This is a genomic window from Novosphingobium hassiacum, from assembly GCF_014196055.1.
Classification (GTDB): Bacteria; Pseudomonadota; Alphaproteobacteria; order Sphingomonadales; family Sphingomonadaceae; genus Novosphingobium; species Novosphingobium hassiacum.
The window spans coordinates 177,408-233,231 of sequence record NZ_JACICY010000004.1 but is presented as its reverse complement, the minus strand read 5'-3'; the positions used below and the strand labels follow the sequence as shown (position 1 = coordinate 233,231).

Annotated in this window: 59 protein-coding genes, 1 tRNA gene and 1 riboswitch (2 of these 61 running past the window's edge); of the genes, 31 read left to right on the top strand and 29 right to left on the bottom strand. The window is 64.1% G+C overall.

Features of this window, described 5'->3' with window-relative positions:
- From GGQ88_RS10555 to GGQ88_RS10510, 10 genes are all read right to left on the bottom strand, one after another.
- Positions 1-758 carry the 5' portion of a TonB-dependent receptor gene (locus GGQ88_RS10555; RefSeq protein WP_183613123.1) on the bottom strand. It extends 1,765 nt beyond the left edge of the window, so 758 of the gene's 2,523 nt are visible here — the first part of the coding sequence; the start codon lies at positions 756-758; its stop codon lies beyond the left edge, outside the window.
- Positions 759-868: 110 nt separating this feature from the next.
- A complete protein-coding gene (locus tag GGQ88_RS10550) occupies positions 869-1,888 on the bottom strand; it encodes a FecR family protein (protein WP_183613122.1) in 1,020 nt (339 codons plus the stop codon).
- Positions 1,885-2,406: an RNA polymerase sigma factor gene (locus tag GGQ88_RS10545; RefSeq protein ID WP_343057170.1), complete on the bottom strand. Its 522-nt coding sequence runs from the start codon at positions 2,404-2,406 to the stop codon at positions 1,885-1,887. The genes GGQ88_RS10550 and GGQ88_RS10545 overlap by 4 nt, the downstream gene beginning before the upstream one ends.
- Positions 2,407-2,606: 200 nt before the next feature.
- Positions 2,607-3,209, bottom strand: a complete 603-nt coding sequence (locus GGQ88_RS10540; protein ID WP_183613120.1) for a GntR family transcriptional regulator — start codon at positions 3,207-3,209, stop codon at positions 2,607-2,609.
- Positions 3,206-4,063, bottom strand: a complete 858-nt coding sequence (locus GGQ88_RS10535) for a phytanoyl-CoA dioxygenase family protein (protein ID WP_183613119.1) — start codon at positions 4,061-4,063, stop codon at positions 3,206-3,208. Before GGQ88_RS10535 ends, GGQ88_RS10540 begins: the two co-directional genes overlap by 4 nt.
- Positions 4,060-4,683 carry an acyl-homoserine-lactone synthase gene (locus GGQ88_RS10530; protein ID WP_183613118.1) on the bottom strand — a complete coding sequence of 208 codons (624 nt, stop codon included), beginning with the start codon at positions 4,681-4,683 and terminating at the stop codon, positions 4,060-4,062. Before GGQ88_RS10530 ends, GGQ88_RS10535 begins: the two co-directional genes overlap by 4 nt.
- 121 nt (positions 4,684-4,804) lie before the next feature.
- On the bottom strand, positions 4,805-5,560 hold the full coding sequence (locus GGQ88_RS10525; RefSeq protein WP_183613117.1) for a LuxR family transcriptional regulator: 756 nt from the start codon (positions 5,558-5,560) through the stop codon (positions 4,805-4,807).
- 730 nt (positions 5,561-6,290) lie between these two features.
- Positions 6,291-6,366 (bottom strand) — tRNA-Thr (locus GGQ88_RS10520).
- A gap of 27 nt (positions 6,367-6,393) precedes the next feature.
- Positions 6,394-7,266 (bottom strand): hypothetical protein, encoded by an 873-nt coding sequence (locus GGQ88_RS10515; protein ID WP_183613116.1) that lies wholly within the window; start codon positions 7,264-7,266, stop codon positions 6,394-6,396.
- A complete protein-coding gene (locus GGQ88_RS10510) occupies positions 7,263-8,585 on the bottom strand; it encodes a replication-associated recombination protein A (protein ID WP_183613115.1) in 1,323 nt (440 codons plus the stop codon). Before GGQ88_RS10510 ends, GGQ88_RS10515 begins: the two co-directional genes overlap by 4 nt.
- Positions 8,586-8,687: 102 nt before the next feature.
- Between GGQ88_RS10510 and GGQ88_RS10505 the strand changes: the two genes are divergently transcribed.
- Positions 8,688-9,329, top strand: a complete 642-nt coding sequence (locus GGQ88_RS10505; protein WP_183613114.1) for a PadR family transcriptional regulator — start codon at positions 8,688-8,690, stop codon at positions 9,327-9,329.
- 107 nt (positions 9,330-9,436) lie between these two features.
- Positions 9,437-9,889: a hypothetical protein gene (locus GGQ88_RS10500; protein ID WP_183613113.1), complete on the top strand. Its 453-nt coding sequence runs from the start codon at positions 9,437-9,439 to the stop codon at positions 9,887-9,889.
- Here the strand turns inward: GGQ88_RS10500 and GGQ88_RS10495 are convergent.
- Positions 9,886-11,076, bottom strand: coding sequence for a glycosyltransferase family 4 protein (locus tag GGQ88_RS10495; protein WP_183613112.1), 1,191 nt, complete (start codon positions 11,074-11,076; stop codon positions 9,886-9,888). The two genes, GGQ88_RS10500 and GGQ88_RS10495, sit on opposite strands and share 4 nt — an antisense overlap.
- A gap of 162 nt (positions 11,077-11,238) precedes the next feature.
- On the opposite strand from GGQ88_RS10495, the gene GGQ88_RS10490 reads away from it, so the two are divergent.
- Both GGQ88_RS10490 and GGQ88_RS10485 read left to right on the top strand, forming a co-directional pair.
- Positions 11,239-11,859, top strand: coding sequence for a hemerythrin domain-containing protein (locus tag GGQ88_RS10490; RefSeq protein WP_183613111.1), 621 nt, complete (start codon positions 11,239-11,241; stop codon positions 11,857-11,859).
- 113 nt (positions 11,860-11,972) lie between these two features.
- Positions 11,973-12,821 (top strand): outer membrane protein, encoded by an 849-nt coding sequence (locus GGQ88_RS10485; protein ID WP_183613110.1) that lies wholly within the window; start codon positions 11,973-11,975, stop codon positions 12,819-12,821.
- Between the two features lie 236 nt (positions 12,822-13,057).
- Here the strand turns inward: GGQ88_RS10485 and GGQ88_RS10480 are convergent, their stop codons facing one another.
- Both GGQ88_RS10480 and typA read right to left on the bottom strand, forming a co-directional pair.
- On the bottom strand, positions 13,058-16,060 hold the full coding sequence (locus GGQ88_RS10480) for a TonB-dependent receptor plug domain-containing protein (RefSeq protein WP_183613109.1): 3,003 nt from the start codon (positions 16,058-16,060) through the stop codon (positions 13,058-13,060).
- Between the two features lie 310 nt (positions 16,061-16,370).
- On the bottom strand, positions 16,371-18,215 hold the full coding sequence (gene typA / locus GGQ88_RS10475; protein WP_183613108.1) for a translational GTPase TypA: 1,845 nt from the start codon (positions 18,213-18,215) through the stop codon (positions 16,371-16,373).
- Between the two features lie 431 nt (positions 18,216-18,646).
- Here typA and GGQ88_RS10470 point away from each other — a divergent pair, with 431 nt between their 5' ends.
- The 3 genes from GGQ88_RS10470 (at position 18,647) to GGQ88_RS10460 (ending at position 22,357) form a co-directional block, all read left to right on the top strand.
- Positions 18,647-21,340 (top strand): TonB-dependent receptor, encoded by a 2,694-nt coding sequence (locus GGQ88_RS10470; protein WP_183613107.1) that lies wholly within the window; start codon positions 18,647-18,649, stop codon positions 21,338-21,340.
- Positions 21,341-21,472: 132 nt separating this feature from the next.
- Entirely contained in the window at positions 21,473-21,889 is a 417-nt protein-coding gene (locus GGQ88_RS10465) for a DUF805 domain-containing protein (protein WP_183613106.1), read from the top strand.
- Positions 21,890-21,940: 51 nt separating this feature from the next.
- Positions 21,941-22,357, top strand: coding sequence for a DUF805 domain-containing protein (locus GGQ88_RS10460; RefSeq protein ID WP_183613105.1), 417 nt, complete (start codon positions 21,941-21,943; stop codon positions 22,355-22,357).
- A 116-nt stretch (positions 22,358-22,473) separates the two neighbouring features.
- On the opposite strand, the gene GGQ88_RS10455 is transcribed toward GGQ88_RS10460, so the two are convergent.
- Together GGQ88_RS10455 and GGQ88_RS10450 are read right to left on the bottom strand one after the other, a co-directional pair.
- Positions 22,474-25,044, bottom strand: coding sequence for an FtsX-like permease family protein (locus GGQ88_RS10455; protein ID WP_183613104.1), 2,571 nt, complete (start codon positions 25,042-25,044; stop codon positions 22,474-22,476).
- Positions 25,041-25,733, bottom strand: coding sequence for an ATP-binding cassette domain-containing protein (locus GGQ88_RS10450; RefSeq protein WP_183613103.1), 693 nt, complete (start codon positions 25,731-25,733; stop codon positions 25,041-25,043). Before GGQ88_RS10450 ends, GGQ88_RS10455 begins: the two co-directional genes overlap by 4 nt.
- A gap of 68 nt (positions 25,734-25,801) precedes the next feature.
- Between GGQ88_RS10450 and GGQ88_RS10445 the strand changes: the two genes are divergently transcribed.
- The gene (locus GGQ88_RS10445) at positions 25,802-26,479 is read left to right on the top strand and encodes an arylesterase (protein WP_183613102.1); all 678 of its coding nucleotides are present in this window, start codon (positions 25,802-25,804) and stop codon (positions 26,477-26,479) included.
- A 19-nt stretch (positions 26,480-26,498) separates the two neighbouring features.
- On the opposite strand, the gene recF is transcribed toward GGQ88_RS10445, so the two are convergent.
- From recF to pspF, 3 genes are all read right to left on the bottom strand, one after another.
- Positions 26,499-27,572, bottom strand: a complete 1,074-nt coding sequence (recF, locus tag GGQ88_RS10440; protein ID WP_183613101.1) for a DNA replication/repair protein RecF — start codon at positions 27,570-27,572, stop codon at positions 26,499-26,501.
- A gap of 133 nt (positions 27,573-27,705) precedes the next feature.
- Positions 27,706-27,933, bottom strand: coding sequence for a hypothetical protein (locus tag GGQ88_RS10435; RefSeq protein ID WP_183613100.1), 228 nt, complete (start codon positions 27,931-27,933; stop codon positions 27,706-27,708).
- Entirely contained in the window at positions 27,933-28,958 is a 1,026-nt protein-coding gene (gene pspF, locus GGQ88_RS10430) for a phage shock protein operon transcriptional activator (protein ID WP_183613099.1), read from the bottom strand. Before pspF ends, GGQ88_RS10435 begins: the two co-directional genes overlap by 1 nt.
- A gap of 174 nt (positions 28,959-29,132) precedes the next feature.
- On the opposite strand from pspF, the gene GGQ88_RS10425 reads away from it, so the two are divergent.
- From GGQ88_RS10425 to GGQ88_RS10360, 14 genes are all read left to right on the top strand, one after another.
- Entirely contained in the window at positions 29,133-29,291 is a 159-nt protein-coding gene (locus GGQ88_RS10425) for a hypothetical protein (RefSeq protein WP_183613098.1), read from the top strand.
- The gene (gene pspA, locus GGQ88_RS10420; protein WP_183613097.1) at positions 29,288-30,121 is read left to right on the top strand and encodes a phage shock protein PspA; all 834 of its coding nucleotides are present in this window, start codon (positions 29,288-29,290) and stop codon (positions 30,119-30,121) included. The genes GGQ88_RS10425 and pspA overlap by 4 nt, the downstream gene beginning before the upstream one ends.
- 3 nt (positions 30,122-30,124) lie before the next feature.
- Positions 30,125-30,421 (top strand): envelope stress response membrane protein PspB, encoded by a 297-nt coding sequence (gene pspB, locus GGQ88_RS10415; RefSeq protein WP_183613096.1) that lies wholly within the window; start codon positions 30,125-30,127, stop codon positions 30,419-30,421.
- On the top strand, positions 30,418-30,792 hold the full coding sequence (pspC, locus tag GGQ88_RS10410) for an envelope stress response membrane protein PspC (RefSeq protein ID WP_183613095.1): 375 nt from the start codon (positions 30,418-30,420) through the stop codon (positions 30,790-30,792). Before pspB ends, pspC begins: the two co-directional genes overlap by 4 nt.
- Positions 30,793-30,819: 27 nt before the next feature.
- Positions 30,820-31,101: a hypothetical protein gene (locus tag GGQ88_RS10405; protein WP_183613094.1), complete on the top strand. Its 282-nt coding sequence runs from the start codon at positions 30,820-30,822 to the stop codon at positions 31,099-31,101.
- On the top strand, positions 31,101-31,403 hold the full coding sequence (locus GGQ88_RS10400) for a hypothetical protein (protein WP_183613093.1): 303 nt from the start codon (positions 31,101-31,103) through the stop codon (positions 31,401-31,403). Before GGQ88_RS10405 ends, GGQ88_RS10400 begins: the two co-directional genes overlap by 1 nt.
- The gene (locus tag GGQ88_RS10395; protein ID WP_183613092.1) at positions 31,400-31,672 is read left to right on the top strand and encodes a hypothetical protein; all 273 of its coding nucleotides are present in this window, start codon (positions 31,400-31,402) and stop codon (positions 31,670-31,672) included. Before GGQ88_RS10400 ends, GGQ88_RS10395 begins: the two co-directional genes overlap by 4 nt.
- Positions 31,673-31,684: 12 nt before the next feature.
- Positions 31,685-31,930, top strand: coding sequence for a hypothetical protein (locus tag GGQ88_RS10390; protein WP_183613091.1), 246 nt, complete (start codon positions 31,685-31,687; stop codon positions 31,928-31,930).
- 27 nt (positions 31,931-31,957) lie between these two features.
- Complete coding sequence (locus GGQ88_RS10385) at positions 31,958-32,170, top strand: hypothetical protein (RefSeq protein ID WP_183613090.1); 213 nt, start codon at positions 31,958-31,960, stop codon at positions 32,168-32,170.
- Positions 32,167-32,343: a hypothetical protein gene (locus GGQ88_RS10380; RefSeq protein WP_183613089.1), complete on the top strand. Its 177-nt coding sequence runs from the start codon at positions 32,167-32,169 to the stop codon at positions 32,341-32,343. The genes GGQ88_RS10385 and GGQ88_RS10380 overlap by 4 nt, the downstream gene beginning before the upstream one ends.
- Before the next feature lie 177 nt (positions 32,344-32,520).
- Positions 32,521-32,934: a SufE family protein gene (locus GGQ88_RS10375; protein WP_183613088.1), complete on the top strand. Its 414-nt coding sequence runs from the start codon at positions 32,521-32,523 to the stop codon at positions 32,932-32,934.
- 5 nt (positions 32,935-32,939) lie between these two features.
- The gene (locus GGQ88_RS10370; RefSeq protein WP_183613087.1) at positions 32,940-33,290 is read left to right on the top strand and encodes a YbaN family protein; all 351 of its coding nucleotides are present in this window, start codon (positions 32,940-32,942) and stop codon (positions 33,288-33,290) included.
- Positions 33,272-34,345, top strand: coding sequence for an acyltransferase family protein (locus GGQ88_RS10365; protein ID WP_183613086.1), 1,074 nt, complete (start codon positions 33,272-33,274; stop codon positions 34,343-34,345). Before GGQ88_RS10370 ends, GGQ88_RS10365 begins: the two co-directional genes overlap by 19 nt.
- A gap of 57 nt (positions 34,346-34,402) precedes the next feature.
- Complete coding sequence (locus GGQ88_RS10360) at positions 34,403-34,999, top strand: DUF4145 domain-containing protein (RefSeq protein ID WP_183613085.1); 597 nt, start codon at positions 34,403-34,405, stop codon at positions 34,997-34,999.
- A 27-nt stretch (positions 35,000-35,026) separates the two neighbouring features.
- On the opposite strand, the gene GGQ88_RS10355 is transcribed toward GGQ88_RS10360, so the two are convergent.
- Positions 35,027-35,542 carry a sterol desaturase family protein gene (locus GGQ88_RS10355; RefSeq protein WP_183613084.1) on the bottom strand — a complete coding sequence of 172 codons (516 nt, stop codon included), beginning with the start codon at positions 35,540-35,542 and terminating at the stop codon, positions 35,027-35,029.
- A 154-nt stretch (positions 35,543-35,696) separates the two neighbouring features.
- On the opposite strand from GGQ88_RS10355, the gene GGQ88_RS10350 reads away from it, so the two are divergent.
- The 8 genes from GGQ88_RS10350 to GGQ88_RS10315 all read left to right on the top strand — a co-directional run bounded on the left by GGQ88_RS10350 (position 35,697) and on the right by GGQ88_RS10315 (position 42,029).
- Positions 35,697-36,086 (top strand): hypothetical protein, encoded by a 390-nt coding sequence (locus GGQ88_RS10350; RefSeq protein ID WP_183613083.1) that lies wholly within the window; start codon positions 35,697-35,699, stop codon positions 36,084-36,086.
- 94 nt (positions 36,087-36,180) lie between these two features.
- Positions 36,181-37,614: a 3-isopropylmalate dehydratase large subunit gene (gene leuC, locus GGQ88_RS10345; protein WP_183613082.1), complete on the top strand. Its 1,434-nt coding sequence runs from the start codon at positions 36,181-36,183 to the stop codon at positions 37,612-37,614.
- A 52-nt stretch (positions 37,615-37,666) separates the two neighbouring features.
- Positions 37,667-38,152: a hypothetical protein gene (locus GGQ88_RS10340; protein WP_183613081.1), complete on the top strand. Its 486-nt coding sequence runs from the start codon at positions 37,667-37,669 to the stop codon at positions 38,150-38,152.
- Positions 38,153-38,207: 55 nt separating this feature from the next.
- A complete protein-coding gene (locus GGQ88_RS10335) occupies positions 38,208-39,329 on the top strand; it encodes a zinc ribbon domain-containing protein (RefSeq protein WP_183613080.1) in 1,122 nt (373 codons plus the stop codon).
- A 114-nt stretch (positions 39,330-39,443) separates the two neighbouring features.
- Entirely contained in the window at positions 39,444-39,956 is a 513-nt protein-coding gene (locus tag GGQ88_RS10330; RefSeq protein WP_343057168.1) for a DNA-deoxyinosine glycosylase, read from the top strand.
- A gap of 45 nt (positions 39,957-40,001) precedes the next feature.
- Positions 40,002-40,163, top strand: a complete 162-nt coding sequence (locus GGQ88_RS10325; RefSeq protein ID WP_183613237.1) for a hypothetical protein — start codon at positions 40,002-40,004, stop codon at positions 40,161-40,163.
- A 168-nt stretch (positions 40,164-40,331) separates the two neighbouring features.
- A complete protein-coding gene (gene leuD / locus GGQ88_RS10320) occupies positions 40,332-40,940 on the top strand; it encodes a 3-isopropylmalate dehydratase small subunit (RefSeq protein ID WP_183613079.1) in 609 nt (202 codons plus the stop codon).
- 87 nt (positions 40,941-41,027) lie between these two features.
- Entirely contained in the window at positions 41,028-42,029 is a 1,002-nt protein-coding gene (locus GGQ88_RS10315) for an NADPH:quinone oxidoreductase family protein (protein WP_183613078.1), read from the top strand.
- 38 nt (positions 42,030-42,067) lie between these two features.
- Here the strand turns inward: GGQ88_RS10315 and GGQ88_RS10310 are convergent, their stop codons facing one another.
- From GGQ88_RS10310 to GGQ88_RS10265, 10 genes are all read right to left on the bottom strand, one after another.
- On the bottom strand, positions 42,068-42,709 hold the full coding sequence (locus GGQ88_RS10310) for a TRIC cation channel family protein (protein WP_183613077.1): 642 nt from the start codon (positions 42,707-42,709) through the stop codon (positions 42,068-42,070).
- A 5-nt stretch (positions 42,710-42,714) separates the two neighbouring features.
- Positions 42,715-42,912 carry a hypothetical protein gene (locus tag GGQ88_RS10305; protein ID WP_183613076.1) on the bottom strand — a complete coding sequence of 66 codons (198 nt, stop codon included), beginning with the start codon at positions 42,910-42,912 and terminating at the stop codon, positions 42,715-42,717.
- Between the two features lie 204 nt (positions 42,913-43,116).
- Positions 43,117-44,517 carry a dihydrolipoyl dehydrogenase gene (gene lpdA / locus GGQ88_RS10300; RefSeq protein WP_183613075.1) on the bottom strand — a complete coding sequence of 467 codons (1,401 nt, stop codon included), beginning with the start codon at positions 44,515-44,517 and terminating at the stop codon, positions 43,117-43,119.
- 152 nt (positions 44,518-44,669) lie between these two features.
- Positions 44,670-45,926: a 2-oxoglutarate dehydrogenase complex dihydrolipoyllysine-residue succinyltransferase gene (gene odhB / locus GGQ88_RS10295; RefSeq protein WP_183613074.1), complete on the bottom strand. Its 1,257-nt coding sequence runs from the start codon at positions 45,924-45,926 to the stop codon at positions 44,670-44,672.
- A gap of 32 nt (positions 45,927-45,958) precedes the next feature.
- A complete protein-coding gene (locus GGQ88_RS10290) occupies positions 45,959-48,814 on the bottom strand; it encodes a 2-oxoglutarate dehydrogenase E1 component (protein ID WP_183613073.1) in 2,856 nt (951 codons plus the stop codon).
- A gap of 259 nt (positions 48,815-49,073) precedes the next feature.
- On the bottom strand, positions 49,074-49,367 hold the full coding sequence (locus GGQ88_RS10285) for a GIY-YIG nuclease family protein (RefSeq protein ID WP_183613072.1): 294 nt from the start codon (positions 49,365-49,367) through the stop codon (positions 49,074-49,076).
- 169 nt (positions 49,368-49,536) lie between these two features.
- Positions 49,537-50,427 (bottom strand): succinate--CoA ligase subunit alpha, encoded by an 891-nt coding sequence (gene sucD / locus GGQ88_RS10280; RefSeq protein WP_183613071.1) that lies wholly within the window; start codon positions 50,425-50,427, stop codon positions 49,537-49,539.
- A 131-nt stretch (positions 50,428-50,558) separates the two neighbouring features.
- Positions 50,559-51,521 carry a malate dehydrogenase gene (gene mdh / locus GGQ88_RS10275; RefSeq protein ID WP_183613070.1) on the bottom strand — a complete coding sequence of 321 codons (963 nt, stop codon included), beginning with the start codon at positions 51,519-51,521 and terminating at the stop codon, positions 50,559-50,561.
- A 369-nt stretch (positions 51,522-51,890) separates the two neighbouring features.
- On the bottom strand, positions 51,891-52,160 hold the full coding sequence (locus GGQ88_RS10270; RefSeq protein WP_246385824.1) for a hypothetical protein: 270 nt from the start codon (positions 52,158-52,160) through the stop codon (positions 51,891-51,893).
- A 291-nt stretch (positions 52,161-52,451) separates the two neighbouring features.
- Positions 52,452-53,654, bottom strand: a complete 1,203-nt coding sequence (locus GGQ88_RS10265) for a cell wall hydrolase (RefSeq protein ID WP_183613069.1) — start codon at positions 53,652-53,654, stop codon at positions 52,452-52,454.
- Between the two features lie 270 nt (positions 53,655-53,924).
- A riboswitch (cobalamin riboswitch) is annotated at positions 53,925-54,124 on the top strand.
- Between the two features lie 104 nt (positions 54,125-54,228).
- On the opposite strand from GGQ88_RS10265, the gene GGQ88_RS10260 reads away from it, so the two are divergent.
- On the top strand, positions 54,229-55,824 hold the 5' portion of the coding sequence (locus tag GGQ88_RS10260) for a TonB-dependent receptor domain-containing protein (RefSeq protein ID WP_183613068.1). The gene runs 303 nt beyond the window's last position; only the first 1,596 of its 1,899 coding nucleotides appear in the window; its start codon is at positions 54,229-54,231; the stop codon falls past the right edge of the window.

The following is a 55,824-nucleotide window of genomic DNA, read 5'->3' as shown; positions in this document are numbered from 1 at the left end:
GCCGATGTTGCGACCCCGTCGTAATCGCGCCGAAGGATCACATTGACCACACCCGCCACCGCATCGGAGCCGTAAATCGCCGATGCACCGTCCGCGACGACTTCGATACGGTCGAGCGCAGCCACGGGAATGGCCGAGATATCGACGCCGCCGAATGCTGAATCGTAAGGCAGGCGGTGGCCGTTCAGCAGGGTCAGCGTGGCGTCAGGCCCAAGCCCGCGCAGATTGACGTTGCTTGCCGAGTTGACGTTCGTGTTGATTTGCCCCGCGCCCGTGCCAACGCCGGGGTTCTGGCCGCCGGAAAAGTTCTGCGGTAGGGCGCGCACGGCTTCGCCCAGATCGGTCTGGCCCGCAGCCTTGATAGCCTCGCGATCGACCCGCGTGACCACCGACGCCACGACGGCTCCCGGAATTCTGCTGCCAGTCACAACGATCGCCGGATCATTCGAGACCGCGCTGTCGGCACTATCGGCACTATCGCCAGTCCGGACGATGACCGTACGATCGGCAAAGCGCGCCGTCAGCCCGGTCCCGGCCAGAAGCTGATTTACGGCATCTTGAACGCTCAGCCTGCCGCGCAGCGCTGGCGCGCGCCTGGCTTTGACCGCATCGGCAGGTGCATAAAGCTGCCAGCCTGACTGCGCGGCAACTGCGCGCAGTGACTCGCCCAGTTCCTGGGATGGCAGATCGAAGTTATAAGACTGTTCTTCTCGCGCGCACGCTGGAGCGCCAATCAGTGCCGGGGCGAGCGCGACCATCAAGGCGCTGCAAATTCGGGTTCGTGCCATGGTTCAAGTCCCTCATGCCACTTCGCAAGGGCTTTGCGTTCGTGGGCCTGAAGGAGATGACGCAAGGCATGGGCTCGACCTTAGTGGGGCGGGTATATTTTTCTGTTTGCGCCAAGATGAAGGTTTCCGTCCCGATAGGTCGCCGAAAGATCGAAGACTTCCTCAAGCCGGGCGGTCACCGCGACAGCGTCGGTCACCCGGAAGCGCCCGGCGACCTGCAGCCGGGCCACAGCCGGATCATCGATGACCAGCTTGGGGCCGTTGCCATAGCTGTTCACCACAGCGGCGAGGTGCCCAAGCCAAACAGCGCGGTAGTCGGCCCACCCGTCCGGCCAGTCGCGAACGGCATTTGCGCCATCGGCCGTCTGACGGCTTTGTCGTGCGAAGTCTGCGGCGCGGAACCAGGCTGGTCGTCCTGCACGCAGCGGCACGACCAATGATGCCGACTGCAGTCGCGCCTTGCGCGGCGCGGCGCGGGCCTCGCCGTTCCACAACGTCACCGCGACCACATCTGCGTCCACCACGGCAAAGTCGATTTCGGCCTGAACGCCGGTAATCAAACCACCCGCTGCCGTAACCTTGAACGGGCGCGAATCCGGCGCCAACGCGAAACGGGCCCGGCCCGCTTCAATGGTGAAATTGCGCGCGTCTTGTTCGATATTTACGGCAACGCGTGCGGATGCATCGAGCGTTACGCGTGAGCCGTCAACCAGCTGGACTGTGCGTATAGTTCCAGCAGGCCCAACAAGCAGGGCCTGCTGAACCCGCGCTTCGGGCCCCGATCGCCCGCCGAAATCGAACACTGCGAAAGGCACAAGCAGGAGCAAAAGCACTGTCAGCATTGCCGCGACCGGGCGCATCTTGTGACGGCGTACCTCGCGTTGCGGCCCATACGTTTTCGAACGCTGGAGCACCGACGCTTCGCAATAGATGGAAGCAATTTCATCGTAAGCCGCGGCATGCGCCGGACTGCGCGCAATCCAGGTGGAAAAGGCACCTGCCTTTGCAACGGCATCGGGTCCTTGCATGACCACGAACCATGCAATCGCCTCGTCCCTGATGAGGCCGTCGTCATCCGGCATTTTTACAGGTTCGCTCATCGAGAGCTTTCGAGGGCTTTTGCCAAAGCACTGAGCGCTTTCATCATGTGATATTCGACCGTTGCTACCGAGATGCCAAGCCGCTCGTGAATCTCGCGATAGGTGTGGCCGTCAACCCGCTGCATCAGGAACACCTGCCTGGTCTTTGCGGGCATTTGCCTTACTGCGTTCTCATAAGATGCAAGCAATTGCGCCGCCTCGAGCGCAAGGCCTTGTTCGGCCGCGCACGGCGCATCGCGAGCGTCGTCCAGTGGGACAATGACGACCCCGGCCTTCGCCCGCCGGGCCCGGTCGATCAGCAGGTTGCCCGCGATCCGCCGCAAGAATGCTCCGGGATTAGCGAGGCGTCCTGCCTCCGGACTTCTCAGCGCACGCGCGAACACCTCCTGCAGGAGATCGGGCGCAGCATCCGGTCCTGCCTGGCGGCGCAGGAAGTGCATGAGGCTCGATCGCTCCTCACGAAAGGCCTGCCCAAGCGGTTCGTCGGCGATCATCCGACGTGGAATTGACGGTGACACGGCAGCATCCGTGCCGGCACAACCGCGCCAGCGTCGGAAGACCGATGCTGGCGAGATCACGGCGCTGTGCCGCCTGTCCTGCGCGGACGGGCTCGTTTGATGCGAAGCGGAAGATCCGCGCAGCCTTGCCAGCAGTGCGGCTACACTGACGAATATGCCGCAGGTACGTCGCGCTGGCAAGCGCCAACGATTCTGGGAGCTTAGCCGCGCTCGAGTCGAGCAATGATCCGGGCTGCGGCTTCGCTTCTGCGATAATGGTATAGGGCAAGTCGGGCTTCGAGCCCGTTACGGTCACCGGCGCTCAAAAGTACATTGATTTTGGAGAGTTCATCGCTGGTGTCGGAAAAGAGGATACGTTCTGCGCTCCGCGCGGGCTCGAGGCGCAAAGACACATGCGAAAGTACTGCATGGAGCTCACGATTAGCGCCGAATGCGGCAGCGACCCCGAGCAGCACCTCATGCTCACACATCTGCGGCTCGGTGCTCAGCGATGGGTCAGGGGCGCGTTGTTCCGGCCCGATATCGCCAGCCAGCGCGACCCGCAGCAGCGCCAGCTGGCAAGCCAGCAGTTCGCGAAAACCGGCTTCGCTGAGCCTCGGCACATGAAAGCCCATACCTGGCACGAAATCGACCAGCCTCTCGCCGAGCAACCGGTTGAGGCTGTCGCGGACAGGCGTCGCGCTGACATGGAGCAGATCCGCCAGCCTCACGGTTTCCAGACGCGTGCCTGGAGGCCAGGTGTTTTCCAGCAGCAACTGCCGAAGAGACTGATACGTCGGTTCGAGAACATGCGAAGGACTCATGCTTCGCCGTGCCCGGCGTATGCAGCCAGCATCGCCTCCTGGTTTGGCCGCAGTGCATCGATCGCTCCCGGGTACAGATCGGGCGAACCATCGAGCAGGATCGATGGACATTGCCCCTCGAAGTTGCCAAGATTGGGGCGGTGCTGGACGTACCCGACAAGGTCGGTCAGCGCCTTCGGGAAATGCCGCGCCACAGCAGGCGGGTAGGCCAGCCACGGGTTCTCGTAGGGCTTGAGCCATCCCAGGCTGTACCCGACCACGACGGCGCGCCGCGTTGAATTTGTGCGATTGGCACCGGCACCGTGGACCGTCGAGCCTAGGAAGCACAGGACATCGCCCGGAAGACAGGTTGCGATCATAGCTTCTGGCAAGTCATCCAGTGCTTGCTGCTGCACGCGGTGCGTGCCGGGATAGATGCACGTCGCACCATTGTCGGGCGTGAACGGATCAAGCGGCCACATGACGTTTAGCAGGTATTCGTGCTGTCCTTTCACGCCTGCCCACATATCTTCGTCGCGGTGCGGGAATTGTGCTGGTTCACCGGGATGGATTTCAATGGCTTGGGCGACGTTCAGCTGGATACGGTCACAGGCGCGCCCAAGAACAGCTTGGGCGAGTGCGATGATCTCGGGCTGCAGCACCAGCGCCGCCGATTGCGGTGCCCGGCTCAGCAGGCGACCGAACCGCTTGGTCCGTTGTCCATAGAACAGTCCCTGGCTGAACGGCGTTTGCCCAAAATCAGTTTCCAAGGCGTCTGCGAGTTCCGTGATCTGCGCTTGGGGCACCAGTTGGGGGATGATGCAGTAGCCCGTTTGCTCGAGTTGCCTCAGCCAACCCGCAACTTCGGTCGTCATGCCAGCCTCCCTGTTTCAGCAATTGTCAGGGTTGGCCGGGTGTAGATCCCGGTGGCTGCAAGCGCTGGGATGGTTTCAGGGTCGATGGTGATATGCAGGGCAACCAGTTCCTGGTCGCCGATCTTGCGAGCAGGACCCAAAGCGCGGCAGTCCCACCCAAACTCCGCAATCTGTTCGAACCAGCGTATGCCGGCAATGCCGGTGTAGGCAGTGATGCCCGACGGTGTCGCGTAGTCTGCGAGCGCGCTGACCAGTTCGTTTCGTGCCACCCGGCGCTCCCTGGCGCCGAACGCAGGGTCGAGGCAAAAGCGCGTCACTTCCCGTATCGTCGGACCGCATGGCACGCCTTGGCTGCACAGTACCGCATAAAGATCACCCAACAGATGCGGCCGGTCGGTGCGTAGGAGCCGAGCCGATGCGCGGTGCCGGCCATCACCATCAGTCAGGATAAGGTAATGGGCATGGACATCGTCGAACTGGTCAAGTTCGAACTGACCGGCAAGAGCGGGCAAGTTCCAGCCAAGCCGGTCGATGAAAACCTGCTTGCGGGCAGCAAACATGGCTCGCATCGACCCGGCAAGCGGGGCGCTCAGCGTAGTTTCGGCGTGATCTTTCAGCATTGTCGCCATCCTGATTGTTGAAGGATGGCCTGATCAGATCATTATCCCGGCAGCGGGGGCATACCAAGAACTGGGGAGGGTTCTGACGTTTTCTGGCGGAGTCTGGCGTGAAAACGGGCCCTCATTTCGGTCTCCACCGGCCACGAAAGATGTCCCGAAATCCTATGATCCCGTCAAAAAGTGCGGACAGCACCAGCGACTGGCGCGTATGCACATCGTATCGCTCTCGTGCGAGCTTGAGGTGCTGGATGACCGTCTCCTCACTGATGCCCAGAATGGTCCCTGTTTCCCCGGCGGTCTTTCCGCGTGCCGACCACAAGATGCATTCGCGTTGCCGGTCGCTGATCACCGGTTTCGTGACACGCTGCCTGCCAACCAGGATCGAACGTGCCGCGCCGAGCGCCACAGCTCCCAGGATTTCTGCGGTAAACAGCATCGTGCGTGGCAGGGCCGTGCTCTCACTCACGACGAACGAGCACGAACCGCTTCCCTCGCCAGGTATATGTCGAGGTGTCGTGTAACCATCGGCGACGCCCACCTCGCGGCCGATCGCAAGCATCTGGCGGTCGCCCGGCGTCATGGGGATGAGATCCGCAAGATTGCCCCATTCGAAGCCATACAGCGTCTTGTCACAGGCCCGACGCACGGGGTCTTTGCCCGCCAGGTCGAACGATACGTAAACTTTCGCCCACTCGGCAGGATAGTCGTGAAGCAGAACTGTTGCAGCATCGTGCTCGATTGTCCGCAAATCATAAGACACCGCGAAATGGTGAAACCCCATCGCTTCGCGAGCAGCGGACAGTGCCCCGTGGAGCGTGTTCTCGGTACGTGAATCCACAATGCCTTGGAGAAGGCTTTCAACATGGTGATGGTACATCGCAGACCATTGCGAACGCGGGCGCGCACATCCAACCTGCGCGCGAACATTCGTCCTGGTTGTCCCCGCTCCAGATCTCCATCCCGGAACGTGGGCACTGGCAGTACAAGTTGGGCTGAAAAACGGGGGGCGACGATCAGGGCGGCGCTCGGACACGAAGTCCGTGCCGGCATCTCACGCCGTGTGTCTCAAGATTGTCGACAGCCACGAACGCACGAAACCTAACTCATGCCTGCAAGTCAACACAGAGAAAATCGGGGTTGAAGGCGCGGAGAATACCCTCGATCTGCGGTGGCCGGATGTTGATGGCGACGTGAGTAAAGGGTCTCATTGAGAAGTGGCAGATCGCGTTTACGTTTTTGGACTCATCCCATCCGGCGAGCGCACCAAAAATTGACTGCCGCAATCTTCCAGACAAGCCTGCGTATGCAACCTGCTTACGATCCGCCAATGGCGAATGGGTCTAAGCACAAGTCGACAGGCATCGGTCGCACTACATCGCTTTTTTCACCGATGAAACTGGAGCGGGCGTCGAGATTCGCACCCCCGACTCCAACCTTGGCGAGGTCTTGGATGGTGCACTTTTCACAACATTGAGAACGCTGTGATGTATGCCAGGTCTACGAGCCAGTGCGCTGTTGTTCGATCAATCTTGATTACGTGGCGATTACGTGGCTCTCGACACGCTCCCCGGAAGCGGGTAAAAACATCGCTAAGTCCTTGAGAAGTATGGTGCCGGCTAGAGGATTCGAACCCCTGGCCCCCTGATTACAAATCAGGTGCTCTACCAACTGAGCTAAGCCGGCCTTGTGTCGTGGGTAGAGCCTCTAGCCTCAAGTGGCCCCGAACGTCCAGCCCTCGGTTTGCGCAATTTGCGCGGTGAGTTCGCGCGGGGACCACAGGCGTGGGTCGTGAGCCACTCTGCGCAGCCATGCTGCCGTGGCGAGCGCGTCGCAGGTGTGGTCGTCAAGCACTCCGCCAAAGCCTGAGGGAGCGGAGCCGAGCGCTGCCAGTGCCGTATCGAGCGCGGCGGCATCGCGCATCTTGGAACGGCCCGGCGCGCGGCCTGCCGCCATGGCTGCGATGGTCGTGTAGATCTCGCACAGGACCGGGCCGCGCGGGGGCAAGGGGTCGACCGGCCAGACCGGGATGCGTCGGTCGAGGCGGTTGAGGAGGCGCATGCCGGTGAGGCTCGATTTGCCGACTTGCGCCGCGCCGACGAGATTGAAGTTGGAGTAGGGGCGGCAACCCATCCGGCGTTGTGCGGCTTCGGTCACGCGGAAGCGCCCTTCGCCGCCGCCGAACGACGCGCCTTCGCGCCCGCCGTGGCGGCGGAAGTGGGCGCTGGCGTGCGGGTGATCGACGAACGCGCCGACCGAGAGGTGCGTGTCGTCGGCGCAGAGTTCGTCGACCAAGGCCCAAAGAGCATGCGCGTCAGGCGGGCTGTCCGGCCAGCCGGGGAAGAACGTACCCTTGTCAGCAAAGGGCAGCGAGATGCCGAGATCCATGCCAACCAGCGCATCATCGGGCAGGGCGGTGAGCAGCCAGTCGAGCACGTCCTGACGCGACCAGCGGTGAGCAGGCCGCACAAGGTGCGGTGCCGCATCGCCGCGCGTGGCCATGGCAACTGCGATGCCCTTGTGCCGTTCGCCCGCTGCGCCCGACCAGTCGATGGCCACAAAATGGCCGAACCGATTGGGGTTCATCCGCCGCCACGCTCGCGGCGCTTCTTGTCCCACCATTCGAGGCGCTTGGCGATTTCGCGTTCGAAGCCGCGTTCGACCGGGCGGTAATAGGTCTGCGCGTCCATGCCCTCGGGCCAGTAGTCCGCGCCCGAAAAGCCGTCGTCGGCGTCGTGGTCGTAGGCATAGCCCGCGCCATAGCCGATGTCTTTCATGAGCTTGGTTGGCGCGTTGAGAATGTTGGCCGGGGGGCTGAGCGAGCCAGTGTCGCGTGCCGATTTCCATGATGCCTTGAAGGCGACGTAGGCGGCGTTCGATTTGGGCGCGGTGGCAAGGTAAAGGCAGGCCTGAACGATCGCCAGCTCGCCTTCCGGACTGCCGAGGAATTCGTAGGCGTCCTTGGCGGCGAGGCACTGGACCAGCGCCTGCGGATCGGCGAGCCCGATGTCTTCGGAGGCGAACCGCACGAGGCGACGCAGGACGTAGAGCGGTTCCTCACCTGCCACCAGCATTCGTGCCATATAGTAGAGTGCGGCCTGGGGGTCCGAGCCGCGCAGCGATTTGTGCAGCGCCGAGATCAGGTTGTAGTGCCCGTCGCGATCCTTGTCGTAGACCGCGACGCGCCGCATCAGGAACTTGCCGAGGCCTTCGGGATCGAGCGGCGCGGGCAGCGAGACGTCGAACAGCATCTCGGCCTGGTTGAGCAGAAAGCGCCCGTCGCCGTCGGCCGAAGCCACCAGAGCCTCGCGCGCGGGTGGGGTGAGCGGGAGCCGGAGGCCGGTGATGTCTTCGGCGCGGGAGAGCAGCGTGCCGAGCGCGTCCGCATCGAGCCGGTGCAGGATCAGCACCTGTGCGCGGCTGAGCAGCGCGGCGTTGAGTGCAAAGCTGGGGTTCTCGGTCGTCGCGCCGACCAGCGTGACCGTGCCGTTTTCGACGAAGGGCAGGAAGCCGTCCTGCTGGGCGCGGTTGAAGCGGTGGATCTCGTCCACGAACAGGAGGGTGCGGCGTCCTGCAAGCGCCATCGCGTCGGCTTCGGCAAAGGCTTTCTTGAGGTCGGCAACGCCCGAGAACACCGCGCTGAGCGCGACGTAGCGCATGCCAACCGCTTCGGCGAGCAGGCGCGCGATGCTGGTCTTGCCGGTGCCGGGCGGGCCCCACAGGATCATTGAGGTCAGCTTGCCCGCCGCAACCATGCGCCCGATCGCGCCTTCGGGGTCGGTGAGGTGATCCTGACCGATGATCTCGGCCAGCACGCGCGGGCGCAACCGGTCGGCCAGCGGCGCTTCGGCACTGGCTTCGGGCGGGGGGCGGTCCTGCGGCAAGGGGGCAAAGAGATCGGCCATCGCCAGCGGAGATAGGGGCGCGCGCAAAAAATTGCATCAGGCTCTTGCAAAGATGGACACAAGATATATCTTAGAGCCATCGAAGCGAACAAAGGAAAAGACATGCGATTCGAACATGGCCGCCATTCCGGCAGGCACAAGGAGGCCGGTATCGACCGGTGCGCCATCAAGATGATGGCAATGATGGGTGGGCGCTTCGGCGGGCCATTTGGTGAAGGTCCATTCGGTGGACGCGGTCATGGCGGCGGCAGGGGTGGCCCCGACGGTGGTGGACGCGGCCGACGCGGAGCGCGCATGTTTGCGGGCGGCGAATTGCGCCTGCTGCTGCTGCATCTGGTCGCCGAACAGCCGCGCCACGGCTACGACCTGATCCGCGCGGTCGGTGATCTGGCAGGCGGCGAATATGCGCCGAGCCCGGGCGTCGTCTATCCAACGCTCGCGTTGCTGGTCGATGAGGGCTTGATTGCCGAGGAAGTGGGCGAAGGTCCGCGCAAGGCGTTCGCCGTAACCGAGGCCGGTCGTGCCGAGCTTGCCGCGCGGCAGGCCGAGATCGATACGATCGTCGCACGGCTCAAGGAAGTGGGCGACCAGCGCGAACGGTCCGATAGCCCGCCCGTACGCCGCGCGATGGGCAACCTTCACGCAGTCCTGCGCAATCGCGCAGTCGCAGGGTTCGAACCCGAAGCCGCGCATGCCATCGCCGACATCCTCGACGAGGCCGCGCGCAAGATCGAACGGCTTTGATGTTCCTGGAGTCACCGTTGTCCCGCCGCTTTGATGCGTGCGTCGTCCATGGTATCTTCACCCCGGAGCAGCCGCAAAGGCGCTCCGGGGGTAGAGGGAGAAAATCCATGGAGAACCTGCAAACCGACACGGTGCGCGCGCCGGCACATCTTTGGGCCGTGGGCGTGATCAGCCTGCTGTGGAACAGCTTCGGCTGCGTCGATTATACGATGAGCAAGTTCGATCCGGTGGGCTACATGAAGTCGGTCGGCATGGGCGAGGTCGAGATTGCCTACACGCAGGCGATGCCCGCCTGGCTCAGCGCGTTCTGGGCGCTCGGTGTTTGGGGCTCGTTGCTGGGATCGATCCTGCTGCTTCTCCGCTCACGCCATGCGGTCGCGGCTTTCGCCGTCTCTCTGGTCGGGCTCGCCGTCAGCCAGATCTACCAGTTCGCTGACGGGTCGATGCCGGACTCGATGAAAAGCCCCGGCATGATGGGGATGACCGCAGTCATCTGGACCTCATTGCTGTTCTTCCTGTGGTATTCGAACCGCATGAAGGCGGCTGGCGTCCTGCGCTAGCGCACTTTCTTGTTGGCCTTGAGGCGGACCAGACGCAGGTATGTGTCTGCCACCGCCTGGTTGATCCGGTCCCACGAAAATTCGAGGCTGCGTTCTTCGCCCGCCGCGCCGTGGCGCGCGCGTAGTTCCGCATCCTCGACATAACAGCGGAGCGCCTCGCCGAACTGGCGGACGGCTCCGGGCGCAATCAGGCGGCCCGAGACGTTGTCGTCGACGAGGCTCTGGCTACCGGTGGCAGCTGCGGCGACCACCGGGATACCGCAAGCCATTGCCTCGAGCGTGACGTTGCCGAAGGTCTCGGTGACCGAGGGGTTGAACAGCACGTCCATGCTGGCAACCGCACGGCCAAGGTCTGCTCCCCCCTGAAAGCCGACGAACACCGCTTGCGGCAGGCGCGCGGCGAACCAGTCGCGCGCTGGCCCTTCGCCGACCACGATGACCTTGTGCTTGACCCCGCGCCGCTGCAGCTGATCGATCGAATCCGAAAAGACGTCGAGCCCTTTTTCCATGACCAGGCGCCCGAGAAAGCCGATCGCGACCTCGTCGTCGGCGATGCCGTGTTCGCGCCGCCATTCGAGGCAGCGAACGCCCGGGTTGAATATCTCGCGGTCGACCCCGCGTGACCAGATGTCGATGTCGTAGTTCATGCGCTGGTCGCGCAGCACTTGCGCCATCGATTCCGACGGCGCGACCAATGCATCGCAACGCCGGTAGAAGCGCCGCATCAGCGCCTCGATCACCGGCTCGGCCCAGGCCATGTTGTAGTAACGGAAGTACGTCTCGAACCGGGTGTGGACCGATGCCAGGATCGGCAATTTGCGATGCCGTGCCCAGGACACGGCGCGATGGCCGACGACGTCGGGCGAGGACACGTGGACAACGTGCGGATCGAATGCGTCGAGATCGCGGCGCACGCGCGGCGAAAGCGCGAGAGGGAAGCGGTACTCTGCGCGACCGGGGATGGCAAACGAGGGCACGCCGACAAGCTTGCCCATCGAGGGGAACGCAGGGTGGCGGACCTTCGGCGCATAGACCCGCACTTGCGCGCCGTGGCGCTGGAGATAGCCGACCAGCCGATTAAGCGCCTGGTTCGCGCCATCGCGCACGTAATTGTAGTTGCCGCTGAACAAGGCCACGCGAAGTCCCGCGACATCTGTCGGGAACGGGAAAGGGGTCGGGTCCGTCATCTCAGGCGCCATAGACCCGTTATGGAGCATTGGCGAGATGCGGCGTCACGTGCGCCTTGCGGCACGCCAGGCACGGTTCGGCGACCGGAACGCCTAGGCAAGGAACCGAGGGTAGCGAGTTTCGCTCAAGCAATTGAAATCGCTCTGTGAAGGAGGCCTGCCATGTCTTTCCTCGATAAACTCGTCGCCGCAGTCACTCCGCTCGAAAGTGATGAGGAGCGTCAGGCAGCGCGAACGCACGCGACCAATCTGGCCAAGCCGGGAGACTGGCTGTCCCACGTGCTCGAGCATCATCGCCGGATCGATGCGTGCTTCGAACTTTCGCTCAATGCCGCGTCGAAGGCCGAGCGTCAGGCCGCCTTGCGTGATCTGTCGATGGTCCTGACCGCGCACGCGAATGCCGAAGAAGCGGTGCTCTATCCGGCGATGGCCAACAACCATGAGAAAGCGCACGCGGGTCAGTCGTTTGAGGAACACGCGATGACGCGGATCCAACTGGGTATTCTCGAGACGATCGACCCGATGAGCCAGGAATGGCGCGACAAGCTCGAGCATATTCGCGGCGCAGTGGTGCACCACGTCTATGTCGAGGAGGGCGAGCGATTTCCCGAACTGCGCGAGGCTATCGCGCCGGCCGAGGATGAACGCCTGACCACTCGGTTCGTCGAGGAATTCGAGCGCTACATGGGCACGGATGCCTTCGACGCTCCGCGCCGGATGACTGCGCAGATCAACGATAGCAACCGTGCGCCGTCGGGTAATCAGACCGCTGCGGACCTCTGACTCCCGGAGCGGATTGGAAAAATGTCAAAAATGCGACGAGCGGTTGAAACCATCTCGCAGTAGCGAAGTTGTCATGAAAACCGCCCTCAGGGGCGTCTTAGTGAGGAAAATCAATGAGCATCCGTAATCGCTTCGCGTGGCCTCTCGCCGCGTCCGCCGCTCTCATCGCTGTTCCCGCGCTCGCGCAGGATGCCGAGTGGGACCGCGACAACCACTTCAACGGTGCCTACATCCAGGGCGCCGGTGGCATCGCGCTGAATGGCGAGAACGGCAGCCGCATCAGCTTCGATACCAACCGCGATGGCAATTACGGCGAGAACGTCACCACCACGACCGGTGCGAACGCATTCGGCCCGGGCTTCTGCAACGGCGGTGCCAATGGCCGTGACCGTGCAGCCGGTTGCCGCAATGACAAGGCTGGCGTCGATTACGCCGTCCGCGTCGGCTTCGACAAGCGTGCGGGCAACATCGTCTTCGGTGGCCTGCTCGAAGCGTCGGACAACGAAATGAAGGAGCGTTCGTCGGCCTTCAGCACGACGCCTGCTGCGTACCGTATCGACCGCGAAATGCGCTATGCGATCTCGGCCCGTGCCCGCGTCGGCTACACGCCGGGCGGCGGCGCGCTGTTCTACGCCACGGGCGGTGCCAGCTACGCCAAGATCAACCACGACTTCTCGACCACCAACACCGCCAACAGCTTCACCGAGAACAACGACGGCAAGATGGTCTGGGGCTACCAGGCAGGCGGCGGCACCGAGATCATGGTGACCAACAACATCTCGCTCGGCCTTGAGTACCTCTACAGCCGCTATCGCGACAACAAGTACACCGTCTCGGTCGGTGCGGGCACCGCGCCTGCGACCAACCCGTTCCTGCTGAACGGCGGCGGCACCAACCTGCGTCTGGCCGACAAGTACCTCGACACGCACTCGCTGCGCGCCTCGGTCGGCTTCCGCTTCTAATCCGAACTTCCCCCCTCCCGCTCGCGGGAGGGGTTGGGGGTGGGCAGCGACCTAGCGCCCGCCCACCCCACCCGATCAAGGGCGGTCCTGCATGGGGCCGCCCTTTTTGGTGGGAGCGTGCCAGACCTTGGTCTGTAACTTCCGCAAATCATAATCGCCGGCCAAATTCCGGGACTTGGTGACAACAAAAAAGGGCGGCACCAAGGCCGCCCTTTCCGTACAATATTCTGATCAGATCAGAACTTGAAGTTCGCACCTGCGCGGAACGTGCGGCCGATCAGGCCGGGCAGGTGCCACGAAGCCAGGTAGTTCGGCTGCGTGGTGTAAAGCGTGTTCGCATAGAGCGGCGCGCCCGCCTTAGTGACATTGCCGACGAACATGAAGAAGTTGAAGTTCTCATTCACTTCGAACGACGCATTCACGTCGGCATAGATGAAGCGCTTGATCTTGCAGAACGCAGGACCACCGCCGTAGAGCGTCGCCGCGCACGACGTGTCGAGATTGCCTTGGTCTGCGGCAACACCCTTCATCGCGCCGACGTAGTATGTCGTGGCAGTCAGCGAGAACTGGCCGAGAACCAGCGTGTTCTGCCAGTTGCCGCGCCACTTCGGCGTACCACCGCCCGACGACAGATCTGCGGGACCGACAGTCCCGGTGAAGCGTTGCACGTCACCGTTATCGAGGTGGCGGTCATACTTCAACGTTGCCTGCAGATCGAGGCGGCTCAGCCACTGCACGTCTTCACTAAGGTCGAACCGAGCATTCGCGCCGAATTGCAGACCGGTGGTGAGGTCATAGTCGGAGTTCACGTACGGTGCGTTGACAACCAGCAAACGAGGCAGCGCGTTGAGCGCGAACGGATCGGCGCCGTCAATAACGTTGCACGAGTAGCCTGCGCCAACGGCAGTAACAGCAGCACAACCAGCGGCCGATGCAGCAGCGGCCGATGCAAAGGTTTGCCCGGCTACCGAGTAGTACGCCTTGATCGCGTCCCCTGCCAGCGGACCTGCGGTGACGAGGCCCTTCTTCTTCACGTTGAAGTAATCGACAGTGAAGCTGATCTTGCTGGTCGGCTGGAACACTGCACCCAGCGTGAAGCTGCGCGAGGTTTCAGGCTGGATGTTCGGGTTGCCCACGAAACCGCGGCCGACCGAATACGTGGTCGAATACGCGGCGTTGTTGGGGTGGGCAGCCTGGAACGCAGCATTTGGCGTGTATCCGACGAAGCCCGAGAAAGAGCTGCGAGGATCGATCTCGGCGAAGGTCGGGGCGCGGAAGCCTTCCGAGTAGGTGCCGCGGATCGCCAGTTCCTTGATCGGTTGGAACTTTGCGCCGAACTTCGGTGAGAAGTGGCTGAAGCCTTCGGAGTAATGGTCGTAACGGCCCGAGGCGTTGACTTCCAGCGTATCCAGGATCGGCGCGTCGATTTCGAAGTAGGCCGCGTAGACGTCGCGGTTGCCATAGGCCTGCGCGGTCGAGAGGCCGGGAACGTCGAGGTTCGGGTTGGCGCTGCGGTTGGTCAGCTTTTCCTTGCGGTACTGACCGCCGACAGCAACCTGCAGATCGCCGCCCGGCAGGGTGAACAGGCTGCGGCTAACCGAGGCGTCAACCGTGGCTTCTTCCGAGTTCGACAGTGACGTGATCGGCGGAAGCACCGAATCGCGCACTGCCTGCGAATTCAGGCTGGGATTGACGAAGTTGTACGAACCCGTGTTGATCGCCTTCACCAGACCGTTGAGGTTGGCAAAGCCGGTCTGCACCAGCTTGAGATCATCGCGCGAGTAACCCGCTTCGATGTTCCAGTTCCACGCATCGGCGATCGTGCCACGCAGGCCACCAGTGATGCGATAGAGTTCGTTGGTGCGAACCGAACCGGACTTCACGTCGCCGAACAGGTAGTAGATGCGTGCAGCGCCAGCGGCCGGATTATTGGCAAAAGCGGCAGCATAAGGATTGTTCGGGTTGAGCGTGCGACCCGGCGTTGCAGGATTGGCGCAATTGACGCCCGACGGACAAATCCAGACGGGAAGAACAATGCCCGGGTTGGAAGTGGACGTAGACGGCGAGCCGCCAAAAGCCTGGTTCTGGCGAATGCCGCGCGGCAACAGGGTGATATCGACCTTGTTGTGCGAGTAGCTGCCTGCGAGGTAGCCTTCGATGTTGTCGCCGACGCGGAAGCTGAAGCGGCCGATAGCGGCGTAGCGCTCCTGCTTGGGCAGGATCTGCACGTATTCGCGGGTCAGGTTATGGGCGCAGGCGGTGCCGACGCGTGACGCGGTATTCTCCGAAAATGTGCCGTAGAGGCAGCTGTTCAGCGGGGTCAGCGACGTGAACAACGCAGGCGTCGTCGCATTCGCAACGCTGCCGGCCAGCGGGTTGTTGAGATCGGTCTGCGTGACGCGGGTAACAACGGCGTCGGTGGTAGGCGAAGTCAGCGTATCGTCGGCACGGTTGTTGTCTTTGCCGCCGATGGCGCGGAGGTCAAGCGTGTCGAAGGGGAAGCCGCGCGATCTTGCGGTAACCTTCCCGCCCTTTTCGTATTCACCGCCGATGTAAACGTTCCAGCCTTGGCTGTCGTAGTCGCCGTAGCCTGCGAGCAGGTGCGCACGGTACTTCTGGCCGTCGCCCTTTTCGGACACGCCGCCTTCGACGCCGCCTTCGAGACCGGTGAACTTCTTGCGCATGATGATGTTGACCACGCCGCCGATCGCATCGGCACCGTAGGTCGAGGAAGCGCCGTCCTTCAGGACTTCAACGCGCTCGACGGCGACCTGCGGGATGCTCGAAAGATCGACGTAGGAGTTGTGGCCATCGTCGCTGAGCGGGAAGTTGGCCGAACGTAGGCCATCGACGAGCACGAGCGTTGACGAAACACCGAGGTTGCGCAGCGAAACTGCAGAGCCGCCCGCCGAGAAGCCGCTGGTGAACCCGATACCGATCGAACCGGCGCCGTCAGCCGAGGCCTGGCGAATTGCGTCTGCCATGTTGGTGACGCCGGCACGCTGCAGGTCTTCAGCACCAATGACGGTGACAGGTGAAGGCGTGGCCGTATCGGCACGGCGCAGCAGCGACCCGGTGACGACGATGGTTGCATCTTCGGCAGGTGCAGGAGTTTCCTCAGCAACCTGCGGCGTGGATTGCGCCATTGCCGGGACGGCGAAAAGGCCGAGGCTGCTCATTGCGAGCGCGGACGTAGCGACAGTGCCGCGCAGAAGCGCAGCCCGTGGGAAAGATTTCATTGTGATTATCCCTCAATGGGAAGGAGAACGTTACCGATGATACGGCTTGCCCTCGCTCCTACTGTCGTGGGTGATGCATCTGCCCAAGATAGCTGTAAAGGCCATGTTTCGCTATATTGCTGATTGATCGCAATTTGTTGCGAGGTGCTGCATCTGTGCAACACACTGTGCCGGTTACTGCTGAAACTGAGCGCCGGCTTGCCGCAAGAAAAAAGGGCGACCGCATCGGCCGCCCCTTATATGAAAATCGATGAACCTCGTTCGGCGCGCGGCGCAGTTCGAGCCGCTTTGCGTTGGCCGATTGGAGGCCTTAAGCCGCTTCCTTCTTCCGCGACGCCTTCTTGCGTTCGTTCGGGTCGAGGATGGCCTTGCGCAGGCGGATCGATTTTGGCGTGACTTCGACCATCTCATCGTCGTCGATGTAGGCGATGGCCTGTTCCAGGGTCATGACCTTGGGTGGGGTCAGGCGGATGGCGTCGTCCTTGCCGGTCGAACGGAAGTTCGTCAGCTGCTTGGACTTCATCGGGTTGACCTCGAGGTCCTCGGGCTTGGCATTCTCGCCGATAACCATGCCTTCGTACAGCGGGGTGCCGACGCCGACGAACAGGATGCCGCGCTCTTCAAGCGGGCCGAGCGCGTAGGCGTTGGCTTCACCCGCGCCGTTGGAGATCAGCACGCCGTTCTTGCGGCCTTCGATCTTGCCCTTGTGGGGACCGTACTTCTCGAACAGGCGGTTCATGATGCCGGTGCCGCGCGTGTCCGAGAGGAACTCGCCGTGGTAGCCGATCAACCCGCGCGAAGGCGCCGAGAAGGTGATGCGGGTCTTGCCGCCGCCCGAGGGACGCATGTCGGTCATCTCGCCCTTGCGGGTGGCCATCTTCTCGACGACGGTACCGGCATATTCATCATCCACGTCGATCACGACGGTTTCGTACGGCTCGGTGCGCTGGCCGCTGTCGTCGGTGCCGTAGAGCACGCGCGGACGGCTGATGCCGAGCTCGAAGCCTTCGCGGCGCATCGTCTCGATCAGCACGCCGAGCTGCAGTTCGCCGCGGCCCGCAACTTCGAAGCTGTCCTTGTCGCTGCTCTCGGTAACCTTGATCGCGACGTTGGATTCAGCTTCGCGGGCCAGACGGTCGCGGATCATGCGGCTGGTGACCTTGGTGCCCTCGCGGCCGGCCATCGGCGAATCGTTGACCGCAAAGCGCATCGACAGCGTCGGCGGATCGATCGGCTGGGCGTGCAGCGGCTCGCTGACCGAGGGATCGCAGATCGTGTTCGACACGGTTGCGGTGGTGAGGCCGGCGATCGAAATGATGTCGCCTGCGACGGCTTCTTCGGTGGGGACGCGTTCGAGGCCACGGAACGACATGATCTTGGACGCGCGGCCGGTTTCGACGATGTTGCCATCGTTATCGAGCGCGTGGATCGCCTGATTGGTCTTGACCGAACCCGAGAACACCAGACCTGTCAGGATGCGGCCAAGGAAGTTGTCGCGATCGAGCAGGGTGACGAGGAACTTGAACGGGCCGTCCGGATCGGCCGACGGGGCGGGCACGTGCTCGACGATCTTTTCGAACAGCGGGGTGAGGGTGCCTTCGCGCGCAAGCGGGTCCTCGCTGGCATAGCCGTTGCGACCCGAGGCGTAGAGCACCGGGAACTCAAGCTGCTCGTCGTTGGCTTCGAGCGTCACGAACAGGTCGAACACTTCGTCGAGCACTTCCTGCGTGCGCTCGTCCTGGCGGTCGATCTTGTTGACGACGACGATCGGCTTGAGGCCGAGGGCGAGCGCCTTGCCGGTGACGAACTTGGTCTGCGGCATCGCGCCTTCCGAGCTGTCGACCAGCAGGATCACGCCGTCGACCATCGAGAGGATGCGCTCGACCTCGCCACCGAAGTCGGCGTGGCCGGGGGTGTCGACGATGTTGATGCGGATCGGGTCGCCGCCGCCCGGAGGGGCCCACTCGACCGAGGTGCACTTGGCCAGAATGGTGATGCCGCGCTCTTTTTCGAGATCGTTCGAATCCATCGCGCGCTCTTCGATGCGCTGGTTGTCGCGGAAGGTGCCGGACTGGCGGAAGAGCTGGTCGACAAGCGTGGTCTTGCCGTGGTCGACGTGGGCGATGATCGCGATATTACGCTGGTGGGCGGACATGAACTGGCTTTCGGTTTGGAATCTGCAGGAGCTTCGGCACAGACGAGGCCCGCTCCGATATCGGCGCGCGCTTACTCTTTCTTGTGCGTTGCGGCAAGCACGCTGAATCAAAAGGGGTGCGTTGCGGCAAGCACGCTGAATTAAAAGGGGTGCGTTGCGGCAAGCACGCTAAATCAAAAGGAAGCTCGGCCGCGCGCGAATGGGTGACGTTACGGCAGCGCGGGTGATATGGTTGCCACTGTGACCGGTTTGCAACAGCATGCGAAAATGCGAGGAATTCTGCGGGTTAGCGGCGCATACGCATTGTTTGGCGAGACACCCGGACGTAAAGCTGGCGGCAGGGAAACGGGATGTCGGCCCGGCGCCAAGGGGTAAGCACCGCACCAGCGGGCACTCTGACTTGCCGGGAAATGTAAAAGGAAAAACGCGAAATGAAGTCGAACTTTGTCGGTCGTACCGGCCAGGCCGTGTTGCTTGCCGGAGCATGTGGCGTCGCGCTGGCGTTCTCGTCGGCAGCCTATGCGCAAGGTGCAGCCGCGGTCGAAGAAGCTCAGCCTGCAACCGACATACCTGCCGAAACGACCGCAGACGGTAACGAGATCATCGTCACCGCTTCCAAGCGCGAACAGACGCTGCAGGACACGCCGATCGCGGTTTCCGTAACCAGCGCCGCAACGATCGAACGCGCGCAGATCCGCGATATCAAGGACCTGTCGTCGCTGGTGCCATCGCTGCGCGTCAACCAGCTGCAAAGCTCGGCTAACACCAACTTCTACATCCGCGGCTTCGGCAACGGCGCGAACAACGCCGGGATCGAGCCTTCGGTCGGTCTGTTCGTCGACGGCGTGTACCGCTCGCGCTCGGCCTCGATGATTGCCGATCTGCCTGACGTGCAGCGCGTCGAAGTGCTGAAAGGCCCGCAGTCGACGCTGTTCGGCAAGAACGCCAGCGCGGGCGTGATCTCGCTGGTCACGCGCAAGCCGCAGTTCGAACTCGGCGGTAATGTCGAGGCAAGCTACGGCAACTTCGACGCGCTGGTGCTCAAGGGCGTGATCACCGGTCCGATCTCGGAAACGATCGCAGCCAGCATCGCGGGCGGCTACAACAAGCGCGACGGTTACGTCGAGGATCGCGGTACGGGCGAGAAGGAGAACGAGCGCAACCGCTGGTTCGTGCGCGGGCAGGTCCTGCTCGAGCCTACCTCTGCGCTGTCGGTGCGCCTGATCGGCGATTACAGCAAGATCGACGAAAACTGCTGCGCGGTGGTCAATATCCGCCAGGCCGCGCCGACTGCGGCAATCAAGGCGCTGGGCGGTGGGCGCCCGGTCATCAATGATCCATCGGCCAAGTTCGACGATGTGATCTACAACAACATCGCCTCGACCAACGACATCGAGAACTGGGGCCTTTCGGGCCAGATCGACTATGAACTGGGTCCGATCAATCTGACCTCGATCACCGCCTATCGTCGCACCAACGCGGTGACCGATCAGGATTCGGACTTCACCGGCGTCGATCTGCTCCGCCAGAACTTCCAGGATTTGCGGCTCAAGACGTTCACGCAGGAATTCCGCGCCGCGACCAACTGGGACGGCCCGGTCAATGCGCTGCTGGGTGCGTTCTACTTCAACGAGAAGGTCGATCAGGCCAACGAAATCTCGTGGGGTCCAGCCGCGCGCAGCTATGCCAACCTGCTGATCCAGGGGCAGAGCGGTTGCGCTGTTGGCAGCCCGCGCTGCACCAGCGTTCCGGCGCTGGAAACGCAGCTTTCGCCGCTGGTCGGGCGCAACCTTGCAGGCACGTTCTTTGGCAACGGGCAGGGACTGAGCGAGCGTTACGCGCTGAAGAACGAGGCGTTCTCGGTGTTCGGTCAGGTCGATTTCAAGATCGCCGACCGGGTCACGCTGACCGGCGGGCTCAACTACACGCATGACTCCAAGAAGTACGCGACCAACACGACGTCGAACGACGTGTTCGCAAGCCTCGATTTCGTGGCGCTCGGCCGCGCAGGCGGCATTGCGCAGGGGTTGGGCAACTTCGGCGTGAACCCGGCGAACGCGGCGGCAGTGCAGGCATTCGCGACCGGAGCGGCGACCGCGCCGATCTATCAGGCGATCGTGGCAGGCGCGACGGCGGCTTCGACCAATCCGGCGCAGAACCCCCTCCTGGCCCTCAAGCCGTTCCAGTTCTTCCCGCCGTTCCAGAACGTTCCCAACGCAGTGGAATCGGGCAAGATCAGCGACGGCGATGTCAGCTACACCGCGCGTCTCGCGTGGGAAGTGACCGACACCGTCAACGTCTATGCGACTTATGCGACGGGCTACAAGGCGGCCTCGATCAACCTGTCGCGCGATAGCCGCCCAAGCCCTGCCGACCTCGTCGCCCTGCGCGCGCAGAACCTTGCGGTGCCGAACCTCAACGCGACCGGCCGCTTTGCCGGCGCCGAGGACTCGACGCTGTACGAATTCGGCATCAAGGGCAACTGGGGCGTGGCTTCGGCCAACTTCGCGGTGTTCAAGCAGTCGATCAAGGGCTTCCAGTCGAACATCTTCACCGGAACGGGCTTCTTCCTGACCAATGCAGGCAAGCAGTCGGTGTTCGGTCTGGAGTTCGACGGCTCGGTGCGTCCGATCCCCGAACTGACGCTGTCGCTGGCGATGACCTACCTCGATCCCAAGTTCGACAGCTTCAACGTTTCGGCGTTCGGCGATCTCAGCGGAACGACGCCTGCCGGTGTCTCGCCGCTGTCGACGACGATGGCGCTCGATTACAACCAGCCGGTCGGCGGCGGCAACAACGTGATCGTGCACTTCGACTATCACTATGAATCGCCGTTCAATCTGGTCGAGGGTCTGCCGAACCTGCTGTTCCGCAACCCGAACGGCACGACCAACGCCAGCCTCGCACTCGCTGCGGCGCGCGAGTTCCGCCAGGAAATCAACGACGTGAATGCGTCGTTGACGTTCGCGATGGAAAATGGCCTGTCGCTCTCGGTGTGGGGCCGCAACCTGCTCGACAACCGCAACCTGCTGCAGATCTTCGACAGCCCCGCCCAGCAGGGCTCGATCTCGGGCTATCCCAACCAGCCGCGCACTTATGGCGTATCGGCACGGTTCAACTTCTGATCGGCGACTGCGCATCAAAACCGAACGGAGAAGGGGGCTTTGCGGCCCCCTTTTTCGTGGCTTGCGGGCAAAACCGTTTCGTGGTCCTTTCAAGGTCCGCGCGCTGTCGCGGAAGTTGAAGGGGGAACGATCATGGAATGGATGTTGATGCCGTACCGGCGCTATGCCGACTTTTCCGGGCGCTCACGGCGCAAGGAATACTGGATGTTCGTGCTGCTGTCGTTCATCGTACTGGCCGTCTGTATGGCGCTGATGTTCGCAGGGGGCATGTCGGCGGATGCAAGCGGCGAGAATGCGCCGGGTCCGCTGTTCTGGCTGGGCGTCGTGCTGATGGCCATCTGGGGCCTTGGCAGCATCATTCCGTCGATCGCAGTTCAGGTCCGCCGATTCCACGATCAGGACAAGTCCGGGTGGCTGGTTCTGCTCGGCTTGATTCCATACATCGGCGGGCTGATCGTGTTCATTTTCATGTGCCTCGAAGGTACACGCGGGTCCAACCGCTATGGCAATGATCCGAAAAATCCGACAAATTCCGACGTATTTGCCTGAACCACGGAAGCGCGGCGGGGCGCCGCGCTTCCTCATTTGCGAGTGCCGCCGATGAACTGGATGATCCTGCCTTACCGGCGCTATGCCGAATTCACCGGTCGGTCGCGCCGTCGCGAATACTGGATGTTTGCGCTATTCTATGTGCTGGTGATGATCGTGCTGAACGCGCTGTTCGGAACGAACGATCTGCAGCGCGGCGGCGGTACGTTGGTCTATGGCAGTCGGCTGGTGGGAGCGGGAAGCTGGATCGGCGGATTGTTCTGGCTCGGCAGCCTGATCCCGTCGCTCGCGGTGTCGGTGCGCCGCCTGCACGATCAGGATCGCACCGGGTGGTTGTTGCTGCTCGCGCTGATCCCGTTTTTCGGCTGGTTCGCGCTGTTCGTGCTGATGTGTCTCGACGGAACGCACGGCACGAACCGGTTCGGGGCGGACCCGAAGAACCCGTCGCCTGCGGATGTGTTCAGCTGATTTGACGTTGCGTAGGCCCACCCCCGACCCCTCCCGCAAGCGGGAGGGGGGAACAAGGGGCCGCACGTCACTTCCCCCCTCCCGCCTGCGGGAGGGGTCGGGGGTGGGCTCTACTTCTACAACTCCCGCAGCACTTGCGCAGGTCTCGTCCTCAGCAACCCAACCGACCCCGCCACCGCCAGGACCATGACCAGCGCCACGCCGCCGCCGAGCACGCCAAGAATGCGCGGCCAGTCGGGCAGCCAGTCGAATTCGAACAGCAGCACGATCACGCCCCATGCGACGCCCGAGCCGAGCACGAGCGCGACGCCTGCGAGCAGTGCGCTGAGCAGCCCGTATTCCGCCAGCAGCAGCACGAGCAACTGCCTGCGGCTTGCGCCCAGCACGCGAAGGATCACATTGTCATAGGTCTTGCGTTCGCGCGCGGCCGCAATCGCGCCTGCCAGCACGGCCATCCCGGCAAGGATCGCGACGCTGGCCGCCGCTAGGATCGCGGTGCCCATCTGCGACAGGATCACGCGCGCCTGTGCCAGCACGGGGCCGATTTCGATCACCGAACTGGATGGTAGCGCCTTGACCAGCCCCGCCAGGATCGCGCGGCGCACTTGCGGCGTCTTGGCGTCGGCGGGCAGGCTGATAGTGGCGGCCAGGTTGTGCGGGGCGTCCGAGATCGCGTTGGGGGAGAATACCAGCACGTAGTTGAAGCCCATCGATTCCCAGTCGATCCGCCGAAACGAGGCGATCTTTGCCTCACGCTCGACGCCGAGTACCGAAACGGCGATGCGGTCGCCCAGCTTGAGGTTCAGCGCCTCGCCCAGTGCCTCGTCGACTGACACCAGTGGTTCGCCGGTATAGTCCTTGACCCACCATTGGCCGGCGGTCAGGCTGTTGCCCTCGGGCAGGGTGTCCGAATAGGTCAAACCCCGGTCGCCTCGGAGCGGCCAGGCATTGTCCGGGATCTGCTTGAGATCGGCGACGCGGGTCATCGCATTGGCGGGGCCATAGGCGACGATCGACCCGCGCATCGCGGCAACCGTGCGGATGTCGGCTGCAGGCGCGGCGCCCTTGACCACGGCGTCGAAGGCGGCGACGCGATCACGCGGCAGGTCGAGCACGAAGTAATCGGGCGCACGGTTCGGTACGCGCGCCACGATGTTGCCGTCGAGGCTTGTCTGCACGCCTGCCAGCAGCACGAACGCTGCAAGGCCGAAGCCCAATGCCACGACCAGTGCCGATGTCTGCGCGCCCGGCCGGTGGAGGTTGGCCAGCGCCATGCGCGCGATCGCACCCTTGGGCCGGGGCATCCGCGCCGCAAGCGCGGTCAGCCCACGTCCAAGCAGGGTGAGCGCCACGAACAGCGCTGCCGCTCCACCAAGGAATCCTGCCGCGAGCAGAGGCTGCGGCGCGGTGAGGATCGCCAGCGCGCAGATCCCGGCGAGGCCTGCGGCAACGGGTAGCAAAGCCGCGCGCCACTGCGTGCCGAGCGGGCTGACCCGCGCCCGCATCTGCGCCATCGCGGGAAAATCGCGCGCGCGGATCAGTGGCGGGGCGGCAAAGGTAAGCGCGATCAGCGCGCCATATCCAGCGGCGATGGCCAGCGCGCCCGCGTCGATTACCAGCCCCGGTTCTATCGGCAGCGGGCCTTGCAGCGCCTTGCCCAGCAGCGGGGTGACGCTGACCCCGATTGCGAGCCCCGCGATGATCGCCAGCGTGGAGGCAGCGGCAAGCTGCATCAGGTAGATCCGCGCGATGTCGCCACTCGATGCGCCGAGGATCTTGAGCGTGGCGATGCTGCCGCGCCGTGTCTCGAGGTAGGAGTTGACGCCGTTGCCAATGCCGATCCCGGCAATCGCCAGCGCCGCCAGAGCGACCAGCACGAGGAACTGGCCCATGCGCGATACGAAGCGGTCGAGCCCCGGCGAGGCCTTGTCGCGCGTGCGTACTTCGTAGCCTGCCAACGGAAAGCGTGCCTTGATGCTCTCGCCCAACGCGACAGGATCGGCACTGGCGGGCAGCTTCACACGCAGCTTGGTGCGGACCATCGATCCGGGCTGGACGAGGCCCGATGCGGCGAGGCCCTGTTGGCTTACGATGACCGTCGGGCCGAGCGCGAAGCCCTCGGCCAGCCGGTCGGGCTCGCTGCCGATCACGCCGCCGATGGTGAGCACCGCCTTGCCGATTTGCAGCCGGTCGCCGGGTTTGACGTCAAGCCGGTCGGCCACGCCGGGCGCGATCAAGGCGGTGAGCCCTTGCGGTGCGCCGACCTGTTTGCCGCCATCGAGCGTGAACCGCCCGTAAATCGGCCATTTGGCATCGACGGCCTTCAGTTCGACCGGGGTAGCGGCATTAGCCCCCTCTTCTTCAGAGGAGGGGGTTGGGGGTGGTGGCCCCAGCCGTACAGCCATCGCCTGAAGTCGCGCACCTTGCGACAATTCACCCATCGCGCCGATGGCGGCGAGTTCATCGGGCGCAGGCTCGCGCGCCGCCAGAGTGAACTCCAGATCCGCGCCCAGCATTTCGCGGCCGCGCGTCGCCAGTTCGCGCTCGATCGCGCCGGTCAGCGTGCCGATGGCAGACAGCGCGGCAGTGCCGAGCACAAGGCACACCAGCAGCAGGCGCAAGCCCTTGAAGCGCCAGTTGAGCCCGCGCGATGCCAGCTTCCACGCGGCGCTCCACGAAAGGTTCACGCGGCACTGTCCGACGCGATGCGCCCGTCGGCCAGCCGGACGATCCGCCCACAGCGCGCAGCCAGAGCCTCGTCGTGCGAAACCAGAATGAACGTCGCGCCTGCCTCGGCGGCGCGGGCGAACAGGAGGTCGGCGACAGCCTCGCCGGTGGCGTGGTCGAGGTTCCCGGTGGGCTCATCAGCGAACAGGATCGTGGGTTTGGGGGCGAGCGCGCGGGCGATGGCGACGCGCTGCTGCTCGCCGCCCGAAAGCTGCGCCGGGTAGTGGTTCAGGCGGTGACCTAGGCCGACGGCGGACAATTCCGCCTCGGCGCGCGCCATCGCGCCGGGCATTCCGGCAAGCTCGAGCGGGGTGGCGACGTTTTCAAGCGCGGTCATCGTCGGCAGCAGGTGAAACGCCTGCAGCACGATGCCGATGCGCCCACGCCGCGCGGCAGCAAGGCCGTCCTCGTCGAGCACGGTGAAATCGGCACCCGCAACGCTCAGCGAGCCGCCGCTGGCACGTTCGAGGCCTGAGAGGATCGCGAGCAACGAGGACTTGCCCGAACCCGATGGGCCGAGCAGAGCCAGCGTTTCACCTGCGCCCACGACGAGATCGATCCCGCGCAGGATTTCGACCCGCGCTTCGCCTGAGCCGAGCGAGAGGGTGAGGGCGGATGCGGCGATTACCGGGGAGGGGGTGCTTGTCACGGGCTCCACGTGGCATAGATTGGTTGCAAGGCGCAACCGGCACTTGGGGGCGCGCAAGCGGAGTTGCAATGCGAACCCTAGCCTTTGTCGCCATCCTTACCCTTACCGCCTGCTCAGCGGAAAAGGCACCCGAGCCTGCGCCGACCGGGGCCGTGGCCGCAGCGCCCGTGCCTGCCGATGCGCCGGTGATCCTCGCATTCGGGGACAGCCTCTATGCAGGCTACCGCCTGAATCCGGGCGAGGGCTATCCGCCGCGGCTTGAGGCTGCGCTGAACGCTGCTGGCACGCCAGCGCGGTTGGTCAATGCGGGCGTTTCGGGGGACACGACCGCAGCGGCGTTGCAGCGGCTGACGTTCACGCTCGATAACCAGAAGGTCAAGCCAACGCTGGCGCTCGTCGGCCTCGGCGGAAACGACATGTTGCGCGGCCTGCCGCCTGCCGAGACGCGCGCGAACCTCGATGCGATCCTGACCGAATTCGACAGACGGGCCATTCCGGTGGTGCTGACCGGGATGCTGGCTGCGCCCAATCTTGGCGAGAACTATGTAACCGAATTCAACGTGATCTGGCCCGAACTTGCGAAGAAACACAAGGCGGGGCTGGTGCCGTTCTTCCTCGCACCGGTGCTGGGGAACAAGGGCCTGATGCTGGACGATAACGTGCATCCCAATGCGCAGGGGGTCGATGCGATCGTTGCCGCGACGCAGGCGCAGGTGGCGGGGGCGCTGAAGGCGGCTGAGCAATAGAAAGAGCCTGCAACGCCGGTCAGACCCGTTCCGCCATCCCATCGCTCACCGCCCACACGGCGCTGGCGTCGGCAACCTCCGCAAACGGCGCAATCTCGGTTCCGGTCATCCACACTTGCGCGCCTGACTCTGCCAGCCGCTCGAACAGCGCGGCACGGCGCACCGGGTCGAGGTGCGCGGCAATTTCGTCCAGCAGCAGCAGGCGCGGGCGCTCACCCGCTGTCAGCCCCGCATGGGCCAGCACGATGGCGATCAGCATCGCCTTCTGCTCTCCGGTCGAGCAATCGGCAGCGGGTGCGTTCTTGGCCGCCAGCGTCACCGCCAGATCATCGCGATGCGGTCCGGTCAGCGAGCGGCCCGCCGCACGGTCGCGGCGGCGGCCTTCGCGCAACATTGTACGCAGGGCGTCGGCCTCGAGGGGCACTTCGCTTGCATAGACCAGTGATGGCCGCGCAAAAGGATGTTCTGGCACGCTTTCAAGCGCGGTTCCAAGGTCGGCCACAAGCGCCGCGCGCGACGCTGCCATTGCCGCGCCGGTCTCGGCCATCTGCGCCTCGATCCCGTCGAGCCAGAGCGGATCAGGCTCCGTCGCCTCACCCAGCAGGCGGTTCCGTTCACGCAGCGCGGATTCATAGCGCGTCGCAGTCCGGGCGTGGCCGGGTTCACGCGCCAGCACCAACCGGTCGAGGAACCGCCGCCGCGATCCCGCGCTCTCCGCAAACAGTCGGTCCATCGCGGGCGTCAGCCAGGTGATCGAGAGCCATTCGGCCAGCCGCGCTGCCGGTCCCTCGGCACCGTTGATGCGGACGCTGCGGCGATTGGGCGCTTGCGGGTCGGTGGCGGTGCCGATCTGGATCGCACCGTCCTCCATCTCGGCGGCAACGGCAAACCCGCCGTCGCCATCGCGCCCCGCCATCTCCGCGGGCTGCGCACGCCGCAAGCCTCGCCCCGGCGCGAGCAGGCTGATCGCTTCGAGCACATTGGTCTTGCCCGCACCGTTCTCGCCCACCAGCACGTTGAACGCCTGCATCCCCTCCAGCCGGGTCGCGGCATGGTTACGGAAGTCGCGCAAGGTCAGGCGGGTGAGGGACATTGTGTGCGGCGTTAGTGGGTTTAACGCTTCGTGGAAAGAAGCCTCACCCCGGATCAAGTCCGGGGCGACGTGTGCATTAAGCGCTGCATAAAGACTCGTCGGCCCGGACTTGATCCGGGCTGAGGCTACCCCTTCAAACCGCGTGCCGCCTCGCGATCCGGAACGTCGTGATCAGAATATACAGGAACGGCACCGGGATCGTGAACGCAATGGCCGGGCGCTGCCAGTATTGGGCAGCAAGCACGAGCACCGCGAAACAGGCAAACACCAGAATTACCGCGCCCATCATCAGCGCGAGGCCCTTCCAGTGAACCGGAACGTAGCTCCACAGCCATTTGCGGAACCAGATCTCGGGCTCCATCAGGCTGCGCCGCGTTCGATCAGTCCGTGCTTTTTCATGCAGTGGCGCAACTGGTCGTAGCTGAGGCCGAGCGCTTTGGCGGTCTGGCGCTGGTTGAAGCGGTTGCGGCCAAGATGGTGTTCGATGATCGCGCGTTCGTGCGATTCCACCGCCTGTCGCAGGTCTGTGACACCATCGAAGTCGGGCGCGGGAACGCCGCGTACCGGGCTTGGCGCATCGGGCTCAGCCGCGCGCGGGGGCGAAATCGGCTTCCACGCGCTTTCGAACGGATCGAACTGGACGTGGGCGATCGGTTGGCTCCAGTCGTCCCAGCGATAGACTGCGCGCTCGACCACGTTACGCAATTCGCGGACGTTGCCGGGCCATGGGTAGTCTTCCAGCGCGCGCTGGACCGCAGGCAAAAAGCCGGGCCAGGCGTCCCAGTGCAGTTCTGCCGCCATGCGCCGCCCGAAGTAATCCGCCAGCACCGCGATATCGCCCTCGCGCACGCGCAGCGGGGGCAGGGTGATCACCTCGAAGCTGAGCCGGTCGAGCAGGTCGGGACGGAAGCGACCCTGTTCGGCCATCTTGGGCAGGTCTTCGTTGGTCGCTGCCACGATGCGCACATCCACGCGCACCGGCTTGCTCGATCCGATGCGGGTCACCTCGCCATATTCAACCGCGCGCAGCAGGCGTTCCTGCGCGCCCATCGACAGCGTGCCCAATTCGTCGAGGAACAGCGTGCCCTTGTCGGCTTCCTCGAACCGCCCGCTCCGCGCGCGCGTGGCGCCGGTAAACGCGCCTGCCTCGTGCCCGAACAGTTCGGCCTCGATCAGCGTTTCGGGCAGGGCCGCGCAGTTCATCGTGATCAGCGGTTCGGTCCAGCGCGGGGACAGGCGGTGAAGGCGTTCGGCGATCAGTTCCTTGCCGGTCCCGCGCTCGCCGATGACCAGCACCGGGCGGCGCATCGGCGCAGCGCGGCTGGCGCGTTCGACCGCGTCGAGGAAGGCGCTCGATTGCCCGATAGACTGAACTTCCCGATCCATGCCCAACGAATAGCGCAATTTCCCAAGTTTCAGCAATACTCCCCAACATTAAAGCGGGATTACAGGGCAAAAACGGCGGAAATCTGCGCCGGAAACAGTTTGGCACACCCCTTGCTGTACCATGAACAATCCCGGCAGCGACGCCGGAACCCAACCCGCCGAAAGGTCAGCAAGATGTACACCGCCCAGTTCTTCTCCACCCAGCTCGGACGTGCCAGCCTCGTCAGCATCGGTGCGATGGTCCTGATGTGCTGCTTCGCGCTGAACAGCCAAGTCGATGCCGTGCCCACCGTCATGGCATCGTCGGCCGCGATCACCGGGGAACTTGCATGAACGAAGACCTGACCCCGATCCGCGCCGCTCGCACCGAGGGTTCGCGCACCACGCGCCTCGATGCCGAGCTTGAGCGCCTGCGTACCTCGCCGTCGAACAGCGACCGTCCGCGCAACTCGCAATCCTTTTCGTCCTTCAACTCCGGAGTGAACCTGATGGGCATATTCTCGCGTACTCGCGATATCATTGCCGCCAATTTCAACGACTTGCTTGATAAGGCAGACGATCCTTCCAAAATGATCCGGATGATCATCATGGAGATGGAGGAAACACTGGTCGAAGTCCGCGCCTCTGCCGCTCGCACGATCGCCGACCAGAAGGAAATGGGCCGCCACGTCGCCAAGCTTGATCGCCTTCAGGCCGACTGGTCGGAAAAGGCTCAGCTGGCGCTTTCGAAGGACCGCGACGATCTGGCCCGCGCCGCGCTGGTCGAAAAGAAGAAGGCCGCCGACATGGCCGACCAGCTCCGCGTCGAGATCGGCGTGCTGGATGATTCGATGCGCGCATACGAACTCGACATCGACAAGCTGCAGACCCGGTTGCGCGAAGCCCGCAGCCGCCAGACCGCGATCGCCGCACGCCTCGAAAGCGCCGAGAACCGCGTCCGCCTGCGCACGCTGCTCGCCAGCGAGCGAGTGGACGAGGCGATGGCGCGCTTCGACCAGCTCGAACGCCGCGTCGATTACGCCGAAGGCCGCGCCGATGCGCTCAGCCTGTCGGACGGCAGCAGCAAGCCCAGCCTCGCCGACGAAATCTCGGCACTCGCCGGGCAGGACAAGATCGATGAAGAGCTCGAAGCGATGAAGCGCGCGCTCGGCAAGGAAGGTTGAGCCATGGACGACGCAATTCCCATTATCGCCATCTTCCTCGGCCTGCCGTGGATCATCTTCCACTACATCACCAAGTGGAAGACCGCCGCGACGCTGACCAATGGCGACGAAAACCTGCTGGAGGAACTCTACCAGCTGGCCCGCCGCCTCGATGACCGCATGGACACGGTCGAGCGCCTGGTCGCTTCGGACAACCCGGAGTTCAAGCCCGCCCGCATCATGCACGACCGTGAAACCGACAATCAGAAGCTGCGCGAACTCGACCGGATGTTCGCCGAACAGGGAAGGACCTCGAAGTGAACAGCCCCCGCACCCGCTTTTACCGCGACAAGGTCAACGGCAAGTTCATGGGCGTCTGCGCCGGGATTGCCGACTACACCGGAGTGGACGTGCTCTGGGTTCGCCTCGGGTTTCTGGTCCTCGCTTTCTCGATGGGCTGGCCGTTCATCGCCTACTTCGTGCTCGGCATGCTTGCCGGCAAGAAGCCCGGCCACCTCTATGTCGATCGGCAGGAGCAGCAGTTCTGGCAGCGTGTCCGCCAGTCGCCCGCCCGCACCGCCCGTGAAGTCCGCGCCCAGTTCCGCGACATCGATCGCCGCCTGGCCGACGTCGAAAGCTTCTACGTCAACAGCAACCCGCGCCTTTCGGCCGAAATCGAAAAGCTGCGCTGACATTCACTTCAATGGGGGACTGAACCGATGGGACCTGAGACACTTGCGCCCCTGATCCCGATCTTTGCCCTGTGCATTCCGATCGTCGCGATCTGGACCAAGCACCGCACCAAGATTGCAGAAATGCAGATCAATGCGACCGCGCAATTGAGTGCTGAAAAAGCCGCGCAGTACGCCAGCCACACCCGCGAGCTTGAAGAGCGCGTCCGCGTGCTGGAGCGTATCGTCACCGACAAGGGCTTCGATACCGCCGCGCAAATCGAAGCGCTCCGCCGCGATGCGGCCTCCATCGAAGACCGGAGGGTGTGATGCAGTGGGCGGGACCCGAATTCGTCCTGTGGATCATCGCGATTTCGACAGGCGGCTGGGTGATCAACAACTGGATCCGCGCCCGCCACGGCTATGCTCTGGAAGACGAATGGGGCGGCAAGACGCAGAAGGCGGATCACGAAGCTGTCACCAAGCTGCGCGAGGAAAACGCGATGTTGCGCGACCAGCTTGATGCCACGCACCAGCGCCTCGCCAACATCGAAGCCATCGTGACCGACCGAGGTTATCAGGTGGCGGGTCAGATCAAAGCGCTGCGCGACGGAAAGGGAGCATCGCTATGAACGAAGACGTGATCCTGATGTTGGTGTTCATGGTGATCGTGGTGCCGGTTGTCCTGGGCATCGGTTCGGACATTTACAGGCGCCGACTGGCCTTCCGCGAACGCGAATTGGAACTGCTCTCCAAGCAGACTGCCGAGAAGGCCGCGCAATATGCCGCGCAGGCCGAGCGGCTGGAACAGCGGGTGCGCGTGCTCGAACGCATCGCCACCGAAAACAACACCGACCTTGCGCTGCAGATCGAGCATCTGCGCAGCGTGAAGGTGAATTGAGAAAGAGCCGCAATGTCTTTCTGGAGCGCCATTGTCGCCATCGTGGCAATCATAGCTTTCGCCAATATGCGCATGAACCGTGACAAGCATCGCGGCTCCTCGGGCGGCGCGGTCGATGTCGATCCCGCCTACACCGCCGGGCTCGAACGCGAGGTTACCGAACTGCGCAAGCGTCTCGAAGTGCTCGAACGGATCGCCACCGACGATGGCGAAAATCGCCGCCTGTCGCGTGAGATCGAATCGCTGCGCGACAAATAAGTTCATCCGCAACAGGGAGTTGCCGACATGACTTCCGATATTGTCCTATACTTCTCCGCACTCACCGGTCTCGCGATGGTCGCGATGGCAGCCCTGCGCGGCTGGGATGGCTGGCTATCGCTCAAGCGCCTCGAATTCGAACGTACGGATATGGGAGACGCTGCCACCATGATCGACCTAGCCGACATGCGCGAACGCCTGCGCAAGCTGGAAGCCATCGCGGCCGGGGTAGACCTGTGAAGCGCCACGTCGAGGGCGCAACCCGCGCCGGCATCGGCATTGGCAGCGCGCTTGCCGTGACCATCTCGTGGAGCCTGCACAAATCGATCGTGTGGGCCGCGATCCACGGCGTCCTTTCATGGATCTACGTGATCTGGTTCGCGCTGACGCGTCCGGGGGGTATCTCGGGCTAATCGCGCGCGCTTAAACCTGCGCCCCCGCGAAGGCGGGGGCCTCAGGCACAACGCGATAGCTCTCGACAATCCGGCCCGAGGCCCCCGCCTGCGCGGGGGAGCGGAGTGCATTGGGTGAGGAACAACTCTCCCACGCGGGCAGTGGACGCCACCGACCCCGCTCGCTAAGTGCCGATCATGCGCAGCCTTGACGACATCCTCGAAGAGTATGAATTCCTTGATGGCGACGAACGCTATCGTCTGTTGATCGAGCTCGGCCGCGAGTTGGAAGACATGCCCGATGCGTTGAAGACCGATGCCACGCTGGTGCGCGGCTGTTCGGCCAGCGTGTGGGTCTATCCGACGCAGGGCGAGGGCGAGAAGCTCCACTTCCTCGCCGACAGCAACGCCGCGATCACCAAGGGGATCGTCGCGCTGGTTCTCGCTGCCGTGCAGGACCGCCCTGCAGCAGAAGTCGCCGCGATGGACGTAGCCGAGGCACTCGGGCCGTTCGATCTCAAGAAGCAGTTGTCATCGAACCGCACGCAGGGTGTGCCCAACATGATCGCGCTGGTGCGCGAACATGCCGCGCGGCTGGCTGCGGCGGCCTGATCGGTTTGCGCCGTCACCTCTATCTCGCTGGCGGCATAATTTGCGTAGCACTCGGCGCGATCGGCGCGTTCCTGCCGCTGCTGCCGACGGTCCCGTTCCTGCTGCTGGCGGTGTTCTGCTTTGCGCGCTCCAATCCCGCATGGGAGCAGCGCCTGCTCGACCATCCGCGCTACGGCCCGCCCTTGCGCCAGTGGCGTGAGCGGCGCGCAATCTCGCGCAAGGCCAAACGCGGCGCGCTGATCGCGATGGGTGCAGGCGTGGTGCTGACGTGGTTTACCGCAGGTTGGCCGTGGGTGCTGATCCCGGCAGCGGTGATGGGCATAACAGGGACCTGGATTTGGACGCGGGCCGAGTAGACACCTCCACGATCGCTGGCGTGCAGATGCTGCGCTTGGTGGCTGCACTTGCGGTCCTTGTGCATCATGCAGAAGGCATCGGCTATCACCTCGGCCGTTATCGCGGGGTGGAACTGGCACGGGCAGACGTGATGCTGACCGGGGCCTGCGGCGTCGATCTGTTCTTCGCCATTTCAGGCTTCATCATGGTCGTTTCTGCGCAACGGCTGCTGGGCACGCAAAGGCCGCGTCTGGTATTCATTCAGCATCGTCTCGCGCGGATCGTGCCGCTGTACTGGCTGATGACGGCTTTTACGCTGGGATGGGGCTGGCGTTTTGGCCCTCCGTTCGATCTGGCAACAACTGTTCATGCGTTAGCATTCCTGCCCTACGCCCCGGACGGGATGCCCGCGCTGAAGACCATTCCCCTGGTGGTCGCCTGGACGCTCTATTACGAGATGCTGTTCTACGCGATCTTCGCGGCCTGCCTGGCATCGACCATGCCGACTACCGTCAGGCGCGTGCTGATAGCACTTACGGCCTTGGTCGCCGCAGGCGCCGTGTTCGATCTGCCGCAGCCTTTCGCATTCTGGACCGAACCGATCATCGCGGAGTTTGCTGGCGGCATGGTGATAGCTCTGGCTTACGAACGCGGCATCGTCGTCAAATGCTGGATGCGGATTGCTCTTCTAGCGGCTGCGGCGGCGTTGATTTTTGCCACTGATTACGCCGCGATCGGGACGCTGAATGGCTGGGACCGAACGCTGACATGGGGCGTCGCGGGTTGGCTGATCCTGAGCGCCGTCGTGCTGGGGCCGCTGCGGTTGCCGGCCATGCGCTTATGGTCAATCGGGGGCGCCATATCCTACGCCCTCTACCTTGTGCACATGCCCTTGATGAATGCCGTGCAGTTCATCTGGCGGCACTTTCGCTGGTCCTATGGACCTTGGCAGGAACTGGTGTTCGTGGTCGGGACGATGGCCGCATCGATCCTGGCCGCACTTATCCTCCATCGCGCCTTCGAGCGCCCGATAACACAGCACCTCAAGCTCTGGCTGAACCCCGCCGCGCGTTAGCGTTTGTTCTTTATATGTTCTTTTAGTAGCATCCGGCATCTTGCAGATTCGCAAGGCATGGCAGCTGTCATGGGAGTAGCCGGGATGATCACACTGACAGTGGGGCAAAGCGATACCGATTGGCTGGCATGGTCCGCCAGCGTGCTCGGCGCACTGGCTTGGCCGCTGGCCGCGCTGGCCATCGCCCTGATCTTTCGGCGCCATCTGCTCGCGCTGCTGTCGCGGCTCGATGAACTGAGCTGGGGCGACAAGTCGGCCCCGTTCGCGCGAAAGCTCGACAGCCTGGAATCACAGGCCCCGCCTTTGATGGCCGACAGCGAAGCCGGGCCCGAGCTCGCACTATCGGGCGATCACAGCCGGTTTCTGCAACTGCTCGATCTCTCGCCAAATGCCGCCGTGCTGGATTCGTGGTCGGGGATCGAGGATGCATTGCAGGGCCTGGCACATGATCGGCAAGTGGCCACCGCCGATGCGCTACAGGCTGCGCACACGCTGGAACGGCGCGGAGTCCTGCCCGCACGCACTGTCGGCATGATCGGAGAAATGCGCGCCCTGCGCAACGCCGCCGCGCACAATCAGGACATCTCGGTGTCCGACGCGCTGCGCTTTCGTAATCTCGCCAAGGGTGTGCTGAACGAGATCAGGTTGGCTTGAAATACCCTACAGGAGCCGGAGGTTGTTTCAGTCCACCGCATCCCTCAACACAGCAATCCCGCGCTCCCGCTGCACCCGCAGTTCGCGCTTCAGCGCCACCGGATCGCGCGCGAACACGAAGCCAAAGCTCACCCCGCCTTCCTTGCCGATGGTCGCGTGATGCAGCTTATGCGCCTGCACCAGCCGCTTGGCGTAGCCGCGCTTGGGCACCCAGCGGAACCAGCGCTGGTGGACCAGCCCATCGTGGACCAGTGTGTAGATGATCCCGTAGACCAGCACGCCGATGCCGATGAATGTCGCGGGCCACCACGCGGCGTCTCCGCGCACCAGCGGGCTGCCGAGCGCGAAGAACGTGATCGAGATGGCGGCGCCGACGATCGCGTAGAGGTCGTTCTTCTCCAGAAACCCGTCGTGCGGTTCATGGTGGTCGCGGTGCCAGCCCCAGCCGAAGCCGTGCATGATATACTTGTGGCTGGACCATGCGACGAATTCCATGGCGAGCACCGTGGCGATCACGATGAAAATTGCGGCGAAAGTCTGCATGGCTCGCCCATACAACGCCCCGCCTTGCCCTGCGACACATTCTTACACTTTGCCCGAAAGTCGCGACGCCTTGTTTTTCTGCCGTTCAGCCGCGCCGGCCCAATTTGCCTTCAACGCCCAAACGCTTCCAACCCAGGGGCATAGGAGAAAACCGATGCGCAAGACCGTACTCGCCGCCGTCCTTTCGACGATGATCGCCGCAGGCGTCGCCACCCCGGCGATGGCCCAGTACCGCGACCACGATCGCTATCCCGGCGGCAACCGCGCCGAAGCCGCTTACCTGACGCCCGCCCGCAGCGCTGAAATCCGCCGCGACATCTGGCAGCTCGACAGCCGCATCCAGCGCGCCGTGTCGAACCGCACCATTTCGCCGCGCGAGGCCCGTGGCCTGCGCAACGATTCACGCAACCTGAGGCAGCTTTACACGCGCTATGCCGACCGTGGTCTGTCGATGAACGAATACCGCACGCTCGAGAACCGCGTTTCGGTGATCACGCAGCGTCTGCGCATCGATCGCCGTGATCATGACGGCCGCCGCGGTTGATCCTATCCGGACGTAACAAAATTGCGTCCGACAAGCCAATGGCCCGCCCTTTCCTGCTTGAATTGCGGGGAGGGCGGGCCTAACCGCTGGCACTATGACTAATACTCCCCGCACCATGTACCAGAAGATCTGGGACGCCCACGTTGTCGAACAGCGCGATGATGGCACGGCCCTGATCTACATCGACCGTCACCTCGTCCACGAGGTCACCAGCCCGCAGGCGTTCGAAGCGCTCCGCACGTCTGGCCGCAAGGTGCGCCGCCCGGATCTCACGCTCGCCGTGCCCGATCACAACCTGCCGACGACCGCGCGCCGCGCGCCCGATGGCAGCCGCATTCCCATTACCGACGTCGAATCCGCGCAGCAGCTCGAAGCGCTGGAACGCAACGCGCCCGAATTCGGCATCCGCTACATCGGCGATTCCGACTTGGAGCAGGGCATTGTCCACGTCGTCGGGCCGGAGCAGGGCTTCTCGCTCCCCGGCGCGACGATCGTCTGCGGTGACAGCCACACCGCCTGCCACGGCGGCCTCGGCGCGCTGGCCTTCGGCATCGGCACGAGCGAGGTCGAGCATGTGCTGGCCACGCAGACGCTGCTGCTCAAGCAGTCCAGGACGATGGAAGTCCGCGTCGACGGAAAGCTGACCCCCGGCGTCACCGCCAAGGACGTCGTGCTGCACATCACCGGCGTGCTCGGCGCAGCAGGCGGCACCGGATCGGTCATCGAATATACCGGACAAGTCATCCGCGACCTGTCGATCGAGGGTCGTCTGACCATCTCGAACATGGCGATCGAGCACGGCGCGCGCGCCGGGCTGTGCGCGCCTGACGAAACGACCTTCGCCTATATCAAGGGCCGTCCCTATGCGCCCAAGGGTGAAGACTGGGACAAGGCCGTGGCATGGTGGACCAGCCTCGCCACCGATCCCGGCGCCAAGTACGACAAGGTCGTGGTCATCGACGCCGCCGACATCGCGCCTTCGGTCACCTGGGGCACCAGCCCCGAGGACGTGCTGCCGATCACCGGCATCGTCCCCGCGCCGGAAAGCTTTGCCGATCCGTCTAAGCAGGATGCGGCGCGTGCCAGCCTTGCCTATATGGGCCTGACTGCGGGCGAACCGATCGACGGCGTCGCGGTGCAGAACATCTTCATCGGATCGTGCACCAACAGCCGGATCGAAGACATGCGCGCCGCCGCTGCGATCCTGAAAGGCCGTCACAAGGCCGACAGCGTCAAGTGGGCGATCGTCGTTCCGGGCTCGGGCCTGGTCAAGCAACAGGCCGAAGCCGAGGGACTCGACCGCGTGTTCATTGATGCAGGCTTCGAATGGCGCGAACCCGGCTGTTCTGCGTGCCTCGGCATGAATCCCGACAAGGTGCCTGCGGGCGAACGCTGCGCCTCTACCTCGAATCGCAACTTCGTCGGCCGCCAAGGCCCCGGCGCGCGCACGCATCTCGTCAGCCCCGCGATGGCAGCCGCAGCTGCCGTCACTGGGCACCTGACCGACGTGCGCAAGCTAATGGCCTGACGCGGCAGTGGCGGGCCTCCCGACAGCCGCGCTCCAGCTTGCGGGGTTTCTCATGGCCCACGCCTTCTGGACCGTGTCGGACCTGCCCGCCGGAAGCCACTACCAGCCGCAATCGCTGTGCATGCGCGGCGACGGCAACCGCTCGCTCCAGACGTTCGAAGGCGCGACGACACTTGAACAGGACGCACAGGCCAAGGCGTTCATCACCGACGGCGCATCGCGCTGGCCCGACTGCGCGGTGGCGCGACAGGTGCGGGTCGGCTCGCCCAAGGGCGATGTCGATGCCTTGGTGATCGACGTGGTGCAGTACGGCGGGAGCGTGATGACCGTCGTCCAACCCTTCCGTCCCGGCCCGGCCGAGTTTCGTTTGCTCGGCGACGAACTGCTGATCGACAACAACGGCCCGCTCCCTCCGCTCCCCGCCGCGCAGGCTGCCGCCGCGATGCGCGAGGGTGCCAACGATCATCCCGGCCTTGGCGACAAGTGGAGCCAATGGGAAGCCGCGCGCGACCCGGTAAGCCCGCTGGTCCAGCGCTGATTTACAACGCGCGTTCGAGGGCATAGCCTCCGCTTTACATAGCGAGGGGATCACGATGAGTATGGGGCTCAACACCGGCAGAGGCGTGCGCGTCCCCGAACGCGCCTATCGCATCGTGCTGTGGGTCGTCTCGATCGTGTTTGCGGGCTTCATCATCGGCCTCGGCAATCTGGTCATCGGCGATCTGCCGATGGTCGAGGGACAGGTCTATACCGCGCCTGCTGACGATACCCCGGCAGTCCGTCAGGTCCGGCAGGAGATCGCGCAGATCGGCCGCGACAAGCAGGGGATCGACGACAAGCTCGAGATTCAGCGGCTGCAACTCGATCAGGCGACGCGCCAATCGACGACGGCTGGCGAAACCTTCCGCGCATGGATCGCTGCGCGCACTGCCACCACCAATCCGGCGCAGGACCCCGAAGTCCTTGCCCGCACGCGCGATCTCGAACGGCTCAAGGGCAACGAGCGCGCGCTGCAGCAGACGATCGCCGATCTGGAGAACAGCCGCGCCCCGCTCGACCAGCGCGAGAACGCACTGCGCACCCGCGAAAGCGACCTGATCAATGCCGCCTTGCCAGCACAGGAACGCGCGATGTTCTGGCAGGAGATGCGCGTCTTCGGCCTGCGGCTGCTGATCACTCTGCCGATGCTCGGGGTCGCGGCATGGATGGTGATGAAGAAGCGTAAGAGCGATCACTGGCCGCTGATGCGCGGGTTCGTGCTGGCGGCGGTATTCGTGTTCTTCGTCGAACTGGTGCCGTATCTGCCAAGCTATGGCGGGTATATCCGCTACATCGTCGGCATCGCGCTGACGCTGGCTGCCGGGCATTTTCTCGTCAAGAACATGCGCGCCTATATCGCGCACCGCACCGAGGTAGAAGCGCAGGCCGAGCAGGAGCGCCGCAAGCGGGTTTCGCATGACGAAGCGTTCAAGAAGATGGCCGCCAAGGTCTGCCCCGGTTGCGACCGCCCCATCGCCACCACCGGGGACGCCGAGTCCAACTTCTGCGTCCACTGCGGGATGACCCTGTTCGACCACTGCCAGGCCTGCGACACGCGCAAGATGGCGTTCTTCCGCTTCTGCATGACCTGCGGCACACCCGCCAAGGACGAGGAGGTGCCGCCAAAGCCGGTGCCGCCTCGGCCGGTCCCGCCGCTTGAACCTGCGCCCGCATGACACCCCCCTACCTTCGTCATTGCGAGCGGCGCAGCCGCGCGGCAATCCAGAGCGTCACGCGCCGCCTCCGGATTGCTTCGCCCTGCCGGCTCGCAATGACGAACGGATCGTGATGTGACCCTGCGCAAAGCGTCGTTCGACCCAGTCGTCGCTCCTAACTCGCGCGTGCTGATCCTCGGCAGCCTGCCCGGCGAAGCGAGCCTTGCGGCGGGGCGCTACTACGCCAATCCGCGCAACCAGTTCTGGCGGCTGGTCGGCGGCGTGATCGCGTGCGATGTGGCGGCGCTGGAGTACGAGGCGCGGCTGGCATGCCTGCTCGATCACGGCATAGGGTTGTGGGACTCGATCGGCACCGCCACACGCACCGGCAGCCTCGATGCGGCGATCCGCGATATCGAGGCAAACCCGCTCCCAAGGCTCGTCGAAACCTTGCCGAACCTTGAAGCGGTCGCCTTCAATGGCGCAAAATCGGCGGCAATCGGCGCGCCACTGCTGGCCGGATCATCACACCTCACACTCGTCCAACTGCCGTCGAGCAGCCCCGCACATGCGGCGCTGACGTTCGAGGCCAAGCTGGCGCAATGGTCAAGCTTGGGGAAATACCTTGGCTCCTTCTTGCAATCCTGAGTCACGTGGCCAATCTTGAGGTAACGAATTCAAGGAGTTTGACGCGTGACCAAGAAAACCGACTGGACCGGCAAGGCAGCCATGGCAGGCGCGGCGATCGGCTCGGCGGCGCTGGCCGCCGCATTGCTCTACACCTCGCGCCGCAAGGAACGCGCCGAAAAGGCCGAACCCAAGACGCCGCCGGTCGACGTGCCCGAAACCGACTGATTTCGCGTAGACCCTTCCGCTCTTCGCCGATCGCTATCCCTCGTCATCCCCGCGCAGGCGGGGATCCAGAGCGACCGTCGTGCTGGATCCCCCGCCAGCGCGGGAATGACGGAGGTAAGGAGGGCGGAATGACGTTGCAACGCACTGCTCAGAAGCTATAGCCACCCCATGGAACCGGTGAACCAGATCGAAGGACGGGCTATCCCGTTCGGCCGCAAGAATGTCGATACCGACGTGATCATTCCGTCGAAGTGGCTCAAGACGATCACGCGTCAGGGCCTCGGCCGCGGTGCCTTCGAAGTGCTGCGCGCCGATCCGGACAACGTGTTCGACAGCGCCGAGTTTTCGGGTTCCCCGATCCTGATCGCGGGCGACAACTTCGGTTGCGGTTCAAGCCGAGAACACGCCGCGTGGGCCTTGCTCGATCTGGGCATCAAAGCGGTGATCGCGCCGTCTTTTTCCGACATCTTCTCGGGCAACGCGTTCAAGAACGGCATCCTCACCGTCGTCCTGCCACAGGAAGCGATCGACCGGCTGATGGAGGTCGCCGCGACCGATCCGGTCATGATCGACCTCGAGGCGCAGACCGTCACCACCCCGTTCCAGGATCGCTTCGCTTTTGAGATCGACCCGTTCCGCAAGCACTGTCTGGTGAACGGTCTCGACGAAGTCGGGCTGACGATGGCGCGCGGCGATGCGATTAGCACCCATGAGGCAAAGATGCGCGATCATCTGCCTTTCCTCGCGCGCGGCACCGATGCCGTAGCGGCAGCTTAAGCGCACAATTAAAAGCCTTCACAAGCCGCGCAAAACTTGCTTCCCTGAACCCCTGAGCGGATTGATTCCGCATTTGGGAGAGAATGCATGAAGGCTTTGCGCACCCACGCCGTGGGCGGCCCCGAAACGCTCGTGCTCGATGACATGCCCGAACCCGCGCCCGCCAAGGGCCAGGTTCGCGTAAGCGTGCGCGCCTGCTCGATCAACTTTCCCGACACGCTGATGATCCGCGATCTCTACCAGTTCAAGCCCGAGCGCCCTTATGCGCCGGGCAGCGAACTGGCAGGCGTGATCGACGCGGTGGGCGACGGCGTCACCGGTTGGTCGGTCGGTGACCGGGTGATCGCGATGGTTGGAAATGGCGGCTTGGCCGAGAAGGTCGTCGTCCCGGTCGGGCGGTTGTTCGCGCTGCCCGAGGGTGTGGACTTTGCCACCGGGGCATCGCTGCTGATGACCTATGGCACCACGATTCACGGGCTCAAGGACCGCGGCCACATCAAGGCGGGTGACGTCGTGCTGGTGCTTGGCGCAGCCGGAGGCGTGGGACTTTCGGCGATCGAACTCGCCAAGGCCTATGGCGCGCGGGTAATCGCTGGCGTGTCGAGCGAAGAGAAGGCCCAGGTCGCGCGCGATGCCGGTGCTGATGACGTCGTGGTCTACGGCCGCGCGCCGTTCGACAAGGCGCAGTCAAAGGATCTGGCCGAAAAGTTCAAAGCGGCTTGCGGGCCAACCGGCGCCAACATCGTCTACGACATCGTCGGCGGCGATTATTCCGAACCCGCCCTGCGCGCCATCGCATGGGAAGGCCGCTTCCTCGTCGTCGGCTTCCCTGCGGGCATCGCGCGATTGCCGCTCAATCTCACGCTGCTCAAGTCATGCGATGTCTGCGGCGTGTTCTGGGGGGCTTTCACCGCGCGCGAGCCGGAGCGCTTCAAGGCGCAGGTCGCCGGACTGTTCGACCTCCTCAAAGCCGGCAAGATCAACCCCCGCGTTTCGGCGCGGTTCTCCTTGGATGAGGGCAGTCAGGCGATTGCGATGCTCGAAAACCGGCAGGCGATGGGTAAGGTCGTGGTCGAAATGATCGGGTAGAGGTCAGTAGTCCTGCCCCATGCACGAACGGGATAGGTCTATCTGTCTTTTTGCTGAAAGTTGTAGACCGGCAAACCCAGCCGCCACCAGATTGCCGCGCCGCGCAGGCCGAACCCGGCGAGTGCGGCAATCGGCCACACCACCGCGTTGGGCAGTCCCAGCGCGGCGCCGCCAGCGCACACCACCGCCGCCAGCGCCGCCGCCGTCACGTACAGCTCGGGCCGCATCAGGATCGAGGGGCGTCCGGCCAGTACATCGCGAATGATCCCGCCGACGCAGCCGGTGATTACGCCCATCAGCACCGCAGGCACGGGCGTCACGCCGTATGCCAGCGCCTTGGCGGTGCCGAGCACAGCATAAGCCCCCAAACCTGCAGCATCAGCCCATTCCAGCACCGGCTTGTCCCACCAGCGGCTGGGCGTGAACCACGCCAGCAGCGCCACGCCCATGCACACAGGCGCAACCCACGGATCGCGCACCCAGAACACGGGCGCGCCGATCAGCAGGTCACGCACCGATCCGCCGCCGACGCCGGTTACCAGCGCAAAGAACGCCATCGTCACGAACGTCTGCCGCAGCTTTGCCGCGAGCAGCGCGCCAGTCAGTGCAAACACCGCAATCCCGACGAGGTCCAGCCCGCCTATAACTGCGGTCAGGCCGGGCGTCGGGAGCGTATCCACAAGCCTCAGGCGCCGATCAGCGCTTCCAGCCGCGCCTTCAGTGCGCCGATGCGCTCGGCCGCTTCGGTGAAGGTCTTCATTTCCTCGCGACGCGTGTTGCCGCGCGCTTCCTTGGCCGCTTCGAGATAGCCTTCCATGTCGGCGTCGAGCGCATCGATCAGGATCTCGGCTTCGTCTTCGGTCAGGGTAAGCTTGATCGACATGTCTGGGGTTCCTTCGATATGTTGGTTTGCACCTAGTCCCGTCGCCAACGCCGTTCAAACGAAAAGGGCCGACCTCAAGCCCCCTCCGCTTCAGAGGAGGGGGTTGGGGGTGGTGCCGTCGGGCGTGAAGGAAAAAGGAAGGCACCACCCCCGGCCCCTCCTCTGAAGAGGAGGGGGGAGAACTGCGCAGCGCCTTTGCGCCGATCACATGTGGATCGGCTTGCCCGTAACCGCCATGGCGGCTTCCTTGAGCGCTTCCGCATGAGTCGGGTGAGCGTGGCAGGTATAGGCGATGTCTTCGCTGGTCGCGCCGAATTCCATGGCCTGCGTCGCCTGCGCAATCATCGTGCCGGCGACCGATGCAATGCACCACACGCCGAGCACGCGGTCGGTCTTGGCGTCGGAGATCACCTTCACGAAGCCGTCTGGCTCATGGTTGGTCTTGGCGCGGCTGTTGGCGAGCATCGGGAACTTGCCGACCTTGATCTCGCCTTTCTCTTTCGCCGCTTCCTCGGTCAGGCCAACGCCTGCGAATTCGGGGAAGGTGTAGACCACGCCGGGGATCAGGTCGTGGTTCACGATGCCGGTAAGGCCAGCGATGTTCTCGGCGACCGCGATACCCTCGTCCTCGGCCTTGTGCGCCAGCATCGGGCCGGGAATGACGTCGCCGACCGCCCAGACGCCATCAATCTTGGTGCGGAAATCGTGGTCGGTCTCGACCTGACCGCGTGCGTTGACTTCCAGTCCGATCTTGTCGAGGCCGAGGCCATCGACATAGGGACGCCGCCCGATGGCCACCAGCACGCAATCGGCCTCGATCGTCGAAGCCTCGCCGCCCTTCGAAGGTTCGACGGTCAACGTTGCCTTGCCACCATCGACAGCAACGCCCGTGACCTTGGTCGAGAGCTTGAGGTCCATGCCCTGCTTCTTGAAGATCTTGGCGGCTTCCTTGCGCACGTCGCCATCCATGCCGGGCAGCAACTGGTCGAGGAATTCGACGACCGTCACCTTGGCACCAAGACGCCGCCACACCGAGCCCAGCTCAAGCCCGATCACGCCACCGCCGATGACGACCATGTGTTCCGGCACGCGGTTCAGCGCGAGGCCCCCGGTGCTGTCAACGATCACGCCCGCATCGTTGTCCACGGTCACGCCCGGCAAGGGAGTAACGCTCGAACCCGTGGCGATCACGATGTTCCTCGCGGTCACCTTCTGGCCCGCGACAGTCACCGAATGCGCGTCCTCGAACGCGGCATAGCCCTTGAGCCAGGTCACCTTGTTCTTCTTGAACAGGAACTCGATGCCGCCGGTCAGGCTCTTGACCGAATCCAGCTTTTGCGCCTGCATCGCGGTCAGGTCGAGCGTCACCGGCCCGGTCTTGATGCCGTACAGGTCGAACGTGCCGTTGCGTACCTCGTCGAATTTCTCCGACCCGTGCAGCAGCGCCTTGGACGGAATGCACCCGACGTTAAGGCAAGTCCCGCCCAGCGTCTCGCGCCCATCGGCACAGGCCGTCTTCAGCCCGAGTTGCGCCGCGCGGATGGCGGCAACATAACCGCCGGGGCCGGCACCGATGACAAGAACGTCGTAGTCGTATTCAGCCATTATTCGGCCTCCGTTGCGCGACCATGCTTCGACAAGCTCAGCATGAGCGGCACTTAGCAATCAACCGCCTCGTCATTCCCGCGAAGGCGGGAATCCAGTCCAACGTCGCCTGGATTCCCGCCTTCGCGGGAATGACGAAGTTGGGTTCGAATTCACAAATCGATCAGCAACCGCGTCGGATCCTCGATCGCTTCCTTGATCGTCTTCAGTGCCGTCACCGCCTCGCGTCCGTCAATGATGCGATGGTCGTATGACAGCGCGATGTACATCATCGGGCGGATCACGATCTCGCCATTGCGGACCACCGGGCGATCCTCGATGCGGTGCAGGCCGAGCACGGCCGACTGCGGCGGGTTGATGATCGGGGTGGACATCAGGCCACCGAACACGCCGCCGTTCGAAATGGTGAACGTGCCGCCCTTCATGTCGTCCATGGTCAGCGCGCCATCGCGGGCCTTCTTGCCATAGTCGGCAATCGACTTCTCGATGTCGGCAAAGCTCATCTTGTCGACGTTGCGCACCACCGGCACGACCAGTCCGTTCGGGGCCGAGACCGCGACCGAGATATCGACGTAGTCGAAGTAGACGATTTCATCGCCCTGCATCTGCGCGTTGACCGAAGGAATGTCCTTCAGCGCCAGCACCGAAGCCTTGGCGAAGAACGACATGAGGCCGAGCTTCACGCCGTGCTTCTTCTCGAACACGTCCTTGTACTTCGCGCGCGCTTCCATCACCGCGCTCATGTCCACGTCGTTGAACGTGGTCAGCAGAGCGGCGGTTTCCTGCGCGCTTTTCAGGCGCTTGGCGATGGTCTGGCGCAGACGCGTCATCTTGACGCGTTCCTCGTTGCGACCGCCTGCAGGGGCAGCAGCAACCGGGGCAGGGGCGGCTGCAGGAGCCGTTGCGGCGGGCGCGGGTGCAGCCTGCTTGGCCTGCGCTGCGGCGGTTACGTCTTCCTTGGTCAGGCGGCCGTCCTTGCCGGTGCCCTTCACGCTCGAAGGGTCGATGCCGTATTCAAGCACCGCGCGGCGCACCGCAGGTGAGAGCACCGAGACATCGGCGCTCGGCGCGGCAGCATCGGCAGCGATTGCGTTCTTGGGCAGCGTGTCTGATGCGGGCTCGACCGGCGCTTCGGTACGCGGCGCGGGCGCCTGTCCACCGGCAGCGGCGACGCTGTCCTCGATCAGCGCGAGCAGCGCGCCGACCGATACCGTATCACCCTCGTTCGCGGCATAAGCCCCGAGCACGCCAGCGGCAGGTGCGGGTACTTCGACGGCGACCTTGTCGGTCTCGAGGCTGACAATCGGCTCGTCCAGCGCCACGGCCTCGCCCGGCTTCTTCAGCCACTGGCCGACAGTTGCTTCGCTGACGCTTTCACCCAGCGTCGGAACCTTCACTTCAATCGACATAGTTCAATCCTCGGGGGAAGGAAAATCACAGATCAGTTCTTCTTCTGGCGGCGGATCTCACCACGCACCGACAGGCCCAGCGCATCGGCAACAAGCGCGCCCTGCTGGCTGAGGTGGCGGCTGGCGAGGCCCGTCGCAGGCGATGCCGCCGCGTTGCGCCCGGCATAACGCGCCCGCGTGACCTTCGACTTCGCCGCCTTGAGCGTTTCCTCGATCATCGGCTCGACGAAGAACCACGCGCCGTTGTTGCGGGGCTCTTCCTGGCACCACACCACGTGCTCAAGATTGGGCATGCGCGACAGGCGCAGCGCCAGCGGCTCGCCCGGGAACGGGTAGAGCTGCTCCAGCCGAATGATCTGAACGTCGGCCAGTTCCGCAGCATCGCGCGCTTCCATCAGGTCGTAAGCAACCTTGCCCGAACACAGCACGACGCGCTTGGTGTCCTTGTCCGGCGCGCCATGCGTGTCCGAAAGGATGCGCATGAAGTGCCCTTCGCCGACGAAATCGGACGTCACCGATTTGGCCAGCGGGTGGCGCAGCAGGCTCTTGGGGGTCATGATGATCAAAGGCTTGCGGAACGAACGGTGCATCTGACGGCGCAACACGTGGAAGTAATTGGCCGGCGTGGTGATGTTGCACACCTGGATGTTGTCTTCGGCGCAAAGCTGCAGGAAGCGTTCGAGGCGTGCGGAGGAGTGCTCCGGTCCCTGTCCTTCGTAGCCATGCGGTAGCAGCATGACGAGGCCATTGGCGCGCAGCCACTTGGCTTCGGATGCGGCGATGTACTGATCGATCACGATCTGCGCGCCATTGGCGAAATCGCCGAACTGCGCTTCCCACAGCACCAGGCTCTTGGGGTCCGCGCTGGCATAGCCGTACTCGAACCCGAGCACGCCATATTCCGAAAGCGTGCTGTCGAGCACTTCGAAGTGGCCGTGGGGCAGGGTGGTCAGCGGCACGTACTTGCGCTCGCTGGTCTGGTCGACCCAGACCGCGTGGCGCTGGCTGAAGGTGCCGCGTCCGCAGTCCTGACCGGACAGGCGCACGCCGTAACCTTCGGTGACGAGGCTGCCGAAGGCGAGCGCTTCCGCGGTCGCCCAGTCGAAGCCCGAGCCGCTCGAGAACATCTCGCGCTTGGCGTCGATAACCCGCGAGAGCGTCTTGTGGACGGTCAGGTCGTCGGGAACGGTGGCCAGCGTGCGGCCAAGGCTGTCGAACAGCTTCTGGTCGATGCCGGTGGCCACGTTGCGGCGCGCGGTGACCGGGTCTGCGGGCTTGTTCAGCCCCGACCAGCGACCGCCGAACCAGTCGGCCTCATTGGCCTTGTAGCCCTTCGCTGCGGTGAATTCGGCCTCGAGCGCGGCGGTGAAGTGGCTCTCGACCTCGCCCTTGTGGTTCTTGTCGATCACGCCCTGACCCACCAGCCGCTCAGCATAGATGCTGCTGACCGGGGGATGTTGGCGGATCTTGGCGTACATCAGCGGCTGGGTGAACGACGGCTCGTCGCCCTCGTTGTGGCCGAAGCGGCGGTAGCACCACATGTCCACCACGATGTCGCGGCCGAACTTCTGGCGGTAATCGATCGCCAGCTTGCAGGCGAAGGTCACGGCTTCGGGATCGTCGCCGTTGACATGCAGGATCGGCGCCTGAACGCCCTTGGCCACGTCCGACGGATAAGGCGATCCACGCGAGAACTGCGGGCTGGTGGTGAACCCGATCTGGTTGTTGATGATGAAGTGGATGCAACCGCCGGTGTTGTAGCCCTTCACGCCCGACAGGCCGAAGCACTCCCACACGATGCCTTGTCCGGCAAACGCAGCGTCGCCGTGGATCAGGATCGGCAGGACCTGCTTGTGCCGCGCGTCCGGCCCGACGTCTGAGCCGATATCGTCGCGGAACACCTGCTGCGCGCGCACCTTGCCGAGCACGACCGGATCGACCGTCTCAAGGTGCGAAGGGTTGGGCACAAGGCTCATGTGCACCTTGATGCCGTCGAATTCGCGGTCCGTGCTGGTGCCGAGGTGGTACTTGACGTCGCCCGAACCACCCACATCCTCGGGGTTGGCAGTGCCACCCGAGAACTCGTGGAAGATCACGCGATAGGGCTTGGCCATCACGTTCGCGAGCACGTTCAGACGACCGCGATGGGCCATGCCATACACGATCTCGCGCACGCCCAGCTGGCCGCCGTACTTGATCAGCGCTTCGAGCGCCGGGATCATCGATTCGCCGCCGTCGAGGCCGAAGCGCTTGGTGCCGACGTACTTCTTGCCGAGGAACTTCTCGTACTGTTCACCGCGCACGACGGCAGCAAGGATCGCCTTCTTGCCGTTGGGGGTGAAGTCGACCGTCTTGTCGCCACCCTCGATCCGCTCCTGGATGAAGCGGCGCTCCTCCACATCGGAAATGTGCATGTATTCAAAGCCGATGTGGCCGCAGTAGTTGGCGCGCAGGATCGCGACCAGCTCGTTCAGCGTCGCCCATTCCAGCCCCAGCACGCCGCCGATATAGACCTTGCGGCTCATGTCGGCAGCGGTGAAGCCGTGGTATTCGGGCGCGATGTCGGCAGGCAGCTTCTGGCGGGCTAGGCCCAGCGGGTCGAGATCGGCGGCAAGATGCCCGCGCACGCGATAGGTGCGGATCAGGGTCATCGCGCGGATCGAATCGAGCGCCGCCTGCTGCAGCGCGGCTTCATCCAGTTGCGGTGCGCCGCCCTTCTTTGCGGCCTTCTCGATGACGAGCTTCATCGCCATCGGGTCCATCGCCTGGGTCAGGTCGTCGCCCGCCGCGGCGTCGGTCACCGGCCACCGCTTGCTCGCCCATGATGGCCCCGGTTGAGGACCGTCCTGCGCGGGATCCACGTCGAACTCGTGTACTTCTTGACCCATTATCAACTCCTGATCCCCCGGGGAGGCTGGGGGCTTCGGACAAAACCGCAATTCGCATTCATCTCTTGAATTGCTCCCCCGCGAAGGCGGGGGCCTCAGGTGGCGGTGGAGCCGACACCCCCGCGAAGGCGGGGGCCTCAGGCGTTAACACGCTACTTCCCGAGGTCCCCGCCTGCGCGGGGACGCAAAACCTTCAGGTCCTGCACCGCGCCCCCGCGAAAGCGGGGGCCTCAGGCACCAAGCGCCACCTTTCGGAAGCTCAAGGCATCAGACCGTCTTCGAACAGATCCCGCCAATCGGGGTTCCGTTCCTCGATCCGGGCGACTTTCCAAGCCCGGTTCCACTTCTTCATCCGGTGCTCGAACATCCGCGCATCTTCGATGCTGTCGAACGCCTCACACCAGACCAGCCGTTCGCAGTTGTAATCTCGGGTGAACCCCGAAACCGCCCTGCTGCGGTGTTGGGCAACCCTGTTTGCAAGGTCGCTGGTAACACCAATATACAAAACTCCGCCCGGCTTGTTCGTCAGTATGTAGACGTATCCGGGCTTCATTTAGCTGAACCGAAATCCACCCATCACGCCGCCACACATTTCCCGCTCCCCCGCGAAGGCGGGGGCCTCAGGCCTCATGGCAGAGCGGCTGATCAAAGAGCGCACCCGGCCTCCCGAGGTCCCCGCCTTCGCGGGAACGCAAGTTTGGTTTTTTGAGCGCCCCTCGAAATCAAACGCGCTCTTTCAGCACTTCGGCCAGCGTTTCGCCCAGCAGCGAAGGCGAGGACGAGACCTTGATGCCGGCGGCTTCCATCGCCGCGATCTTGCTGTCCGCATCGCCCTTGCCGCCTGAAACGATCGCGCCGGCGTGGCCCATGCGGCGGCCCGGAGGCGCCGTGCGGCCCGCGATGAAGCCGGCCATCGGCTTCTTGCGCCCGCGCTTGGCTTCGTCGATCAGGAACTGCGCGGCCTGCTCTTCGGCGTCGCCACCGATTTCGCCGATCATGATGATCGACTTGGTCGCGTCATCAGCCAGGAACAGCTCGAGGATGTCGATGAAGTTGGTGCCGTTGACCGGGTCACCACCGATGCCGACAGCCGTCGTCTGGCCAAGGCCGATGTTGGTCGTCTGGAACACGGCTTCATACGTCAGCGTACCCGAGCGCGAGACCACGCCGACGGTGCCTTCCTTGAAGATCGAACCCGGCATGATGCCGATCTTGCACTGGTTCGGCGTCAGTACGCCGGGGCAGTTCGGACCGATCAGGCGGCTCTTGGAGCCAACCAGCGCGCGCTTGACCTTGACCATGTCGAGCACCGGAATGCCCTCGGTGATCGCCACGATCAGCTCCATCTCGGCGTCGATCGCCTCAAGGATCGAGTCGGCGGCGAACGGCGGCGGAACGTAGATGCACGATGCGGTCGCGCCCGTGGCGGCCTTGGCTTCATGCACGGTGTTGAAGTTGGGCAGGCCGATATGCGTCGTGCCGCCCTTGCCGGGGGTCACGCCGCCGACCATCTGCGTGCCGTAAGCCAGCGCCTGTTCGGTGTGGAACGTGCCGGTCGCGCCGGTCATGCCCTGCGTGATGACCTTGGTATTCTTGTCGATGAGAATGGACATGCATTCACTCCTGAATTCTGATTCCCCGCGCCAGAAACACCTGGGGGGGCGGGGACCTGGTGAGGCCGGGCGAGACCTGTCGTATCCGGCCCGAGGCCCCCGCCTGCGCGGGGGCGCACTTCAACGAATGTTTAGACCAGCGAACCGTCGATGCCCTTGCAGGCTTCCAGCAGTTCCTTGACCGCGTCGACCGAGACCTGCAGGCCGGCCTTCGAGGCATCGTCGAGTTCGATCTCGATAACCTTTTCGACGCCGCCAGCGCCGATCAGCACCGGAACGCCGACGTACAGCCCGTCGACGCCGTACTGGCCATCAACGTAGGCTGCGCAAGGCAGGATGCGCTTCTGGTCGTTGAGGTAAGCCTCAGCCATCGCGATGCCCGAAGCGGCTGGCGCGTAGAACGCCGAGCCGGTCTTGAGCAGGCCGACGATCTCGCCGCCGCCCGAACGCGTGCGCTGCACGATCGCGTCGATGTTTTCCTGGCTCGACAGGCCCATCTTGACGAGGTCAGGCACCGGAATGCCGTTAACCGTCGAATACTGGGTGACCGGCACCATCGTATCGCCGTGGCCGCCGAGCACGAACGTGTTCACGTCGCGGATCGAAACGCCGAATTCCCATGCGAGGAAGGTCGAGAAGCGCGCCGAATCGAGCACGCCTGCCATGCCGACAACCTTGTTGTGCGGCAGGCCGGAGAATTCGCGCAGTGCCCAGACCATCGCGTCGAGCGGGTTGGTGATGCAGATGACGAATGCGTCGGGTGCATTGGCAGCGATACCTTCACCGACAGCCTTCATCACCTTGAGGTTGATGCCGAGCAGGTCGTCGCGGCTCATGCCGGGCTTGCGGGCGACACCGGCGGTGACGATGATCACGTCTGCGCCTGCGATGTCGGCATAATCATTGGTGCCGGTGATCTTGGCGTCGAAACCTTCGACCGGGCCGCACTGCGACAGGTCGAGCGCCTTGCCCTGGGGCACGCCTTCGACCACGTCGAACAGGACGATATCACCCAGTTCCTTCTGGGCGGCGAGGTGGGCCAGAGTACCACCGATATTGCCTGCGCCGATGAGCGCGATCTTCTTGCGTGCCATGCTTTACGGTCCTTTCCCGTTCGCGGGGACAAGCATACAAGACAACCGGATCGCAGGCGGACAAGTGGTGACACACCCGAAATCGGCCCAGCACTCCCCGTACCCCGCGAGACAGGGAAGCGCCGGAATATGCCATGGCCACTAAGCCCGCGCGCACACGAATGCAACCGCGAAAAACCCCGCAATTCCGGGTTTTTTCGATAACAGTTCGCAATAGCGATAGGGGTGTGTTCTTTGCTCCCCCTCCTCTTCAGAGGAGGGGGCCGGGGGTGGTGTCTTTACTCTTCTTCCCGCCAGACGCCACGACCCCCAACTCCCTCCTCTTCAGAGAAGGGGGCTCAGGGCACCTCTCACATCATCTATGAAATATCAGCTGTGCTTGCGCCGCTGGAAATCGCGCGCCATGCGGCGGTCGAGCGTGCGGCACACTTCGAGCCAGAAGCCCGCGCGGTCACCATCGCCGCTACCCTCGGCAATCTCCGCGGCATCGCGCGCCCGTGCCGCTGCCGAAAAGCCGTGCGCCGCGAACAGGCGCAGAGCGGTATCCAGCGCGGCGCTTTCCTGCGGCCAGGAGGCGCACCATTCCTCGGCATTGTCGTTCACCGCCCGCACGTGCCTGCCCAAAATCGGGCGCGCCATGCAGGGGGAAACGATACCGTAACGGGGGGCAAAACGCAGCATGGGGTTCCATATCTCCACGACGGTGTTCACCGCCTCGACGCAACCCGTCTAGGCCATGTCGTGCTAAGAGACCGTTGGATGACACGGTAAAGGAAGCGATAACCACGCGGTTCGACACGATTTTGCGATGAGTTGAGGGGGCATCAAACAAGTCCCGTTCGTGTCGAGCGTAGTCGAGACACTGCGTGCTGTGTCTCGACTACGCTCGACACGAACGGGGTAGGCATTCGGGCGAATAGATAGCGCCGCTCAAGCCCCGGGCTGCGCGATCCATTTGTTCGCGTTCTCGTACCCCGGCAGGACGGAGCCGCTGCCCGATGTCGGCGCTTCGCCCGCAACCGCCTTGCCGCCCGGCAGGGTCTGCGCGCGGAACAGGGTGTCGCCGCCGCGTTGCTGCAGCGGCGCGGCATAGGTCGGCGCAGGTGAGACAACCGCCGAAGCAGCCACGATCCGGCCTTCCTCGAACGCCTTCTCTAGCGTCAGCGGATCTGCCACATCGGCGGGCGTGGGTGTCCAGGTGCGCGGATGCGGCGCGGCGATCGGTTCGCCACCGGCATAGCGCGCGGTGAACGATCCAGGCCGTCCGGCGTTGCCCGCCCAATTATAGAACCGGTGCGCGCCGATCGTGCCGATGAAGTGCAGGCTCGGCGCCCAGTAAGGATGCACCGCCGTGGTGTGGTAATGCGTGGCGAGGCCGACCGGCGCATAGACGTATCCCGCCAGCGCATCGGCCGCCACGCGCCGCGCGCGGTCCCAGAACGCCTTCATCGGTCTGCGCGCAAGCGATCCGTCGCAGGCAAAGCTGAACTGGCACGAGGGCCGCTCGGACCCCTGATAGACCACGCCGCACACGGTGTTGGGCCAGGCCGGATGCGCCACGCGGTTGAGCACGACTTGCGCCACCGCGCGCTGCCCGGCGTCCGGTTCGCTGGCGGCTTCGTAGTAGATCGCCGCAGTCAGGCACTGCAACGCGCGCCAGCGGTCCTCGCCACTGCCCGTCGCCATGACCGGACGCGCGGCCACGCCGATGCCGCCCTCCTGATCGTCGCGCCGTGCATCCCACGCCGATTGCGCCTGCGCGGGCGCGACAAGACCCGTTTCCTCGGGCGCGAGCCAGTAGAACGCCGATCCGGGAAAGCTCTCGCCCGCTCGCTCGAACGGCTGGAGTCCCGCCATCCGCTCCTGCGCCGAAGCCGTACGGATGCCACCCGCTTCGCCCCAGCCGATCGGGCCGAGCACCATCCCGAGCATCCCGAACATCGCCACGCCGACCGCGCGCTGGCGCAGCAGCGAGGGTGCCCGCAACCCCTTCCGGATAGAACCCATATCGTGCCGCCGGATGCGCGCGGCGAAATCGCGCGGACGCATGTCCTCAGCCCACAACCGTGCGTCAGCCTCACGCGCTTGCAGCGCGGGCAGGGCAATTGGTCGATAGGTAATATCGAGCGGCATGGCGGGACAAGGAATCCTGATAAACCGAACCTCCCGCTAACCCCGCGATGGCGACGATGCATCCGCGCTTTTGGCGCTGTCCCGATGCGGCACATCCCCCTTCGATCCGGTTAACTCATGTATTTGAACAGGCTTAGCGTCCCCACCCTCGTCATTGCGAGGAGGCGAAGCTTCGCTCCGCTTCGCGGCGCTCGCATTGACGAGGGAAGGGAGGATGACCTGCCCCAAAGTGCATGACGCCTCTTGCAGTGCAGCATTGTTGCAGCTAGTTCCGCCGCCGACGCCAACGGTGCCCCGTCGAACGGGCTAAGAGGGAAGCCGGTTTGATACCGGCGCTGCCCCCGCAACTGTAACCGGATAGCGCGTCGCCCAGTGAAGCCACTGGTGCCGGATTCGATCCCGGCGCTGGGAAGGCGGGCGACGCACGATGACCCGGGAGCCAGGAAACCTGCCGATGGTCGTCGTTCCGCGGCCGGGCGGGGTGTACCGGGCGCACGCGACGAGGCGCGCCTTTTTGGCCCAGCGCTCCTCCCGCCACGAACGGCAATTCCGTTCGTGGCCGTGGAGTTATGTCGTGAAGAAGTTTCTCATTTCTGTTTCCTTGCTTGCCGTCGCTACCCCGGCGTTCGCGCAAGACGAAGATCTTGCGACCTTCGATCCTGTTGGCGTTCGCTTGCCGTCGGCGAAAGAAATCACTGTCGTCGCCACCGGCAGCGAAGTTCGCATCGACCGCCTCGGCCAGCCGATCACCGTCATCACAGCTGACGAAATCCAGTCGATCCAAGGCCCGGACATCACCCGGGTGCTCGAGCGCGTCCCCGGCCTGACCGTCTCCCGCAACGGCGGCCCCGGCAGCTTCACCGGCGTGCGACTGCGTGGCTCGGACGCCGAACAGGTGCTTGTCCTCGTCGATGGCGTGCGCATGGAAGACGTCTCGGCCCCCTCGGGCGGATTCGACTTCGGCACGCTGACACCGGGCGGGATCGAGCGTATCGACGTGCTGCGCGGCTCGAACTCGGTTGTCTGGGGCAGCGCGGCCATCGGCGGTGTAATCGCGGTCCAGTCGCGCGATTTCAACGGCGTCGAAGCCAGCGCCGAATACGGCGCAAATGAAAGCTACACGGCGGACGCCGCAGCGGGCATCTCGTCCGACCAAGGCGCGATCACCCTCAACGGCGGTTACGCCCGCAGCGACGGCATCTCCGCCGCCGCAGTCGGCACCGAGCCCGACGGCTTCCGCCAGTGGCGCGTCGGCGGGCGTGGCCGCTTGAACATCACGCAGGAACTCAGCGTCGTCGCCACTGCGCGCTACGCCGATACCCGCACCGACATCGACGGCTTCGGCCCGCCGACGTTCAGCTTCGGCGATACGCCTGAATACCAGACCACGCGCCAAGCCTCGGGCCGCGTTGGTCTGCGCTACGTCGGTGAAGCGCTCACGCTCAACACCGGCTTCGCCCTGTCGGATACGAAGCGCGATTACTTCGCGGACGACACGGCGAACGACCCGTCCTACGGCTACAAGGGCCGCTCGGAGCGCGCCGACCTGACCGGACGCCTGAACCTGCCCGCCGATTTCACGCTCGATTTCGGCGCGGACAGCGAATGGACGCGCTTTTCCAGCGATTTCGACGCCGAAGCCAAGGCGAACCTGACCAGCGGCCACGCGCTGCTCGGCTACAGCACCGATCGCGCCAGCATCGCGGCAGGCGTGCGCTATGACGATCACAGCCGCTTCGGCTCGGCATGGACGTTCGGCGCGAACGGTTCGTTCGAGCTGACCGAAAGCCTGCGCCTGCGCGCCAGCTACGGCGAAGGCTTCAAGGCCCCGACGCTCTATCAACTGCTCTCGGACTACGGCAACAAGGGCCTCGTCCCGGAACGCAGCAAGAGCTACGACGCAGGCCTCGAATGGGGCAGCCGCAATGGCGCGCTCCACGCATCGGCCACGGTGTTCCGCCGCGACAGCCGCAACCTGATCGCGTTCGTTTCGTGCGCCAGCCTGAACGCCTGCGCCACGCGCCCGTTCGGGCTCTATGACAACATCGGCAAAGCCCGCGCCGAAGGCGTTGAACTCGAACTCGGTGCCCGCCCGAGCGACACCCTGCAGGTCCGCGCCGCCTACACTTATGTCGAATCGCGCAACCTTACCCCGGGCAACGCCAACAAC

Coding starts and splice junctions, on each gene's coding strand:
- GGQ88_RS10375 (WP_183613088.1), top strand. CDS start 32,521: ATGCGCAGCCTTGACGACATCCTCGAAGAGTATGAATTCCTTGATGGC.
- GGQ88_RS10485 (WP_183613110.1), top strand. CDS start 11,973: ATGAGCATCCGTAATCGCTTCGCGTGGCCTCTCGCCGCGTCCGCCGCT.
- GGQ88_RS10340 (WP_183613081.1), top strand. CDS start 37,667: ATGGCCCACGCCTTCTGGACCGTGTCGGACCTGCCCGCCGGAAGCCAC.
- GGQ88_RS10335 (WP_183613080.1), top strand. CDS start 38,208: ATGAGTATGGGGCTCAACACCGGCAGAGGCGTGCGCGTCCCCGAACGC.
- GGQ88_RS10285 (WP_183613072.1), bottom strand. CDS start 49,367: ATGAAGCCCGGATACGTCTACATACTGACGAACAAGCCGGGCGGAGTT.
- GGQ88_RS10530 (WP_183613118.1), bottom strand. CDS start 4,683: ATGCTGAAAGATCACGCCGAAACTACGCTGAGCGCCCCGCTTGCCGGG.
- lpdA (WP_183613075.1), bottom strand. CDS start 44,517: ATGGCTGAATACGACTACGACGTTCTTGTCATCGGTGCCGGCCCCGGC.
- GGQ88_RS10405 (WP_183613094.1), top strand. CDS start 30,820: ATGGGACCTGAGACACTTGCGCCCCTGATCCCGATCTTTGCCCTGTGC.
- GGQ88_RS10480 (WP_183613109.1), bottom strand. CDS start 16,060: ATGAAATCTTTCCCACGGGCTGCGCTTCTGCGCGGCACTGTCGCTACG.
- GGQ88_RS10305 (WP_183613076.1), bottom strand. CDS start 42,912: ATGTCGATCAAGCTTACCCTGACCGAAGACGAAGCCGAGATCCTGATC.
- GGQ88_RS10470 (WP_183613107.1), top strand. CDS start 18,647: ATGAAGTCGAACTTTGTCGGTCGTACCGGCCAGGCCGTGTTGCTTGCC.
- GGQ88_RS10390 (WP_183613091.1), top strand. CDS start 31,685: ATGTCTTTCTGGAGCGCCATTGTCGCCATCGTGGCAATCATAGCTTTC.
- GGQ88_RS10445 (WP_183613102.1), top strand. CDS start 25,802: ATGCGAACCCTAGCCTTTGTCGCCATCCTTACCCTTACCGCCTGCTCA.
- GGQ88_RS10510 (WP_183613115.1), bottom strand. CDS start 8,585: ATGGCCGATCTCTTTGCCCCCTTGCCGCAGGACCGCCCCCCGCCCGAA.
- GGQ88_RS10535 (WP_183613119.1), bottom strand. CDS start 4,063: ATGACGACCGAAGTTGCGGGTTGGCTGAGGCAACTCGAGCAAACGGGC.
- GGQ88_RS10550 (WP_183613122.1), bottom strand. CDS start 1,888: ATGAGCGAACCTGTAAAAATGCCGGATGACGACGGCCTCATCAGGGAC.
- pspB (WP_183613096.1), top strand. CDS start 30,125: ATGGACGACGCAATTCCCATTATCGCCATCTTCCTCGGCCTGCCGTGG.
- GGQ88_RS10360 (WP_183613085.1), top strand. CDS start 34,403: ATGGCAGCTGTCATGGGAGTAGCCGGGATGATCACACTGACAGTGGGG.
- sucD (WP_183613071.1), bottom strand. CDS start 50,427: ATGTCCATTCTCATCGACAAGAATACCAAGGTCATCACGCAGGGCATG.
- GGQ88_RS10400 (WP_183613093.1), top strand. CDS start 31,101: ATGCAGTGGGCGGGACCCGAATTCGTCCTGTGGATCATCGCGATTTCG.
- GGQ88_RS10290 (WP_183613073.1), bottom strand. CDS start 48,814: ATGGGTCAAGAAGTACACGAGTTCGACGTGGATCCCGCGCAGGACGGT.
- GGQ88_RS10490 (WP_183613111.1), top strand. CDS start 11,239: ATGTCTTTCCTCGATAAACTCGTCGCCGCAGTCACTCCGCTCGAAAGT.
- GGQ88_RS10495 (WP_183613112.1), bottom strand. CDS start 11,076: ATGACGGACCCGACCCCTTTCCCGTTCCCGACAGATGTCGCGGGACTT.
- leuC (WP_183613082.1), top strand. CDS start 36,181: ATGACTAATACTCCCCGCACCATGTACCAGAAGATCTGGGACGCCCAC.
- recF (WP_183613101.1), bottom strand. CDS start 27,572: ATGTCCCTCACCCGCCTGACCTTGCGCGACTTCCGTAACCATGCCGCG.
- GGQ88_RS10515 (WP_183613116.1), bottom strand. CDS start 7,266: ATGAACCCCAATCGGTTCGGCCATTTTGTGGCCATCGACTGGTCGGGC.
- typA (WP_183613108.1), bottom strand. CDS start 18,215: ATGTCCGCCCACCAGCGTAATATCGCGATCATCGCCCACGTCGACCAC.
- GGQ88_RS10505 (WP_183613114.1), top strand. CDS start 8,688: ATGCGATTCGAACATGGCCGCCATTCCGGCAGGCACAAGGAGGCCGGT.
- GGQ88_RS10500 (WP_183613113.1), top strand. CDS start 9,437: ATGGAGAACCTGCAAACCGACACGGTGCGCGCGCCGGCACATCTTTGG.
- GGQ88_RS10460 (WP_183613105.1), top strand. CDS start 21,941: ATGAACTGGATGATCCTGCCTTACCGGCGCTATGCCGAATTCACCGGT.
- GGQ88_RS10465 (WP_183613106.1), top strand. CDS start 21,473: ATGGAATGGATGTTGATGCCGTACCGGCGCTATGCCGACTTTTCCGGG.
- GGQ88_RS10265 (WP_183613069.1), bottom strand. CDS start 53,654: ATGCCGCTCGATATTACCTATCGACCAATTGCCCTGCCCGCGCTGCAA.
- mdh (WP_183613070.1), bottom strand. CDS start 51,521: ATGGCACGCAAGAAGATCGCGCTCATCGGCGCAGGCAATATCGGTGGT.
- leuD (WP_183613079.1), top strand. CDS start 40,332: ATGGAACCGGTGAACCAGATCGAAGGACGGGCTATCCCGTTCGGCCGC.
- GGQ88_RS10385 (WP_183613090.1), top strand. CDS start 31,958: ATGACTTCCGATATTGTCCTATACTTCTCCGCACTCACCGGTCTCGCG.
- GGQ88_RS10315 (WP_183613078.1), top strand. CDS start 41,028: ATGAAGGCTTTGCGCACCCACGCCGTGGGCGGCCCCGAAACGCTCGTG.
- GGQ88_RS10395 (WP_183613092.1), top strand. CDS start 31,400: ATGAACGAAGACGTGATCCTGATGTTGGTGTTCATGGTGATCGTGGTG.
- GGQ88_RS10355 (WP_183613084.1), bottom strand. CDS start 35,542: ATGCAGACTTTCGCCGCAATTTTCATCGTGATCGCCACGGTGCTCGCC.
- GGQ88_RS10525 (WP_183613117.1), bottom strand. CDS start 5,560: ATGTACCATCACCATGTTGAAAGCCTTCTCCAAGGCATTGTGGATTCA.
- odhB (WP_183613074.1), bottom strand. CDS start 45,926: ATGTCGATTGAAGTGAAGGTTCCGACGCTGGGTGAAAGCGTCAGCGAA.
- pspF (WP_183613099.1), bottom strand. CDS start 28,958: ATGGATCGGGAAGTTCAGTCTATCGGGCAATCGAGCGCCTTCCTCGAC.
- pspA (WP_183613097.1), top strand. CDS start 29,288: ATGAACGAAGACCTGACCCCGATCCGCGCCGCTCGCACCGAGGGTTCG.
- GGQ88_RS10270 (WP_246385824.1), bottom strand. CDS start 52,160: ATGGCGCGCCCGATTTTGGGCAGGCACGTGCGGGCGGTGAACGACAAT.
- GGQ88_RS10350 (WP_183613083.1), top strand. CDS start 35,697: ATGCGCAAGACCGTACTCGCCGCCGTCCTTTCGACGATGATCGCCGCA.
- GGQ88_RS10435 (WP_183613100.1), bottom strand. CDS start 27,933: ATGGAGCCCGAGATCTGGTTCCGCAAATGGCTGTGGAGCTACGTTCCG.
- GGQ88_RS10425 (WP_183613098.1), top strand. CDS start 29,133: ATGTACACCGCCCAGTTCTTCTCCACCCAGCTCGGACGTGCCAGCCTC.
- GGQ88_RS10540 (WP_183613120.1), bottom strand. CDS start 3,209: ATGAGTCCTTCGCATGTTCTCGAACCGACGTATCAGTCTCTTCGGCAG.